Here is a 57,569-nt window from a genome sequence, read left to right as displayed (position 1 = left end):
CGATCGGGGGTTGCGTGGTGGGGAGGGGCAAAATTTGTACGGATTGATGCTGCGCATTGGAAAAGCTCCTTAATTTTAAGAGCCGCCACAATTCGTTACCAAGCGAATGGGTGGCAGCTGTGCGCAGGTTGGTAAACCGGGAAATCAAGGAAACCGGCACGTCCGAAGACGTCCCACGCACAGCCGCCATAACGCAGATCGCAGGCGAAAAAAAAGCGCCTGCGAACGCATGGCACTGTTGCGCAGTGATTTACCTCGGGTTACCAAGCCCGGTCGCTGAATTGGCAGCGACGGAGGGAGGGTATCGTGCAGACCCCTGTAGCTGCAACCTTTGCTTTCAGTGCAATTCATTGGAAATAGCTTTTTTGGTCCGGTGTCGTTTGTTGTTCGACTGATCTGGCGACAACGTGAGCTCATCAGTCCATGGGCCGAGGAGCCTAGTGAACTTGTTTGGTGCGCGGACTCATTCGCCAACGAAGTTGCTATTGAGACAGCCGTGCCGCGGCAGAGAGGAATCTTTCTCTAGGGTAATACTGGGCGCAAGATCGTCCTATGGATTGCTCTCAGCTCTTCTAGGAACTGTCATGAATTTACTGTCTTATATAGATTTTCAAGGCCCGGCAAACTCAAAAATATTGATGGATCTGCGTTTTTTACTACTCCTTGAGCATTGATTCTCTGAGTTGTATGAATCAATACGCACGCACGCCTAGCCCTAGTGATGCCCACGTAGTGTAAGTTTAAATCTTGCTCTAGTTCAGGATAAACGGCATCGTTGAAATTTTGGCCCGGTATGCGCTTCGGGAAGACCCAGTCGACTAAGTCGAGATGAATCACGATATCGAATTCTAAACCCTTCGATTTATGCAGTGTCATGCATTGCACTTGGTCATCGGTAGGCGGGAGATAGTGGTTTAGCGCCTCATGATCTTGGATTATTTGATGGAGAGCATGTATTTCAAAAGCTGTGGCTGCAGTGTCGAGTAATAATTTGGATGTGCCTATAAGGCAGTCTTCGAGATCTTCTAGCGAAACTGTTCTTGTTTTTTTGATTGCGTCTCGAAGTGATCTAAGCCGATTGCGGTTAGTGTCGGCTATTGAGCTGTATGTGTTGAGTATGTCTTCAGTAAGTATTGTTTTGTTGAGTCGGAATTCAAGGAGGGATGCCCAGAGTTGGGATGTTTTGGATTCGATTTTACCAAGCTCGTCTTCAGTGTAGATTTTACATGGGATGGTAAGTTTTTCTCTTATGCGTTGTAGGCCTTTGTTGTACCTGGTAAGAATTGCAATATCGGAATTTTTTTTGATTGGGAATTTCTTCAGGATGCTCGGTATGATTTTATTAAGTTTTGACGCGGTATCTAGTTCGTCTCCCTCCACTAAGCATTGATATACTCGAATTTCTTCACTGGGGGCAACGTCAGAATTTTCCGAAAATATTCGACTGGCATAATTTGAAATAGATGTATGACATCTGTAATTGATCGAAACTGTTACGTGATGGAAGTCGGGGCGGCCAATGAGTTGCTTCAGAAATTCTGGACTGCTTTTTCTCCAGCCATAAATAGACTGCTGAATATCGCCTACACAAATGCCTCGTATTCCAAGCGCAAGGAGCAAGAGGAAGAGATCGTGCTGTGATGATGAAGAGTCTTGATATTCGTCAATGTAAACAGCCGAATACCTTGCTTTTAAGTAGTTTCGACAAGCATTCGAGTTTTCTATTATATGGTTGGCGAGAAGTGGTATTGCGGGGAAGAATATACAGCCGCGTTGGTATAGTTTTTTCAGTGTTGGCAAGTAATCGTTGAGATTCTTTAATTCAATTTCCCCTAGTAGTTCTTCTGACTCCTTGATAATCAATTTTTCTTCATCGGTCAGTTCGTCGGAAAATTTTGGTTCTAGGTTTTTAGGGCCAGGACCAAGGATAAATTTTGAAAATGGAAGAACAATGTCTGTGATGCAAAAAGCATCAATTGTTCCAAAAAAACTGGATTTCGTTTCCTTTCCTCCGCGTTTACACCGCGTCGCTAGTTCCTTGCTGGCCTTTCTTGTGAAGGTTATAGCAATAACTCCCCTGTGGCGTTTTAAGGTATCAACCTCATTCCTGATTTTCTCCGAGATTACAGTGGTTTTGCCACTGCCTGGACACGCTGTGATGACGAGATTTCCAGGGTGTTCAATTGCTTCTCTCTGGCTCTTCGTGAAAGTGATCATCTTATACCTTCGCTTGTTGAACGCAATAAAGCAAAGCGCGTGCGATTTCGCCATGCGCAGTGTCAGCTAAGGTGTTTCCTTGTTCGCTGAGGAACTCGCGCATGCGAATGGCCTTTTTATCTTGGAGATATGCGATGGCGGAGGGTTGATCTAATTTTGAACTATATTCCAGCAACTCTTTTGGCATTTCTTCAGATAGGTCATGTTCCAAGTCGATTTTCGACAGGAATACACCTTTCTTATTAACTCTTCTAGAGCAATCGGCCCAGTCGCCATTGGCAAGCAGATCTGCATGGGTAGTTGTCGCAGGTGCGTGAACTTTTTTCTTTAATCCGGCTATGGTCAAGCAGCGGTTGATTCCAGCTAGGTTCTTATAAGCCTTTCGCTTACTTGTAATGTTGGATATGTCGTTATCGGTTCTGATCGTCCAGGAGATTTCCATGGCGTCTAGAATGCCGATATAGACTTTAAACTGGATGCCGTCCACACTCAAAATGGATATATTGTAATAGTCAAGATCTATTTCAAGGGCTTTCGCTAGTTCAGTATAGAAAAGTTGTTCGGATGGTCCTTCAACCAGTAACACACTTTTGGCAAAAAAAGCCTCCGCGGGAAGGATACTCATCCTGTATCCAAGATTATCCCAAGCCTTATCAATACATTTTGCGCATCCTTCACTGGCAGCGTAGCTTCTGCCACTTTTTGATTTGATATGAATGATTGACTCGGGAGAAAATCTTGCTGTGATTTGAGGAGAGTGAGTTGTAATGAATGTTTGTCCGGGCAGTTCGGAAATAAGATAGTCAGCCAGCTTTCTTTGCTGGTGTGGATGAAGATGCGCTTCTGGTTCTTCGATGCAGTAAAACACTACTTCGCTTTCTGGATCAAACTCCCTTTCGCTTTTCGCTTTCCAGAGAGAGATGAGGATCTGGTTGTTTCTCCCGTCCCCGCCAAGAGTTACCCGCGCACCTGAAGTGCTCGCCCCAAGTTTTAGGCTATCAATGAACTGTTGGGTTTGAATTGCTCCAGAGTCTAGGTGCACAGCGTACGAGGATAGATTGTGCGATAGCTTAGAAAGTTCTGTGTTTACCGCTTCGGTAGCTCCTTTGACATAGTGAAGCTCCCGAACATTTTTGTTAATAGTGGTTAGTCTTTTTTCGATTGTTTGCAGCTTTTCTTTGTCTTCTTCAATTTCTTGCTTGGAGCGATTTTCCTGAGAAATTTTCAGTAGTTGGCGTTTTTCAGTGTTTATGTATTTTTCCAAGTCTCGCTGGGACTTTACATATCTTAGATTTAAGTACTTTAGGTAAAAGCGTCCAGTAACCTCTTCCAGCTCGTCTACGTTAGGGCCGCAATGCAGTGAGTAGCTTAAATCTTCTTTTTTTGCGGAATACCGTAGGACGCATTTCTCGTCCTCTCCGACTTTTCCTTTTAGAGTTGAGAGGACGGCATCCTCCCGGACGTCTTTAAAGTACAAGTCTATTTGGATTGACTCGGACTGCTTGCCGTTGATTTCGAAATGAAAGTCGGCCTCAGAGGGCTCGAGATCGCTTTCTGGTAGGCTTTTATCAAGCAGTAAACGTATCGCGTAAATTAGATTTGTTTTGCCGCTATCATTTGCACCTATAACCAGTGTGCTCTTGTTAAAATTGATTGTGGCGTCGAGGTAGTTGCGAAATCCGGCTATTATAATTTTATCGATTTCCATCTCTTACCCTTAAATTTAAATTTCAATCCATTTAAGTGACAAAGCGGTTTCTGCGCTGGTGGCAAAATAATGTCATGAGAAATTGATAATGCCTAGATCTTTTACTGCGTTATATCAGAGGTCGACGCTGTTCACGCGATCAGTCAAGGATGGCGCAAATTCTGTGGGCAATGGCTATTCACCCGTAAAGGATGTGAGCGATCAGGGTCGACAGATATCGGCGTTCGCGCGTTTGTAGGTCGCCCTCTTTATTTACTGAATGTCTTTCAAATAATCCCTAAGCGCAATGACTGGCGCTTCAAGCTCCTCCATCGTCCGCGCATCACTGAAATCAGCAGCCAACCGATCCAGCTCCCGCCCCAGCGGCGTATCAACACCACCAATAACCCCCAACGCCAACCCAACGCAATACTCCACCCGACCCCGAATCCCCTCAATATCCCCCCGCCGCACCAGCAACCCAAAAACCTCGCGCTCGTAATCGCTCATGATCGGATCGTCCCGCAGTATCGGGCTCCCATCCTCGGTCTCATAAGCCAGCTTAAGTGCGAAAAGGGCGACGGTTTCCAGCAGCAGTTCCATTGAGTGAATCCTCGATTTATCAGCCGAGCGGTTCAGGGGCGGGGCGCGCGGGCGAGGCCTGAAAATCTCGCCGGCCAGCACCCTCAGGGAGCGAATCACCGCCAGCCCACTTTTCTACAGACGAAAAAAAAGGCCTTGCAAAGCAAGGCCTTTCTTAATTTTGGTGCCCCGAGGGAGACTCGAACTCCCACTTCTTGCGAAAACGGATTTTGAATCCGCCGCGTCTACCAATTCCGCCATCAGGGCTCAATGGCGGCGAAGTATAGAGATGAGATTACCGTTGGTCAATCACCTTTCATGGTCTATTTTCACTATTTCCGCTAGACTTCCGGCCCCTGCTAGACGAACTCCATCATGCGCGTTGCTGACTTTACTTTCGAACTCCCTGATTCGCTGATTGCTCGCCATCCTTTGGCCGAGCGACGCGGCAGTCGCCTGTTGACCCTTGATGGGGTCAGCGGCGCCCTGGCACACCGTCAATTCACTGATTTGCTCGAGCATTTGCGCCCGGGCGATTTGATGGTGTTCAACAATACCCGGGTGATTCCGGCGCGGCTGTTTGGCCAGAAAGCTTCCGGCGGCAAGCTGGAAATTCTGGTGGAGCGCGTGCTCGACAGTCACCGCGTACTGGCGCACGTGCGTTCCAGCAAGTCGCCCAAGCCCGGTTCGAAGATCTTGATCGACGGTGGCGGCGAGGCAGAAATGCTCGCGCGGCACGATGCGTTGTTCGAGTTGGCGTTCGCCGAAGAGGTGTTGCCGCTGCTCGACCGCGTTGGGCACATGCCGTTGCCTCCTTATATAGACCGCCCGGATGAAGGCTCGGACCGCGAGCGTTATCAGACTGTGTACGCCGAGCGTTTGGGCGCGGTGGCGGCGCCGACGGCGGGGCTGCATTTCGATCAGCCGCTGATGGAGGCAATTGCCGCCAAAGGCATCGAGACCACGTTTGTGACCTTGCACGTCGGCGCCGGCACGTTTCAGCCGGTGCGGGTCGAGAAGCTTGAAGACCACCACATGCACACGGAATGGCTGGAAGTCGGCCAGGACGTGGTCGACGCGGTTGCTGCGTGCCGCGCGCGCGGTGGTCGTGTGGTGGCGGTGGGGACCACCAGCGTGCGTTCGCTGGAAAGTGCCGCGCGCGATGGCGTGCTCAAGCCGTTCAGTGGCGACACCGACATCTTTATCTTCCCGGGCCGACCGTTTCATGTAGTCGATGCCTTGGTCACCAACTTCCATTTACCCGAATCCACATTGTTGATGCTGGTTTCGGCGTTCGCCGGTTATCCCGAAACCATGGCCGCCTACAAAGCGGCGGTGGAGCACGGTTACCGCTTTTTCAGCTACGGTGATGCGATGTTCATCACGCGTAATCCCGCGCCGACTGCCCCTAAAGAATCGGGCTCCGAGGAAACAGAATGAGTCGCCAAAGTCGTATGTCGTTTGAGTTACTTGCTACCGACGGCAAGGCTCGTCGCGGTCGTTTGACCTTCCCGCGCGGTACCGTCGAGACCCCGGCTTTCATGCCGGTGGGCACGTACGGCACGGTCAAGGGCATGTTGCCGCGGGATATCACCGCCACTGGCGCGGAAATCATTCTGGGCAACACCTTCCACTTGTGGCTGCGTCCTGGCACCGAAGTGATCAAGAAGCACGGCGACCTGCACGATTTCATGCAGTGGAAAGGCCCGATTCTGACCGACTCCGGCGGCTTCCAGGTGTTCAGCCTCGGCGCGATGCGCAAGATCAAGGAGGAGGGCGTGACCTTCGCCTCTCCGGTCGACGGCGCCAAAGTGTTCATGGGGCCGGAAGAATCGATGCAGGTTCAGCGCGATCTCGGCTCTGACATCGTGATGATTTTCGACGAATGCACGCCGTACCCGGCTGACGAAGACGTCGCGCGGATCTCCATGGAACTGTCGTTGCGCTGGGCCCAGCGTTCGAAAAACGCGCATGGCGACAACACGGCGGCGCTGTTCGGCATCGTTCAGGGCGGCATGCACCAGGATCTGCGCATGCGTTCGCTCGAAGGCCTCGACAAGATCGGCTTTGATGGCTTGGCCATTGGCGGTCTGTCGGTGGGCGAACCGAAGCACGAAATGATCAAGGTGCTGGATTACCTGCCGGGCCAGATGCCGGCTGACAAACCTCGTTACCTTATGGGCGTTGGCAAACCGGAAGATCTGGTTGAGGGTGTGCGCCGCGGTGTGGACATGTTCGATTGCGTGATGCCAACCCGTAATGCCCGCAATGGGCATCTGTTCATTGATACAGGCGTGCTGAAGATCCGTAACGCGTTCCATCGCCATGATGATTCGCCGCTGGATCCGACCTGCGATTGCTACACCTGCCAGAACTTCTCCCGTGCTTATCTGCACCATCTGGACAAGTGCGGCGAAATGCTGGGTAGCATGTTGAATACCATCCACAATTTGCGCCATTACCAGGTGCTTATGGCTGGTTTGCGCGAGGCTATTCAACAGGGTACATTGGCCGCCTTTGTCGATGCCTTCTACGCCAAACGCGGGCTACCTGTTCCGCCTTTGGACTGAGTTTTCTGACCCCAAGATTCAACATTTGCAACTGGAGTGCTAAATGAGCTTTTTTATCTCTAATGCCATGGCCGACGCTGCTGCACCGGCAGCTGCAGGCCCTATGGGCGGCGGCTTTGAGTGGATTTTCCTGGTTGGCTTTCTGGTCATCTTCTACCTGATGATCTGGCGTCCACAGGCCAAGCGCGCCAAAGAACAGAAAAACCTGCTCGGCAGCCTGCAAAAAGGCGACGAAGTTGTGACCACCGGTGGTATCGCCGGCAAGATCACTAAAGTGGCAGACGATTTCGTGGTTCTGGAAGTTTCCGACACTGTCGAAATGAAGTTCCAGAAAGGCGCCATCGCCGCCACGCTGCCAAAAGGCACGCTCAAAGCGATCTAAGTTTCAACTTCTACTCAATCGACGGGGCGCGCAAGGCGCCCCGCGTCATAAGCGGGCGGCGTGATGCTGAACAAATACCCTCTGTGGAAATACATTCTGATCCTGGCGGTGCTGGCGGTCGGTCTGATTTATTCCGCTCCCAATTTATACCCTGATGACCCGGCCATTCAGGTCAGCGGTGCAAGCACTGCGCTGCAAGTCAATCAGGCTGATCTGGACCGTGTGAGCGTTGCGCTCAAAGAGTCCGGGATCGACGTCAAGGCGACTTCGCTGACGGCGGGCGGCAAGGGCGGTCTGATTCGCCTGGTCAAGGCTGAAGATCAATTGCCGGCCAAAGACGTCGTGCGCAAGGCGTTGGGTGATGACTACGTCGTTGCACTGAACCTGGCACAAACCACCCCGCAATGGCTGCGCAGCCTTGGCGCGCACCCGATGAAGCTGGGTCTGGACTTGTCCGGTGGTGTGCACTTCCTGCTGGAAGTGGACATGGACAAAGCCCTCGACGCACGTCTGAAAGTGTACGAAGGCGATGTGAAAAGCCTGTTGCGTAAAGAGAAACTGCGCTATCGCAGCCTGCCGCAACTCAACGGTGCCATTCAGCTGGGCTTCACCGATGAAGCTGCCCGCGAACAGGCCCGTGCGCTGGTCCGCAAGAACTTCAACGATTTCGACATTGTTCCGGCCGACCTCAATGGCCAACCGGTACTGCGTCTGGCGATGACCCCGGCCAAGCTGGCGGAAATCCGTGAATACTCCATCAAGCAGAACTTGACCACGGTACGTAACCGCGTCAACGAGCTGGGTGTTGCCGAGCCGATCGTTCAGCGTCAGGGCGCCAACCGCATTGTGGTTGAGCTGCCGGGCGTGCAAGACACCGCAGAAGCCAAGCGTATTCTCGGCAAGACGGCCAACCTCGAATTCCGTCTGGCTGCAGAGCCGGGTGCTTCGAAAGCCACTTCCGAAAGCTTCGAATTCCGCGAGGGCAATCGTCCTCCAGCGCAGATCGAGCGTGGCTTGATCATCACTGGCGACCAGGTCACTGACGCCAAGGCTGGTTTCGGCGAACACGGTACGCCTGAAGTGAACATCCGTCTGGATGGCCACGGTGGCGAGCTGATGAGTCGTGCGACTCGCAGCAACGTCGGTCGCAGCATGGCGGTAATCTTCATCGAACAACGTCCGATCACCACCTACACCAAGCAAATGGTCAACGGTGTCGAGAAAGACGTACCGGTTCAGACGTTCAAGGAAGAGAAGCGCATCATCAGCCTCGCGACCATTCAGTCGCCGCTGGGTGCACAGTTCCGCATCACTGGCCTCAACGGTCAGGGCGAATCGTCCGAACTGGCGCTGTTGCTGCGTGCCGGTGGTCTGGCTGCGCCGATGTACTTCGCTGAAGAGCGCACCATTGGCCCGAGCCTGGGTGCTGACAACATCACCAAAGGTATCGATGCTTCGCTGTGGGGCATGCTGTTTGTCTCGCTGTTCATCATCGCCATCTACCGTTTCTTCGGCATCATCGCTACGGTCGCGCTGGGCGTGAACATGGTGCTGTTGCTGGCGCTGATGTCGCTGCTGGGTGCAACGCTGACCCTGCCGGGTATCGCCGGTATCGTCTTGACGATGGGCATGGCGGTCGACGCCAACGTTCTGATCTTCTCGCGGATTCGTGAAGAGATTGCGGCGGGCATGACCATCCAGCGTGCAATCAACGAAGGCTTCGGCCGGGCATTCACCGCGATTCTCGACGCCAACCTGACCACGTTGCTGGTCGGCGGGATTCTCTTTGCGATGGGCACCGGCCCGGTCAAAGGTTTCGCAGTGACCATGTCCCTCGGGATCTTTACCTCGATGTTCACGGCCATCATGGTGACCCGCGCGATGGTCAACCTGATCTTCGGCGGTCGTGACTTCAAGAAGTTGTGGATTTAAGGGGCTGCCATGTTACGTACAATCAACTTCATGGGCGTTCGCAACTTCGCGTTCGGCGTCACATTGTTTCTTACCGTACTGGCGTTGTTCAGTGTCGCCACCAAGGGCATGAACTGGGGCCTGGACTTCACCGGCGGTACGCTCATCGAGCTGACCTACGAGCGTCCGGCCGATGTGACCAAGGTGCGTACCCAGCTGACTGAGTCGGGTTACCACGAAGCCATCGTGCAGAGTTTCGGTGCAACTACCGACTTGCTGGTGCGTATGCCTGGCGAAGACCCGCAACTGGGTCACCAGGTCGCCGAAGCGCTGCTGAAGGTTGGCGGCGATAACCCGGCAACGGTCAAGCGCGTCGAGTTCGTTGGCCCGCAGGTCGGTGAAGAACTGCGCGACCAGGGCGGCCTCGGCATGCTGATGGCGCTCGGCGGGATCCTGATCTACCTGGCTTTCCGCTTTCAGTGGAAGTTCGCGGTCGGCGCGATTGTTTCGCTGATCCACGACGTGATCGTGACCATCGGTATCCTGTCGTTCTTCCAGATCACTTTCGATCTGACAGTGCTGGCAGCGGTATTGGCGATCATCGGTTACTCGCTGAACGACACTATTGTGGTATTCGACCGGGTTCGTGAGAACTTCCGTGTACTGCGCAAGGCCAGCCTGATCGACAACATCAACATTTCGACCACGCAAACCCTGCTGCGGACCATGGCCACTTCGATCTCCACCTTGCTGGCGATTGCGGCGCTGTTGTTCTTCGGTGGCGATAACTTGTTCGGCTTCTCCATCGCCCTGTTTATCGGTGTATTGGCGGGTACTTACTCGTCGATCTACATCGCCAACGTGGTGCTGATCTGGCTGAACCTGAGCAGCGAGGATCTGATTCCTCCTGCAGCGACCGATAAGGAAGTCGACGACCGCCCATAACGGCAATCGTCGCTCCAGCTGTCGGCCGAAAAGGCGCGAGTATTGAACTCGCGCCTTTTTTTATGCTCCAAGGCTGGGAGAAGCGCGGGCATTGACCCGCATGTGATGGTCAGGAGGTTCATGTGAACAAGTCGTTGCTGGTTGGTGCGGTATTGGGTGCTGTCGGTGTGACTGCCGGGGGCGCTGTTGCCACCTACAGCCTGGTTAAAAGCGGCCCTGAGTATGCGCAAGTATTGGCCGTTGAACCGGTTAAAACACAGATCAAGACTCCACGTGAAGTGTGCAAGGATGTTGCAGTGACGCGGCAAGCGCCGGTCAAGGATCAACACCAGATTCTCGGTACGGCCATTGGTGCCGTGGCGGGCGGCCTGCTCGGTAACCAGGTCGGCGGCGGCACGGGCAAGAAGATTGCGACCGTGGCCGGTGCAGTCGGCGGTGGTTACGCGGGCAACAAGGTTCAGGAAGGCATGCAGAATCGCGACACCTACACCACGACGCAGACCCGGTGTAACACCGTGAATGACATCAGCGACAAGGTAGTAGGTTACGACGTGCGTTATTCGCTGGATGGCAAGGAAGGCAAAGTGCGCATGGATCGCGACCCGGGTAACCAGATTCCGGTGGATAAGGAAGGCAAACTGGTCCTGTCGCAGAACGAGCCGGCAAACTGATCGGCTGATTGCGAGCGCTAACAAGAAGCACCCGAAAGGGTGCTTTTTTGTGCCCGCAATGCGGGTTCGAAGTCGACACAAAATCCTGTGGGAGCGAGCTTGCTCGCGATGACGGTTTGTCAGTCAACATCAACGGTGGATTTCAGGCCGCCATCGCGAGCAAGCTCGCTCCCACAAGGATCTTTGGTGCTGCCAAGAGCAAATCCCAGGCATAAAAAAAGCACCCCGAAAGGTGCTTTTTTTTGGGGCTGTTCGCTTAGCGTTTCAGCGAAGCCGGCAGGTGCGGCTGGATCGCCGTCAGCACTGCTTTGAAGCATTTGGTATTACCGGCAACAACGTGACCTTTTTCAAGGAAGTCGTGACCACCGGTGAAGTCGCTCACCAAGCCACCAGCTTCCTGGATCAGCAGGGCGCCTGCAGCCATGTCCCACTCGGACAGGCCCGACTCCCAGAACGCGTCGAAACGGCCGGCAGCCACGTAAGCCAAGTCCAGGCTAGCCGAGCCAGCACGGCGGATGCCGGCGGTCTGGCCAACCAGAGCGCGGAACATGCCCAGATAGTTGTCGAGGTTGTCCATCTGGTCGTCACGGAACGGGAAACCGGTGCCGAGCAGAGCGCCGTCGAGGCTGGTGCGACCGCTGACGCGCAGACGACGACCGTTCAGTTGAGCGCCGCGACCACGGCTGGCGGTGAATTCTTCCTGGCGAACCGGGTCCAGAACCACTGCGTGTTCCAGGCGACCGCGGTATTTGCAGGCGATGCTGACAGCAAAGTGTGGAATGCCGCGCAGGAAGTTGGTGGTGCCGTCCAGCGGATCGATGATCCACAGGTACTCTTCGCCTTCGATGCCGTTGCCGGCGTGCATGCCGGTTTCTTCACCGAGGATCGAGTGGTTCGGGTAAGCCTTGCGCAGCGCGTCGATGATTTTCTGTTCAGCGGCGCGGTCCACCTCGGATACGTAATCCTTGGCGTCTTTTTCGTCGACCTTGATGGTATCCAGGCGCTCGATGGAGCGGAAGATCAATTCACTGGCGCTGCGGGCGGCGCGCAGCGCGATATTCAGCATGGGCTGCATGGATGTGTCACCTAAGGTTGTTAAAGAAAGCCGGGCATTCTATCAGAAAGTTTGTTCAGGAGAAGGTCGGTGTTCGCTTTCATAGCTTAACGGTAGGTTGAGCTGTAAGATTCGGCTCCCCTTTATTGTGTTCGAGAGCGCTGCCCGTGCTGCATAACATTCGTGTCGTCCTGGTCAATACCAGCCATCCCGGCAACATCGGCGGGGCTGCGCGTGCCATGAAGAACATGGGCCTGTCGCGGCTGGTGCTGGTCGAGCCGCGGTTGTTCCCGCACCACGAGGCCGACGCCCGCGCCTCCGGTGCCGGCGACATCCTTGAAAACGCGCAAGTCGTCGCCACCCTCGAAGATGCCTTGGTCGGCTGCAATCTGGTGCTCGGCACCAGCGCCCGCGACCGGCGTATTCCGTGGCCGCTGCTCGATCCGCGCGAGTGCGGTACGAAAGTCGTCGAGGAGGCGGCGGGTGGCGCAGAGATCGCTCTGGTGTTCGGTCGTGAAGACTCCGGCCTGACCAATGAAGAGCTGCAGCGATGTCATTATCACGTGCACATCCCATCAGACCCTGAGTTCAGCTCGCTGAACCTTGGGGCGGCGGTGCAGGTGTTGAGTTATGAAGTGCGCATGTCCTGGCTCGCGGCCCAAGGTCAGCCGAGCAAGGTCGAGAAGGAAGAAGTGGCCTCCGTCAAAAGCGCTGAGCTGGCGACCATGGATGAGCTGGAGCGCTTCTATGAGCACCTGGAGCAAACACTGGTGGCCATCGAATTCCTCGACCCGGAAAAACCGCGACACTTGATGGCGCGCCTGCGTCGGTTGTACGGACGAAGCTCGGTCAGCCGGGCGGAAATGAATATATTGCGTGGCATTCTCACGGAAACCCAGAAAGCGGCCCGTGGTGAGCTTCTTAAGCGGAAGGATTAAAAATGTTCGAGCGTTTGCGTGAAGATATCCAAAGTGTTTTCCACCGTGATCCGGCAGCGCGTAACGCTTTTGAAGTCCTGACTTGCTACCCCGGCCTGCACGCCATCTGGATTCATCGCTTGTCGGCCGCCCTGTGGGGCTTCGGCTGGAAGTGGCTGGCGCGGCTGGTGTCGAACTTCGGTCGGTGGTTGACCGGGATCGAGATTCACCCCGGCGCCAAGGTTGGTCGGCGCTTCTTTATCGATCACGGCATGGGTATCGTCATCGGCGAAACTGCTGAAATCGGCAATGACGTCACTCTGTATCAAGGCGTGACGCTGGGCGGCACCAGTTGGAACAAAGGCAAGCGCCACCCGACGCTGGAAGACGGCGTTGTGGTGGGCGCGGGCGCTAAGGTGCTCGGCCCGTTCACTGTCGGCGCCGGGGCCAAGGTCGGCTCCAACGCGGTGGTGACCAAGGCTGTTCCGCCGGGCGCGACAGTCGTCGGGATTCCGGGGCGGATCATCGTCAAGTCCGATGATGAGCAGGACGCCAAGCGCAAAGCCATGGCCGAGAAGATCGGGTTTGATGCCTATGGCGTCGGCGAAGACATGCCCGACCCGGTGGCTCGCGCGATTGGCCAGTTGCTGGATCATTTGCAGGCGGTCGACGGGCGCCTGGAAGGGATGTGCGGGGCGTTGAAGGACCTGGGCAGCAATTACTGCGCGAAGGACCTGCCTGAATTGCGCGAAGAAGACTTCGACTGCGTCAAGGGCAAGGATCAGAGCCAGGCCAGCTGAGACCGAGTTGTTCCGTTCGCGGGCAAGCTCGCTCCTACGGGAATTTTCGGTGTTCACCCGATCGGTGTTTCAACCGAGACCCTGTGGGAGCGAGCTTGCTCGCGATGAACGATGACTCGGTTCTACTGGCTGTCCACAGCCAGCCTTTGCTATGATGCGCGCGCTCTTTTGCGGGTAAACCTGACTAAAGTACTAGGTCTTATAGTTGACTTAAATACTCGGGAATTGCATACTCGCCCCCATTCCGAACTCCGTGGTAATTGTCCATGAGACTGACTACAAAAGGCCGATACGCCGTGACCGCCATGCTTGATCTGGCGTTGCACGCGCAGCACGGGCCGGTGTCCCTGGCCGATATCTCCGAGCGCCAAGGCATCTCCCTGTCCTACCTCGAACAGCTTTTCGCCAAATTGCGCCGCAGCAATCTGGTTTCCAGCGTTCGTGGCCCCGGCGGCGGCTACCAGCTGTCCCGCGAGATGCAGGGCATCCAGGTCGCCCAGGTGATCGATGCAGTAAACGAATCGGTCGATGCGACCAAATGTCAGGGGCAGGGCGATTGCCATTCCGGCGACACCTGTCTGACCCACCACTTGTGGTGTGATCTGAGCCTGCAGATTCACGAATTTCTGAGTGGTATCAGCTTGGCTGACCTTGTGACTCGCCGTGAGGTGCAAGAAGTAGCCCAGCGTCAGGACCAGCGCCGTTGCAATGGCAAGGCGCCACGCCTGGACAAGATTGAAGCGTCCGCCGTCGAATGACAGCCAAAGAGCTAGCGGCACGCCAGCCAGCCTGATTTAGGAGATAGTCCATGAAATTGCCGATTTACCTTGATTACTCTGCGACAACACCGGTTGATCCGCGCGTCGCGCAAAAGATGAGTGAATGCCTGCTGGTCGACGGAAACTTCGGTAACCCGGCGTCCCGTTCCCACGTATTCGGCTGGAAAGCTGAAGAGTCGGTCGAAAACGCTCGTCGTCAGGTCGCCGACCTGGTCAACGCCGATCCGCGTGAAATCGTCTGGACCTCCGGTGCCACCGAGTCCGACAACCTGGCAATCAAGGGTGCGGCGCATTTCTATGCGACCAAGGGCAAACACCTGATCACCACCAAGATTGAGCATAAGGCTGTCCTCGACACCATGCGCCAACTGGAGCGTGAAGGTTTCGAAGTGACCTACCTCGAGCCTCAGACCGATGGCCTGGTCACTCCAGCCATGATCGAAGCCGCACTGCGTGAAGACACTATCCTGGTGTCGGTCATGCACGTGAACAACGAAATCGGCACCATCAACGACATCGAAGCGATCGGCGAACTGACCCGTTCCAAGGGCATTCTGTTTCACGTCGACGCTGCTCAGTCCACCGGCAAAGTCGAAATCGACCTGTCGAAGCTGAAAGTCGACCTGATGTCGTTCTCCGCACACAAAACCTACGGCCCTAAAGGCATCGGCGCGCTGTACGTCAGCCGCAAGCCGCGTGTTCGCATCGAAGCGGGCATGCACGGCGGCGGTCACGAACGTGGCATGCGTTCCGGTACTCTGGCAACTCACCAGATCGTCGGCATGGGTGAAGCCTTCCGTGTAGCCAAGGAAGACATGGCTGCCGAAAACGTGCGTATCAAAGCCTTGAGCGACCGCTTCTTCAAACAGGTCGAAGACCTCGAAGAGCTGTACATCAACGGCAGCATGACCGCCCGCGTACCGCACAACCTGAACCTGAGCTTCAACTACGTCGAAGGCGAGTCGCTGATCATGGCGCTCAAGGATCTGGCGGTTTCGTCCGGTTCGGCCTGCACCTCGGCGTCTCTTGAGCCTTCGTACGTACTGCGCGCCCTGGGCCGCAACGACGAACTGGCGCACAGCTCGATCCGCTTCACCTTCGGCCGTTTCACCACCGAAGAAGAAATCGATTACGCCGCGCAGAAAGTCTGCGAGGCCGTTACCAAGCTGCGCACCTTGTCGCCGCTGTGGGACATGTACAAAGACGGTGTCGACATTTCGAAAATCGAGTGGGCGGCACACTGATTTCAAGTCGCCGCAAACCGGCCTTGTGAACTCAGGTTTTCAAGGCTCAAGAGCGACTCTCTGATGAGTGAGGATTAAGAATCATGGCTTACAGCGAAAAGGTCATCGACCACTACGAGAACCCGCGCAACGTCGGCAAGATGAACGCGGAAGACCCGGATGTCGGCACTGGCATGGTCGGCGCTCCGGCGTGCGGCGACGTGATGCGTCTGCAGATCAAGGTCAACGAGCAAGGCATCATCGAAGACGCCAAGTTCAAGACCTACGGCTGCGGTTCGGCAATCGCCTCCAGCTCCCTGGCGACCGAGTGGATGAAAGGCAAGACTCTGGATGAAGCAGAGACCATCAAGAACACTCAGCTGGCCGAGGAACTGGCCTTGCCGCCAGTGAAAATTCACTGCTCCGTACTCGCTGAAGACGCTATCAAAGCGGCCGTTCGCGACTACAAGCAGAAGAAAGGCTTGATCTGACTTTCAAGATTTGGCGACGAGTAAGGAGTCACCGATGGCTATCAGCATGACAGAAGCGGCAGCTCAACACGTGCGACGCTCCCTCAACGGGCGCGGCAAAGGTGAAGGGATTCGCCTGGGTGTTCGCACCACAGGCTGTTCCGGCCTTGCCTACGTGCTGGAGTTTGTCGACGAGGTAGTGGCAGAGGATCAGGTGTTCGAAAGTCACGGCGAGAAAGTGATCATCGACCCGAAAAGCCTCGCTTACCTGGACGGCACCGAGCTCGATTTCGTCAAGGAAGGGTTGAACGAAGGCTTCAAGTTCAACAATCCCAACGTACGCGGTGAATGTGGCTGCGGCGAAAGCTTCAACATCTGAGGCTGCGCGTGGGTACTCCTTGTCATTTCGCCTTATTTGAACTGCAGCCGAGCTTCCGTCTGGATCTCGAGCAGTTGGCTACGCGCTATCGTGAGTTGGCGCGTGGTGTTCATCCGGACCGCTTTGCCGACGCTTCCGAGCGTGAGCAGCGGCTGGCGCTCGAGCAATCCGCGAACCTCAACGAGGCTTACCAGACGCTCAAAAACCCTCCGAAACGCGCGCGCTACTTGCTCGCCATGGGTGGTCGCGAGTTGCCGCTGGAAGTCACGGTGCATGATCCGGAGTTTCTTCTGCAGCAGATGCAATGGCGCGAAGAGCTCGAAGACCTGCAAGACAGCGCGGACATGGACGGCATTGTCGTTTTCAAGCGCCGCTTGAAGGTCGCGCAGGATGAACTGAACGAAAGCTTCGCAGCCTGTTGGGATGACGCAGCGCAACGTGAACAGGCCGAACGCCTGATGCGGCGCATGCAGTTCCTCGACAAGCTCACCTACGAAGTGCGCCAGTTAGAAGAGCGCCTCGACGATTAACCCAGTGCCGCTCCGGTCGCACGCCTGATATACAGATAAGTCCTGATCACGATGGCCCTACTGCAGATCGCCGAACCCGGCCAAAGTCCTCAACCGCACCAGCGTCGTCTGGCTGTGGGGATCGACTTGGGCACTACCAATTCGCTGGTCGCTGCATTGCGCAGTGGTCTTTCCGAACCTTTGGCCGACGCCGACGGGCAGGTCATCCTGCCGTCGGCGGTGCGCTATCACGCCGATCACGTCGAAGTTGGCGAATCCGCCAAACTGGCTGCCGCCGGCGATCCCCTGAATACCGTGCTGTCGGTCAAGCGCTTGATGGGTCGTGGTCTGTCCGACGTCAAGCAATTGGGCGATCAACTGCCGTACCGCTTTGTCGGCGGCGAATCGCACATGCCGTTCATCGACACCGTGCAGGGCCCGAAAAGCCCGGTCGAAGTCTCCGCCGAAATCCTCAAGGTGCTGCGTCAGCGCGCCGAGGCGACGTTGGGTGGTGAGCTGGTCGGCGCGGTAATTACCGTTCCGGCCTATTTCGACGACGCTCAGCGCCAAGCCACCAAGGATGCCGCCAAACTGGCCGGCCTCACCGTGCTGCGTCTGCTTAATGAGCCGACCGCTGCTGCCGTGGCTTACGGTCTGGATCAACACGCTGAAGGCCTGGTCGCGATTTACGACTTGGGCGGCGGCACCTTCGATATTTCGATTCTGCGCCTCACCGGCGGTGTCTTCGAAGTGCTGGCCACCGGTGGCGACAGCGCCCTGGGCGGCGATGACTTCGATCACGCCATCGCTGGCTGGATCATCGAGAGCGCCGGTTTGTCCGCTGATCTCGATCCCGGCGCGCAACGCCATTTGCTGCAAACCGCCTGCGCGGCCAAAGAAGCGCTGACCACGGTCGCCAGCGTTGAAGTCGCTTACGGTGACTGGAAAGCCCAACTGACTCGCGAAGCCTTTGATGCGCTGATCGAGCCAATGGTCGCCCGCAGCCTGAAAGCCTGCCGTCGCGCCGTGCGTGATTCCGGTATCGAACTGGATGAAGTGCACGCGGTGGTCATGGTTGGCGGTTCGACCCGTGTACCGCGCGTTCGCGATGCGGTGGCTGAAGCGTTTGGTCGCCAGCCGCTGACTGAAATCGATCCGGATCAAGTGGTGGCCATCGGTGCCGCGATCCAGGCCGATACGCTGGCGGGCAACAAGCGCGATGGCGGCGAATTGCTGCTGCTCGACGTGATTCCGTTGTCCCTCGGGTTGGAAACCATGGGCGGCCTGATGGAGAAGGTGATTCCGCGCAACACCACCATCCCCGTCGCTCGCGCCCAGGACTTCACCACTTATAAAGATGGCCAGTCGGCCATGGCGATTCACGTTCTGCAGGGTGAGCGCGAGCTGATCAGCGACTGCCGCTCCCTCGCACGCTTCGAATTGCGTGGCATTCCAGCAATGGTCGCCGGTGCAGCGAAGATTCGCGTGACCTTCCAGGTCGATGCCGACGGCCTGCTCAGTGTCGCGGCGCGTGAATTGGGCTCGGGTGTTGAAGCCAGCATTCAGGTCAAGCCGTCCTACGGCCTGACCGACGGCGAAATCACCAAGATGCTCAAGGATTCGTTCGAATACGCCAACGACGACAAAGTCGCCCGCGTATTGCGCGAGCAGCAAGTCGATGCCCAGCGTCTGCTCGAAGCCGTGCAGGGCGCCCTCGATGTCGATGGCGAAAGCCTGCTCGACGCCGAAGAGCGCATGGTCATCGAAATGCAGATGCAGGAACTGACCGAATTGATGAAAGGCACCGATGGTTTCGCCATCGAGCAGCAGACCAAGCGTCTGTCGCAAGTGACCGATGCCTTTGCTGCGCGCCGCCTGGACTCGACGGTGAAAGCCGCGCTGGCGGGGCGCAATCTGAATGAGATTGAGGAATAACGATGCCGCAGGTCATTTTTCTGCCACACGAGAAGTTTTGCCCGGACGGCATGGTTGTCGAAGCTGAGCCAGGAACGTCTATTCTTGATCTGGCGCACGAGCACCATATCGAAATGGAAAACGCCTGCGGCGGCGTCTGCGCGTGCACCACGTGCCATTGCCTGATTCGCGAGGGTTTCGACTCGCTGGAAGAGGCCGACGAGCTGGAAGAAGACTTCCTCGATCGTGCGTGGGGCCTGGAAGCGCAGTCGCGCCTGGCTTGTCAGGCGATTGTCGGGACCGAAGACCTGACCGTTGAAATTCCGAAATATTCGCTTAACCATGCGGCTGAAGCGCCGCACTGACTGGTAAGACTGTCATGAGCTACGGTTGGAATGATGTTCAACGTATTGCAGAGGAGTTGGCCGAGGCCCACTCCGATGTCGATCCGTATTCTGTAGGGTTCGTTCGTCTGCAGCAGATGATCCTGGAACTGCCTGACTTCGATGGCACCTCTGGCCGTGTCGGCGAGAAGGTGCTGGAAGCGGTTCAGGAGCTCTGGGCCAAAGAATTGGACTGATCGTCCCGCAGGTTAGGCAATACCCAAGAACCCGCGTATAATTCGCGGGTTTAATTTTTCGCAAATTACCGTTTCTGGAGTTACACCATGGCTGTTCAACGTACTTTCTCCATCATCAAGCCTGACGCTGTTGCAAAAAACGTCATCGGCGAGATCACCACTCGTTTCGAAAAAGCTGGCCTGCGCGTTGTAGCTTCGAAACTCAAGCAACTGTCCAAAGCTGAAGCTGAAGGCTTCTACGCTGAGCACAGCGCTCGTGGTTTCTTCGGCGACCTGGTTGCTTTCATGATCTCCGGCCCGGTTGTTGTTCAGGTTCTGGAAGGCGAAAACGCTATCGCTCTGAACCGTGAGCTGATGGGCGCTACCAACCCTAAAGAAGCTGCTGCCGGCACCATCCGCGCTGACTTCGCTGATTCCATCGACGCCAACGCTGTGCACGGTTCGGACTCCGAAGCCGCTGCTGCTCGCGAAATCTCGTACTTCTTCGCAGCTACTGAAGTAACCACTCGCTAAGCATTGGCTTATGAGTGAAGGTGAATCCATGACTACATCGACTGTAAAAACTAACCTGCTGGGTCTGACTCAGCTGGAAATGGAAAAATTCTTCGACTCAATCGGGGAGAAGCGTTTCCGTGCCGGTCAGGTAATGAAATGGATTCACCACCTTGGCGTCGATGATTTCGACGCCATGACGAACGTCAGCAAAGCCTTGCGCGACAAGCTCAAGGCGATTGCTGAAGTTCGCGGTCCTGAAGTCGTCAGCGAGGACATTTCCACCGACGGCACCCGTAAATGGGTGGTGCGCGTGGCGTCCGGCAGCTGCGTCGAGACCGTTTACATTCCCCAGGGCAAACGCGGCACATTGTGCGTTTCGTCCCAGGCAGGCTGCGCCCTGGATTGCAGTTTCTGCTCCACCGGCAAGCAAGGTTTCAACAGCAACCTCACCGCCGCCGAAGTCATCGGCCAGGTGTGGATTGCCAATAAATCGTTCGGCAGCATCCCGGCGACCGCCGACCGTGCCATCACCAACGTGGTGATGATGGGCATGGGTGAGCCGCTGCTGAACTTCGACAACGTCGTGGCCGCCATGCATCTGATGATGGATGACCTGGGCTACGGGATTTCCAAGCGCCGCGTGACCCTGTCCACTTCGGGCGTGGTGCCGATGATCGATGAGCTGGCCAAGCACATCGACGTCTCCCTGGCGTTGTCGCTGCACGCACCGAATGACGCATTGCGTAACCAATTGGTGCCGATCAACAAGAAGTATCCGCTTAAGATGCTGCTCGAATCTTGCCAGCGCTACATGGCGACCTTGGGCGAGAAGCGTGTGTTGACCATTGAGTACACCATGCTCAAGGACATCAACGACAAGGTTGAGCATGCGGTCGAGATGATCGAACTGCTGAAAAATGTTCCGTGCAAAATCAATTTGATTCCGTTCAACCCGTTCCCGCATTCCGGCTATGAGCGCCCAAGCAACAACGCCATTCGCCGTTTCCAGGATCAGCTTCACCATGCCGGCTTCAACGTCACCGTGCGCACCACGCGTGGTGAAGACATTGATGCCGCGTGTGGCCAATTGGTAGGACAGGTGCTGGATCGCACCCGTCGCAGCGAACGTTATATCGCGGTGCGTGAATTGAGCGCCGACAACGATATGGCGCAAAACGCAGCGAACAATAACTAAGAGAGGATCTCTATGTCCCTGCGCTTTGCGCTGCTTGTGCTGTTGGCCAGCCTGTGTGCTGGTTGTGTCCTGTCGGGCGATTTCAACCCGATGAAGACCAGCAAGGGCCGCGACGAAGCGCGTGCCGCCTACGTGCAGCTGGGGCTGGGATACTTGCAGCAAGGGATGACTGAACGGGCGAAAGTGCCATTGAAAAAGGCGCTGGAGCTGGATGATTCCGACCCGGACGCCAACGCGGCGCTGGGTCTGGTGTTTCAGGCCGAAATGGAACCGGAGCTGGCGGATCAGCATTTTCGCAAGGCGCTGTCCTCGCGCCCCAAAGACGCGCGCATCCTCAACAACTACGGCAGTTTTCTTTTCGAAGAGAAGCGTTACAAGGAAGCTTACGAGCGCTTTGAGCAAGCCGCCGCCGATACCCTGTATCCTGAGCGTTCGCGGGTTTTCGAAAACCTCGGCATGACCGCTTCCAGGCTTGGCCAGCGTGATCTGGCGCAGCAGCAACTGGAAAAAGCCCTGCGTTTGAACCGGCAACAACCACGCGCATTGCTGGAAATGGCTGAGTTGTCTTACGAAGACAGGCATTATGTGCCCGCGCGTGACTATTACGACCGTTTTAGCCTGCTCACCGAACAAAATGCACGTAGTCTATTGCTCGGCGTTCGGCTGGCAAAAGTGTTTGAAGATCGCGACAAGGCCGCCAGTTTTGGCCTGCAATTAAAACGACTCTATCCCGGTACGCCGGAATATCAGCAATACCTGTCGGAGCAATGATGAAAGCGGCGCATCCCGAAGTTGTAGCAGCGAATCGCGTTAATCCCGGTGAAACACTGCGCCAGGCCCGCGAAAGCAATGGCTGGTCGCTGGCCGAAGTGGCCCTCAAGCTCAACCTCACCGTCAATTCCCTGAGCAATCTGGAGGCCGGCGCTTTCGACAAGCTGCCGGGGCATACCTTCGCTCGCGGTTACATTCGCGCGTACGCCAAATTGCTCGGCATGGACCAGACCGTTCTGGTTCAGCAATTCGACCAGTCCACCGGCACCGACTCCCAAGGCAGCAACGTCCACAGCCTGGGCCGTATCGAAGAGCCGGTGCGGGTTTCCCACACTATTTTGCGCATTGTCAGCCTGCTGTTGCTGGTCGCCGTAGTCGTCGGCGGTTTTTTCTGGTGGCAGGATCAAACCTCCCAACGCAATCAGGACATCGCCAGCACCACCCCGGCGCATGTCGAAATCGAAGGCGCTGACGGCACCACGCAATCGCATCCGCTCGACGAGCCGGAAGATCAGGCCGTCGTCGAAGGTCAGACCGAGGCCGGTACCGCGCTGGCGCTGCCGCAATCCGAAGCATCAACCGAATCGTCGACCGAAGCTGAAGCGACCGCGCCAGCAGTTGCACCGACGGCGCCGGCCGCAGCACCGACTGCTCCGGTTGCTGCCGTTCCTGCGACACCGGCTCCGGCCGCGCCTGTTGCGCCGGCAGCGAGCGCTCCGGTCGCCGCTACGACACCTGCCGCACCCCCTGCGCCTGCCGCCGCGCCAGTGGCCGGCGAGGGTCAGGTTCAATTGCAATTCACTGCTGATTGCTGGACGCAAGTGACCGATGGCAACGGCAAAGTGCTGTTGAGCGGTCTCAAGCGCAAAGGCGAAAACGTTTCCGTCAGCGGCAAACCGCCGTTTGCTGTGCGACTGGGCTTCGCCCGTGGCGCGCAGGTCAGTTACAACGGCCAAGTGGTTGATGTCGCTCCGTTCACCAGTGGCGAGACTGCTCGCCTGAAGTTGGGTCAATAAGTCATGCACGGCGAATCTCCAATCAAACGTCGCGAATCCCGCAAGATTTGGGTCGGTAACGTGCCTGTTGGCGGCGATGCGCCCATCGCTGTGCAGAGCATGACCAACAGCGACACCAATGACGTGGCCGCCACCGTGGCCCAGATCAACCGCCTGGAAGCTGCCGGCGTCGATATCGTGCGCATTTCGGTGCCGGACATGGACGCTGCCGAGGCTTTCGGCAAGATCAAGCAACTGGTCAAAGTGCCCTTGGTGGCCGACATCCATTTCGACTACAAGATCGCTTTGCGCGTAGCCGAACTGGGCGTTGACTGCCTGCGCATCAACCCGGGCAATATCGGGCGTGAAGATCGCGTGCGTGCGGTGGTCGATGCCGCCCGTGACCGCGGGATTCCGATCCGCATCGGCGTCAACGCCGGTTCCCTGGAAAAAGACCTGCAAAAGAAATACGGCGAGCCAACGCCAGCCGCGCTGGTGGAATCGGCGCTGCGCCACGTCGAACACCTGGAACGCCTGAATTTCAAGGACTTCAAAGTCAGCGTGAAGGCTTCCGACGTGTTCATGGCCGTCGCCGCCTATCGTTTGCTGGCCAAGGAAATCGTCCAGCCGCTGCACTTGGGCATCACCGAAGCCGGTGGTTTGCGTTCAGGCACGGTGAAATCCGCCGTGGGCCTCGGTATGCTGCTCGCCGAAGGGATTGGCGATACTATTCGCATCTCGTTGGCGGCTGACCCGGTCGAGGAAGTGAAAGTCGGCTACGACATTCTCAAATCCCTGCACTTGCGTTCCCGTGGGATCAACTTCATCGCCTGCCCGAGCTGCTCGCGGCAGAACTTCGATGTAGTCAAAACCATGAACGAGCTGGAAGGGCGCCTCGAAGATCTGCTGGTGCCGCTGGATGTCGCGGTTATCGGTTGCGTGGTCAACGGGCCGGGTGAAGCCAAGGAAGCCCATATCGGCTTGACCGGCGGCACGCCCAACCTGATTTACATCGACGGCAAGCCGTCGCAGAAACTGACGAATGAAAATCTGGTGGATGAGCTTGAACGCTTGATCCGCCAGAAAGCGGCCGAGAAGGTCGAAGCTGACGCAGCGGTTATCGTGCGCGGCTGAGCCGACTGAAGAGCCGAACGAATTTAAGGATTTATAGTGAGCAAGTCTCTGCAAGCCATTCGTGGCATGAACGACATCCTGCCCGAGCAGACGCCCCTGTGGCGTCATTTCGAGGGCACAGTCTCGCGTCTGCTGGATAACTACGGTTACAAGCAGATCCGCATGCCGATCGTCGAGTTCACCGAGCTGTTCAAACGCTCCATCGGTGAAGTGACCGACATCGTCGAAAAAGAGATGTACACCTTCGACGACCGCAACGGCGATTCGCTGACCCTGCGCCCTGAAGGCACGGCGGCCTGTGTGCGTGCGGTGCTCGAACACGGCATCACCGGCGGCGGCCAAGTGCAGAAGCTTTGGTACATCGGCCCGATGTTCCGCCACGAACGTCCGCAGAAAGGCCGTTATCGCCAGTTTCACCAGATCGGCGTCGAAGTGTTCAACCTCGACGGTCCGGACATTGACGCCGAACTGATCATCCTGACCTGGCGCCTGTGGGGTGAGCTGGGTATCCGTGATGCGGTCAAGCTTGAACTCAACAGCCTGGGCACCAGCGAGTCGCGCGGCCGTTATCGCGAAGCGCTGGTCGAGTTCCTGTCCGCGCACCTGGACAAGCTCGACGAAGACAGCCAGCGTCGTCTGAAGACCAATCCTCTGCGCGTGCTCGACACCAAGAACGCTGATACTCAGGCGATTCTGGTCGATGCGCCGAAAATGGCCGACTACCTCGACGACGAATCGCGCGTGCATTTCGAGGGCCTCAAGGCACGCCTCGATGCGGCCGGCGTACCTTTCGTGATCAACCCGAAGCTGGTTCGCGGGCTCGATTACTACAGCAAGACCGTTTTCGAATGGGTGACCGACAAGTTGGGCGCTCAAGGCACCGTGTGTGCCGGTGGTCGTTACGACGGACTGGTCGAGCAGATGGGCGGCAAGCCGACCCCGGGCGTTGGTTTCGCCATGGGCATCGAGCGTCTGGTGCTGTTGCTGGAAACCCTGGAGCAGATCCCGCAAGAGATCTCCCGTCAGGTCGACGTCTACCTCTGCGCCTTCGGTGAAGCCGCCGAGCTGGCCGGATTGGCCCTGAGTGAACGCGTTCGTGACCAATTGCCCAACCTGCGCCTGCAAGTCAATGCCGGCGCCGGCAGTTTCAAAAGCCAGTTCAAGAAAGCCGACAAGAGCGGTGCGCTGTTTGCGCTGATCCTCGGTGACGACGAGATGGCCCAGCAAGTGGTAGGTTTCAAACCCTTGCGTGGCCAAGGCGAACAACAAAGCATTGCCTGGGATGCGCTCGCTGCACACCTGGCCACCTGCGTCGTGCAGGGTTGAAGCTGTCAAACAGCCGATTTAGCGATTAAGGAGTATTGGGGTGTCGAGTAACGAAGACGAACAACTGGCGGATTTGAAGGACTGGTGGACACGCAACGGCAAGCCCCTGGTCACTGGCGGCCTGTTGGCGCTGGTCATCGTGTTCGGCTGGCAGGCCTGGCACAAATATCAGGGCAACCAGTCGCAAGGCGCCTCGATTCTCTATCAGCAACTGCTGGAAACCACGCTGACGCCTGACGGCAAGCCTGATGCGGCGCGGGTTTCGGAACTGGCTGGCAAGCTCAACAGCGAGTACGGCGGTTCTGCCTACGCGCAATACGGCAGCCTGTTCGTGGCCAAAGTTGCGGTCGACAGCGGCAAGCTGGATGACGCCGCTACCGAGCTGAAAGCGGTCCACGACAAACCGGCCAACCCGGCGCTGGGCGAAATCGCCCGTCAGCGTCTGGCACAAGTGCTGGCTGCGCAGAACAAGGTCGAAGAGGCCCTGAAACTGCTTGAAGGCGATGCCGACAAGTCGTTCCTGGCCACTCGCGAAGAACTCAAGGGCGACCTGCTGGTGCAGTTGGGTCGTACTGATGAAGCCAACGCGGCGTATCAAAAAGCCAAGGCAGCACTGTCGGACGAAGCGGCAGTCGGCGGCCTCCAAATCAAGCTGGACGACCTGGCCAAAGGGGATGCGTGACGTGATCCGTTGGAAACATGCAGCATTGCTGGCTCTGGCCATTTTGGCCGCGGGTTGCAGCAGCAACAGCAAAAAAGAATTGCCGCCGGCTGAGCTGGTCGACTTCAAAGAAGAAGTGGTCCTGCAAAAGCAATGGAGTCGTTCGATCGGTGACGGTCAGGGCGAAACCTACAACATGCTGGTTCCGGCAATCGAAGGCGATTCCATCTACGCGGCCGACGTCACTGGCGTCGTCATGGCGATGGATCGCAGCACCGGCAACGTGAAGTGGGAACAGGATCTTGATCTGCCTGTTTCCGGCGCCGTGGGTGTGGGTTACGGTCTGGTCATGATCGGCACGCTCAAGGGCGAAATCGTCGCGCTGGATTCCAGCAGCGGTGAAGAGAAATGGCGCGCTCGCGTGTCCAGCGAAGTCCTCGCACCGCCGGCCAACAACGGCGACGTTGTGGTAATCCAGACTCAGGACGATCGCCTGATCGGCCTGGACGCGGCGACCGGTACGCAGCGCTGGTTGTATGACAGCACGCCAGCGGTCCTGACATTGCGCGGCACCAGTGCGCCAATCGTCACCAACCGCCTCGCGGTGGCTGGCCTGTCGACCGGTAAAGTGGTTGCTCTCGATATTTCCAACGGCGTGCCGGTGTGGGAACAACGAGTGGCGATCCCGCAAGGTCGCTCGGAACTGGAGCGCGTAGTCGATATCGACGGCGGTTTGCTGTTGTCCGGCGAAACGCTGTACGTCGCCAGCTATCAGGGTCGCGTTGCGGCACTGGACCTGCAAAGCGGTCGTCAGCTGTGGCAGCGTGATGCTTCCAGCTACGCCGGTGTCGCTCAGGGTTTTGGCAGCGTCTACGTAAGCCTGTCTTCGGGCACCGTTGAAGGCGTCGACGAACGTTCCACCACAGCCTTGTGGAGCAACGATTCGCTGGCCCGCCGTCAACTGTCGGCTCCGGAAGTGTTCTCCAGCTACGTTGCAGTCGGCGACATGGAAGGCTACCTGCACCTGCTGAGCCAGGTGGACGGTCGCTTCGTCGGCCGCGAACGCATCGACAGCGACGGCCTGCGCGCTCGTCCGCTGGTGGTGGGTGACACGATTTATGTGTATGGCAACAGTGGCAAACTGGAAGCCCTGACCATCAAGTAACAACTATGCTTGGGGTTTAACCCCCAAGCGGCCTTGCTCTGCAAGGCTCGCAACGCTTTCAAGCGTTGCCCCGAGCACCAGCCGCTGCCTCGCAGCGGCTTTTGTATTTTCTGAAATAACGAAGTGGAGAGCCGCATGGTTCCCGTAATCGCCCTGGTGGGCCGACCGAACGTCGGCAAGTCCACCTTGTTCAACCGCCTGACCAGGACTCGCGACGCCATCGTCGGCGACTTGTCCGGTCTGACCCGTGATCGCCAATACGGTGAGGCCAAGTGGCAAGGGCGTTCCTACATTCTGGTCGACACCGGCGGTATCTCCGGTGACGAGCACGGTATGGACGAAAAAATGGCCGAGCAGTCGCTGCTGGCCATTGAAGAAGCCGATGTCGTTCTGTTCCTGGTAGATGCCAAGGCCGGTTTTACCGCCGCCGACCAGATGATCGCCGAGCATTTGCGCAAACGTAACAAGCGTTCCTACGTGGTTGCCAACAAGGTCGACAACATCGACCCGGAAATGGCCCGCGCCGAGTTCGCCCCGTTGGGCATGGGCCACGCGATCCCGATCGCCGGTGCACATGGTCGTGGCATCACGCAGATGCTGGAAATCGCCCTGAGCGACTTCCCGAAAGACGCTGACGAGCTGGAAGAAGGCGAGGAAGAGATCGTTGCCGAAGGCGAGGAAGCCAAGCGCATTCCTGGCCCTAGCGAAAAAGACGGGATCAAGATCGCCATCATCGGCCGGCCGAACGTCGGCAAGTCGACCCTGGTCAACCGCATGCTCGGTGAAGACCGGGTTATCGTCTATGACGAGCCCGGCACTACCCGCGACAGTATCTACATCCCGTTCGAGCGTAACGACGAGAAGTACACACTGATCGACACCGCTGGTGTGCGCAAGCGCGGCAAGATCCACGAAGAAGTTGAAAAGTTCTCCGTGGTCAAAACCCTGCAGGCGATCAAAGACGCCAACGTGGTGATCTTCGTGATGGACGCCCGCGAAGGCGTGGTCGACCACGACCTCAACCTGCTGGGCTTCGCCATTGAGTCGGGTCGTGCGCTGGTGATCGCGATCAACAAGTGGGACGGCATGACCCCGAGCGAGCGCGAGTTCGTCAAGGTTGAACTGCAACGTCGGCTGTTCTTCGTCGACTACGCCGACATCCACTTCATCTCGGCGCTGCACGGCACGGGCGTGGGCAACCTCTACGCCTCCGTACAGAACTCGTTCAAGTCCGCGGTTACCCGCTGGCCAACCAACCGCCTGACCACGATCCTCGAAGATGCGGTCAGCGAGCACGCGCCGCCGATGGTCAACAACCGCCGGATCAAGCTGCGTTATGCCCACTTGGGTGGTGCCAACCCGCCGATCATCGTGATCCACGGTAACCAGATCGAGAAGGTGCCGAAGTCTTACGTGCGTTATCTGGAAAACACTTACCGTCGTGTCTTGAAGCTGGTCGGTACGCCGATCCGCATCGAGTTCAAGGGCGGCGAGAACCCGTACGAAGGTAACAAGACCTCGCTCACCGACCGTCAGGTCAACAAGAAGCGCCGCATGATGTCGCACCACAAGAAAGCCGACAAAAAGCGCCGCGACAAGCGATAAAAGCAGTTGCAAGCGGCAAGCAACAAGCTGCGAGTAACAGCGGAAAGGGCCCTGATCAGGGCCCTTTTTTGCGTCTGAGGGTTTGCTGCTTGAGGTCTTGCTGCTTGACCTCTTGCCGCTTGCGGCTTGAAACTTGCGGCTCACCTGCAAGGGGCTACCGATGATCACCAGTAAGCTGCCGAATGTCGGCATCACTATCTTCACGCAGATGTCTCAGCTCGCGGCGCAGACTGGGGCGATCAACCTGTCCCAGGGCTTTCCCGATTTCGATGCCCCGCAAGCCTTGTGCGATGCGGTCGGCCAGCACATCGCCAAGGGCCACAACCAATATTCGCCGATGACCGGCCTGCCGGTGCTGCGCCAGCAAGTGGCGGCGAAAATCGCTCGCAGCTATGGCGTCAATGTCGATGCCGATCACGAAGTAACAATCACCCCCGGCGCCACCCAGGCGATCTTCTGCGCGATTCAGGCGGTTATCCAGCCCGGCGACGAAGTCATCGTTTTTGATCCGTGCTACGACAGCTACGAACCCTCGGTGGAACTGGCCGGCGGTCGATGCGTGCATGTGCAACTGGGGCTGAACGATTTCTCCATCGATTTCCAGAAGCTCACCGACGCGATCACCCCGCGCACGCGAATGATCGTGCTGAACACCCCGCACAACCCGAGCGGCGCGCTGATCAGCCGCACCGAGCTGGATCAACTGGCGGCACTGATCCGTGATCGCGACATTTACCTGATCAGCGACGAAGTCTACGAACACCTGGTGTTCGACGGCGTGGCGCATGTCAGCGTGCTCAATCACCCAGAGCTGTATCAGCGGGCTTTCGTGATCAGTTCGTTCGGCAAGACCTACCACGTCACTGGCTGGAAAACCGGTTACGTGGTCGCGCCGCCGGCCCTTACCGGCGAGCTGCGCAAGGTTCACCAATACGTGAGTTTTTGCTGCGTGACGCCGCTGCAGTTTGCGTTGGCCGACTTTATGGCCGACCACCCGGAGCACGTCGAAGAGCTGCCGGGTTTCTATCAGGCCAAGCGCGATTTGTTCTGTGATCTGCTGGCGCCGTCGCGTTTCAGTTTCAATCGCGTGGCCGGCACCTACTTCCAGCTGGTCGATTATTCGCAGATTCGCCCGGACCTCAACGACGTCGATATGGCGTTGTGGATGACCCGCGAACACGGCGTGGCCAGCATTCCCATCTCGGTGTTCTACCAGACGCCGCCCGAAGGCCAGCGCCTGGTGCGCCTGTGCTTCGCCAAACGCGAGGAGACCCTGCGTGAAGCAGCGGAAAAACTATGCGTGATTTGACTGCGCTGCCCAACCTGAACATCGCGCTGATCCAGACCACTCTGGCCTGGCACGACCGCCTGGCTAATCTGGAGCATTTCGACCAGTTGCTGGAACAGGCTCGCGGCGCTGACCTGATCATCCTTCCGGAGATGTTCACCACCGGGTTCTCGATGGAATCGGAGACGCTGGCCGAGGCCGAACACGGCCCGACCAGCAAATGGCTGCGGGCTCAAGCGGCGCAGTATGACGCGGTGATCACCGGCAGCATCATCGTCCAAGCGGCCGATGGCAGTCACCGCAACCGCCTGTTGTGGGCGCGGCCGGACGGCGAAGTGCTGCATTACGACAAACGTCATCTGTTTCGCATGGCTGGCGAGCACAACCACTACACCCCCGGCGAGCGCCAGGTGCAGTTCGAGCTCAAGGGCTGGCGCGTTCGGCCGCTGATTTGTTACGACCTGCGCTTCCCGGTGTGGAGCCGTGATGCGCAGGACACTGACCTGCTGCTGTACACGGCGAACTGGCCGGGTGCGCGACGCTTGCACTGGAACCGTTTGTTGCCGGCGCGGGCAATCGAGAACTTGTGTTATGTGGCGGCGGTGAACCGGATCGGCACGGACGGCAAGGGCTTTGCCTACACCGGCGACAGTCAGGTGCTGGATTTCCAGGGCGAGACCTTGCTCAGCGCGGGGGAGGCGGATGGAGTGTTTCACGCCGTTCTGAATGCTGCCGACCTGCAAGCGTACCGGACCCGATTCCCGGCGAATCTTGATGCCGACACGTTCGAGTTCACCTGAGATCTTCGCTGGCTGACCTGCCGCTATCGCGAGCAAGCTCGCTCCCACAGTGAATCTGGGTGTACATGCAACTTGTGTTCACATTGATCAAATGTGCGAGCGAGCTTGCTCGCGATAGCGGACTTGCGGTCTACGCATAAACATCAGGCAAACAAAAAAGGCCCCAGGATTCGCACCTTGGGGCCTTTTGCATTGCCGCGAAGACTTACGCCGCTTTCGCTTCCGGTTGGCTCAGCGAGCGGTTAAGCGCGCTGAACAGGGCCTTGAAGCTCGCCGTGGTGATGTTTTCATCGATGCCGACGCCGTGCACCGCACGCTGACCATCAACCCGCAGTTCGATGTAGGCCGCAGCCTTGGCGTTGGTGCCGGCACCGATTGCGTGTTCGTTGTAGTCCATGATTTCCACCGGAATCGGCAGGCCGGCCACCAGCGCTTCGAGTGCGCCGTTGCCCTTGCCGCGCCAGTGCAGGTTGGTTTCGCCCTGGCCCTTGCCCGAGACTTCGACTTCCACCGCGCTGTTGCCGTTCTCTTCCTGCAAGCGATGGCTGACCAGCGCGTAAGGCGTATTCGCCTGCAAGTACTCGCTGTGCAGCAACGCGTGGATCTGCTGCGCCGTCATCTCCAGGCCGAGGCGATCGGTCTCACGCTGCACCACTTGGCTGAATTCGATCTGCATGCGGCGCGGCAAGCTGATGCCGTATTCCTGTTCCAGCAGATAGGCGATCCCGCCCTTGCCCGACTGGCTGTTGACGCGGATCACCGCCTCGTAGCTGCGGCCAATGTCGGCCGGGTCGATCGGCAAGTACGGCACTTCCCACAAGGTGTCCGGTTTCTGCTGCGAGAAGCCTTTGCGGATAGCGTCCTGGTGCGAGCCGGAGAACGCGGTGTGAACCAGGTCGCCGACGTAAGGGTGACGCGGGTGCACCTGAATCTGGTTGCACTCTTCGACGACTTTGCGCACGCCGTCGATGTCGGAGAAATCCAGCTCCGGGTGGATGCCCTGGGTGTAGAGGTTCAGTGCCACGGTGACCAGATCGACGTTACCGGTGCGCTCGCCGTTGCCGAACAGGCAACCTTCGACACGGTCGGCGCCGGCCATCAGGCCCAGCTCGGTGGCGGCCACGCCAGTACCACGGTCGTTGTGGGTGTGCAGGCTGATGATCACGCTGTCGCGACGGTTGATGTGACGGCCGAACCATTCAATCTGGTCAGCGTAAATGTTCGGGGTGGCGCATTCGACGGTGGCCGGCAGGTTGAGAATCACCTTGTGCTCAGGTGTCGGGTTCCAGACTTCAATCACCGCGTCGCACACTTCCTTGGCGAACTCGAGTTCGGTGGCGCTGAAGGTTTCTGGCGAGTATTCGAACGTCCACTCGGTGTCCGGTTGCTGCGCGGCGTATTTGACGAACAGCTTGGCCGCGTTGACCGCGATGGCCTTGATCCCGTCCTTGTCCTGATTGAAGACAATGCGGCGGAAGGACGGGGAGGTCGCGTTGTACAAGTGCACGATGGCTTTCTTGGCGCCGCGCAACGATTCGAAAGTGCGTTCGATCAAATCTTCACGACCCTGGGTCAGCACCTGAATGGTGGTGTCGTCCGGGATGTGGCCGTCTTCGATCAGGGTACGCACGAAGTCGAAGTCGGTTTGCGAAGCCGCCGGGAACGACGCTTCGATTTCTTTCACGCCGACCTGCACCAGGGTTTTCCAGAAGCGCAGCTTTTTCACCGCGTCCATCGGCTCGATCAGCGACTGGTTGCCGTCACGCAGGTCCGAGCTGCACCAGATCGGCGCGGCGGTGATGGTCTTCGACGGCCAAGTACGATCCGGGATATCGATGGTCGGGAACGCGCGGTACTTCGAAGACGGGTCTTTGAGCATGCTCATCGGGAAATCCTTATTTTTGGTGTGGGCCGAAAAGAGGCGGCCTGCCGGTGGATCAAAAGTGTTTGGGAAAACGTGTAAGGCGAGGCACCGCAATTCAGCCCGATAGTCGTGCACTGACAAGGCACAGACTACGGTGCTGGCGAAGCTGAATAAGGGTGTGAGAGATTTTCATGCCCTCAACCCTAACCGCCGGGATTGAGGTTGGCAAGCAGTCGAAAAAAATTGAGAGGAATAGTCGAAAAGGTTGGTTTTGCGAGATTGTGTGCTGGTTACGGTCGCTATTTATCAATCAGATTGCGCGGTCTATTCCTGGTGCGCAATTCCTGTGGGAGCATGGCTTGCCCGCGATGAACGATGACGCGACGCGGCATTCAGACCGCGTAACGGCCATCGCGAGCAAGCTTTGCTCCTACGGGTCGGTTCAGGGCTGAAACGCGCCGATAAATATCGCCGGATCCACCCGTGCATCATTCAAGCTGATATTCCAGTGCATATGCGGCCCGGTCGCGCGGCCCGTCGAGCCAACCTTGCCAACCACGCCGCCACGCGCCATCTGCTGGCCAACCTTCACGTCAATTTTCGACATGTGGCAAAACATGCTGATAAAACCTTGCCCATGGTCGACAAACACCGTGTTGCCATTAAAGAAGTAGTTACCAATCAAAATCACCTTGCCCGCCGCCGGGGTCTTGATCGGCGTTCCGGCCGGCACCGCGAAGTCGAGGCCCGCGTGCGGATTGCGCTCCTCGCCATTGAAGAAGCGGCGTACGCCGAACTTGCTCGACAGCGGTCCGTTGACCGGTTTGTCCAACAGCAGATTGCTTGGGGTATTCGGGCTGAAACTGCGATACGCCTGAACCTGCTCGGCCAGTTCGCCCTCGATGCGCTTGAGGTTCGCCGGGTTCGGATTGACCTGCTGGGTGTTCTTCAACGTGATGCGTTGTTCCGGGTATTTCTTGTTGCCGACGATAAAACTCAACTCGCGGCCAGCGCTGCTGATTTGCTGAGTGCCCGGTTTAACCGTCAGCGGCACGCCGACAATCGCCAGCCAATTGTTCTGTTCCTTGACCACCAGCACCGGTTTGCCCTGATACGTGGCTTTCGGCGCCTGGGCGGCCGCGCCCAGATCCACCACGGCAACGCCGCCCGGCACCGGTTTGTTCAGCAGCCGAGTGATGTAACTGTCGGCGTGCGCGTTGACGGTCAGGCATAGCAGCGGGCCCAGCAATAACAGTGAAGCGAGAAAACGCGGCATGGGTCAATCCAGTAGAGAAAGGGTGACAGGCGTCAGGTGATTGTCTTCGACGCGCACTTGCAGTTCGCCCTCGCCGAGCCGTGCGTTGAGGCGCTGGCCGGGATGAGTCTGGGCGGCGTTGCGAATCGCGTGGCCGCGCTCGTCGAGCAAAATGCTGTAGCCACGGCCGAGGGTCGCCAACGGGCTGACCACGTGCAGCGTTTGCATCTGACTGTGCAGTTGCAGACGGCGGCCCTTGAGCCCGTCGCGCATGGCCCGTGGCAAACGTTCGGCGAGGCTGTCGAGGCGCTGGCGGAGCATCGCCAGTTGCCGTCCGGGATGTTGCCCGGCGAGACGGGTTTCGAGACGAATCAAACGTTCGCGCCGAGTATTGAGGCTGCGCTCGAAAGCGCGGCGCATGCGCATGTCCAGGTCGTCCAGGCGTTGCGCTTGCTGACGCAGGCGTTCGCCGGGATGCCGCAAACGGCGCGCCATGCCTTCGAGGCGCAGGCGATCACGCATCAATCGGTCGCGGATGCGCATGACCAAACGCCGATGCAGGCTTTCGACGCGGCGCACCAGATCGTTGGAATCCGGGGCCAGCAGTTCGGCGGCGGCAGAAGGCGTTGGCGCGCGCACGTCAGCCACGAAGTCGCTGATCGACACATCGGTTTCATGCCCGACCGCGCTGACAATTGGCGTCACACACGCATCCACGGCGCGGGCCACGGCTTCTTCGTTGAAGCACCAGAGGTCTTCCAGCGAGCCGCCACCGCGCGCCAGAATCAGCGCGTCGAAACCTCGCGCATCGGCCAGTTTCAGCGCGCGGACAATTTGCGCGGTGGCTTCGCGACCTTGCACGGCAGTCGGGATCAGCGTCAATTGCACCTGCGGCGCGCGGCGGCGGAACACGCTGATGATGTCGCGAATCACCGCTCCGGTCGGCGAACTGATAATGCCGATGCGTTGCGGATGCGCCGGCAGCGGTACTTTGCGCTCGGCGCTGAACAGGCCTTCGGCGCTGAGTTTTTCTTTCAGCGCATCGAAGGCCAGGCGCAAGGCGCCATCACCGGCCGGTTCGACGGTATCGAGGATCAACTGATAGTCGCCACGGCCTTCGAACAACGAGACCTTGCCGCGCACTTTGACCGCCAAACCGTCCTTCAGCGCCTGGCGAACCCGCGCGGCGTTCTGCCGAAACAGCGCGCAACGCACTTGGGCGCCGCTGTCCTTGAGGGTGAAATACACGTGGCCCGACGCCGGGCGGGCGAGGTTGGAAATTTCGCCTTCGACCCAGATGTTGCTGAACACGTCTTCCAGCAACACCCGCGCGCGGCCGTTGAGCTGGCTGACAGTCAGGACTTCACGGTCCAGGCCGAGTCTTGCAAAGGGATCTTTAATCATGGGGCGCAGTTTAAAGGCATTCTCCAACCGAATGCACGATCCCCTGTGGGAGTGAGCCTGCTCGCGATGGTGTATCAGCTACATTGTGGTCGACTGACACACCATCGCGAGCAGGCTCACTCCTACAGAGGTAGAGTTCGCTCCGGGAATCATGGATGAGGGGGGTGAATGTGTTTGAACTGATGAATCAATGGCCATTCGGCGTGGTGGACTGGGTTGTGATCGGGATGGCCATCGTCCTGGCCTACGTCGTCTTCGGTGTCGCCGGATTTGGTACGGCGCTGGTGGCGGGGCCGATTCTGATTCTGTTCATGCCGCTGTCGAAGATCGTGCCGTTGCTGGTGTTGCTGGATTTCGTCGCGGCATTCGGCAATTTGTTGCCGTCGCGGCGCGATGTGTCGAAGCCCGAACTGCTGCGGCTGCTGCCCTGCATGGCGGTGGGTTGCACGCTGGGGGTGATCTTTCTGCTGAACCTGCATTCCGAGGTGTTGCTGCTGTTGATGGGCCTGTTCATCAGCGCTTATGCGATTTACAGCCTGTGGGTAAAAGCCCGGCCAGCACAATTGTCCGCGGCGTGGGCGCTGCCGATGGGCACGGTTGGCGGGATGTTCGGCGCGTTGTTCGGCAGTGGCGGCTTTTTATATGCGATCTATCTGAACAGCCGGTTGCCCAAAGACGCGGCGCGGGCGACGCAAAGTGCGCTGATCAGTTGCAGCACGGTGGTGCGTTTGAGCCTGTTCGTCGTCGCCGGGGTGTATGCCGAGCTACCCTTATTGATGCTGGCCGCGTGTTTGTTGCCGGCGATGGCGCTGGGTTTGTGGCTGGGTCGGCGACTGGTGATGAAGTTGTCCCGCGAAGCGTTTGTGCGGCTGGTGACCTGGCTGGTGCTGGCCAGCGGGATTGCCTTGATCGTGCGGTATTTGAGTACTTGACCTCAGTGTGTCAGGGATTAAGCTGCCGACCGTTCTGACGTCTTCGCGGGCAAGCCTCGCTCCTACAAGGATCTGCGCGAAACCTGTAGGAGCGAGGCTTGCCCGCGAAAGCGCCACCCGCCACGCCGCAAAACTCCCCATTTGACGCAGTAGGCTTGCAGCATGAATTCCCAAAGCATCATCGTCCCGAAAATCTCCACTTTGCCGGTGCACGAACCCCGCGCCCGGGCGATCGTGCGGTGGCTGGTGCGCAAGAACATCGTCAAGGAAGAATTGAGCACCTGCGGGCGCACTGGCAATCGCATGGGTTACGCCCTCGCGGACGGCGCGCGGGCGGTGGTCCTGCACCCGGAAGCGTTGCCGTTCGGTGAGGCGATCAATGGCTTGGAAATCATCACCAAGCGCTGCATCTATACCCCGGCCAAGGGTTTTCTCGGCGAAGCGGGCTGCGCCGAGTGCCGCAAGGAAGTCGGCGAAGCGCTGTTCGAGAGCCTGGAAGAGTGGATGCCCGGCCGCACCGACAACTTCACCTGTCCGGAATGCGGGCACGAAGACGACATCAACGGATTTCTGTTCCTGCAGGAGTGCGGTTTCTCCAACCTCGGTTTCATCTTCAACAACTGGGCGGAGGCGGGGTTCAAGCAGAGCTTCATCGACGAATTCGCCGATTGGCTGGATCAGCCCGTGAGCCTGGTCAAAGTCGAGTTGTAATCGAACCCAAACCCGTAGGAGCGAGGCTTGCCCGCGAAGCTTTGGCGCCAGCGAGAACGCCTTCGCGGGCAAGCCTCGCTCCTACGAGGATTTTCGTCGCAAATACCCCGTCGATCACTGCTTCGATAATAGGCAGAGTTTTACATTGAACCCGAGGGGGTGTCTGACTATAATGGCGCGCTTCCATTTTCCCGCTCGGGAGCCCCCGCGATGCTGCGTATCAGCCAAGAAGCTCTGACATTCGACGACATTCTCCTAGTGCCCGGTTATTCCGAGGTGCTTCCTAACGAAGTCAGTCTCAAGACCCGCCTAACCCGTGGCATCGAGCTGAATATTCCTCTGGTTTCTGCCGCAATGGACACCGTTACTGAAGCCCGACTGGCAATCGCCATGGCTCAGGAAGGTGGCATCGGCATCATCCACAAGAACATGACCATCGAGCAGCAAGCTGCCGAAGTGCGCAAGGTCAAGCGTTACGAAGCCGGCGTGGTCAAGGACCCGATCACCATCGAGGCTGACGCTTCGGTGCGTGAACTGTTCGAACTGACCCGCATGCACAACATCTCCGGCGTTCCGGTACTGCACGATGGCGACCTGGTCGGCATCGTCACTTCCCGTGACGTGCGTTTCGAAAACCGCATGGACGTCAGCGTCCGTGAAGTGATGACGCCTAAAGAGCGTCTGGTCACGGTCAAGGAAGGCGCCGACAAAAACGACGTCCGCGAGTTGCTGCACAAACACCGCATCGAACGCGTGCTGATCGTCGACGAGAAATTCGCCCTCAAAGGCATGATGACCGTCAACGACATCGAAAAAGCCAAGGCTTATCCGCTGGCCAGCAAGGACGATCAAGGTCGTCTGCGCGTAGGCGCTGCAGTCGGCACCGGTAAAGACACCGGTGATCGTGTTGCCGCCCTGGTCCATGCCGGCGTCGACGTGGTGGTGGTCGACACCGCACACGGTCACTCCAAAGGCGTGATCGACCGCGTTCGCTGGGTCAAACAGAATTTCCCTGACGTGCAGGTTATCGGCGGCAACATTGCCACCGGCGCTGCCGCCAAGGCACTGGCCGAAGCTGGCGCCGACGCGGTCAAAGTCGGTATCGGCCCAGGCTCGATCTGCACCACGCGCATCGTCGCTGGTGTCGGCGTGCCGCAAATCAGCGCCATCGCCAACGTCGCCGCGGCCCTTGAAGGCACCGGCGTGCCGTTGATCGCCGACGGCGGCATCCGTTTCTCCGGTGACCTGTCCAAGGCCATCGTGGCCGGTGCTTCCTGCGTGATGATGGGCTCGATGTTCGCCGGTACTGAAGAAGCGCCGGGCGAGATCGAACTGTTCCAGGGTCGTTCGTACAAGGCTTATCGTGGCATGGGTTCGCTGGGCGCCATGTCCCAGGCTCAAGGCTCCTCCGACCGTTACTTCCAGGATTCCTCGGCAGGCGCCGAGAAGCTCGTCCCGGAAGGCATCGAAGGCCGCGTGCCTTACAAAGGCACCCTGAGCGCGATCATCCATCAACTGATGGGCGGCCTGCGTTCCTCGATGGGCTACACCGGCAGTGCCGACATCGAAGAAATGCGCACCAAGCCTGAATTCGTGCGGATCACCGGCGCTGGCATGGCCGAGTCCCACGTGCACGACGTACAAATCACCAAAGAAGCGCCAAACTACCGCGTAGGTTGAGGCTTCAAGCAAACGTTACATAACCGGGGCTGTTTTATTCAGCCCCGAGTTGTTTCTGAATCACGACTGTTTCTGAATTACTTAGACGAGACTGAATCATGGCCCTCGACATTCACGCTCACCGCATCCTGATCCTCGATTTCGGTTCCCAGTACACCCAGCTGATTGCCCGCCGCGTGCGCGAAATCGGCGTGTACTGCGAACTGCATCCGTTCGACATGGACGACGAAGCGATTCGCGAATTCGCACCGAAGGGGATCATCCTCGCCGGCGGCCCCGAGTCGGTACACGTTGCTGACAGCCCACGCGCGCCGCAAGCGGTGTTCGACTTGGGCGTACCGGTTTTCGGTATCTGCTACGGCATGCAAACCATGGCTGAACAGCTGGGTGGCAAGGTCGAAGGCTCCGAGCTGCGTGAGTTCGGTTATGCCCGCGTTGACGTAGTCGGCAAGAGCCGCCTGCTCGACGGCATCGAAGACCACATCGACGCCGACGGCCTGTTCGGCCTCGACGTGTGGATGAGCCACGGTGACAAAGTCACCAAGATGCCGCAGGAATTCCACATCCTCGCCAGCACCCCTAGCTGCCCGATTGCCGGCATGTTCGACGACGCTCGCGGCTACTACGGCGTGCAGTTCCACCCGGAAGTGACCCACACCAAGCAGGGCGGCCGCATCCTGTCGCGCTTCATCCTCGACATCTGCGAGTGCGAAGCCCTGTGGACGCCGTCGAAGATCGCCGAAGATGCGATCGCCAACGTTCGCGCCCAGGTCGGCACCGACAACGTTTTGCTCGGCCTGTCCGGCGGCGTCGATTCGTCGGTAGTTGCCGCGCTGCTGCACAAAGCCATCGGCGACCAACTGACTTGCGTCTTCGTCGACAACGGCCTGCTGCGTCTGCACGAAGGCGAGCAAGTGATGGCCATGTTCGCCGAGAACATGGGCGTCAAAGTGATCCGCGCCAATGCCGAAGATCAGTTCCTGAACAATCTGGCTGGCGAAAGCGACCCGGAGAAGAAGCGCAAGATCATCGGCCGTACCTTCATCGACGTGTTTGATGCCCAGTCCAACAAACTGGACAACATCAAGTACCTCGCCCAAGGCACCATCTACCCGGACGTGATCGAGTCGGCTGGCGCCAAGAGCGGCAAGGCTCACGTGATCAAGTCGCACCACAACGTGGGCGGCCTGCCGGAAGAGATGAACCTGAAACTGGTCGAGCCACTGCGCGAACTGTTCAAGGACGAAGTCCGTCGTCTGGGCCTGGAACTCGGCCTGCCGTACGACATGGTCTACCGTCACCCGTTCCCGGGCCCAGGCCTGGGCGTGCGGATCCTCGGTGAAGTGAAGAAGGAATACGCCGACCTGCTGCGTCGCGCTGACCACATCTTCATCGAAGAACTGCGCAAAGCCGACTGGTACCACAAAGTCAGCCAGGCCTTCGTAGTGTTCCAACCGGTGAAATCGGTTGGCGTGGTCGGCGATGGCCGTCGTTACGCCTGGGTCGTGGCCCTGCGTGCGGTAGAAACCATCGACTTCATGACCGCGCGTTGGGCACACCTGCCTTACGAACTGCTGGAAACTGTCAGCGGTCGCATCATCAATGAAATCGAAGGCATCTCCCGCGTGACTTATGACGTGTCGAGCAAGCCGCCGGCGACGATTGAGTGGGAGTGATTGGCGGCGCGTGTATCAATTCTGATAAAAGACACCCGTTCTGAAGCCCGCTAAATGCGGGCTTTTTACTTTGTTTTTATCCTTATGATGCTGTTGGACGCTCGCATTCAAAAGGGTAGACTGCTGAAGCCTTCGCTATTATTCAAATGTTATGAAAGACATCGATTGGGTAGGAACGTAGCGTTGATTTAAATCCGTGGGGTGGTTTGACCGCGGTCGCGCGTTTGAAATGAGACTGCTATGCAATCCCACCATTCGGGTTATCTCGCATTGGAGTCAAGCGATAGACTCCAAACGAGCCACCAAATCTCATGGCACGGCGTGGCTCTTGGACGGAATGGATGAAGGTCCGAATTTATGTGCAGTGTTTCTGGATTATTAAAAAAAAGTTTACCAAGCTGATTTATTGACAGGGTAGCCTCAATTGAGCACTCAGAATTCGAATGAATAAAATTTATAGTGAGCCGAAGCCCATTGTTGTCGATTTATTTTCGGGAGCCGGTGGTTTTTCGCTAGCAGCTGTACAAGCCGGTTGTTCAATCGCTATTGCTATTGAAAATGACCCTTATGCAGTAAAAACTTACAAAGCGAATCTGCTTCAATATGATGCTGCAAAAAATGCAACTGTGTTAGATGAAAGTATCTTGGATTATATACCTGAGGACGTTCGCTCAAAATATCTTGGTGATGTTGAGTGCGATCTCCTTTTAGGAGGGCCTCCTTGTCAAGGATTTTCGACACATCGTATACTTGATGCAGGTGTCAATGATCCACGGAATCAGTTGGTTCTTGCTTATTTTCGATTTGTGAAAGCGTTTCGTCCGCGCGTTTTTCTTATGGAAAATGTCCCGGGCATACTTTGGGATCGACACAAGGATTATCTAGAAAAATTCTATAAAGAAGGCGTCAAAGCGGGTTATATAGTCTTCAAACCAGTTGTTTTAGACGCTAGAGATTTTGGTGTGCCGCAGAGAAGGAAGCGAGTGTTCATTTTAGGGATTAGAGACTCAGTAGATGCCGAAGATTTTAAATGGCCTCCAACACCTACGCATGCAGCGCCAGGAAAGGACGTAGGAGATCAGAAAGTCTGGCTAGGTTGCAAGGATGTATTCAGACCAGCATTGAAAACTGATGAAAATGACATTCATATGAATCATGGGCCAGATCTCTTAGAAACGTTTCGCAAAACGCCGCTCAATGGTGGAAGTCGTCGAGACTCTGGACGTATTTTGCCATGTCACGAAAAACACAACGGGCATCAAGATGTGTATGGGCGAATCAATCCCGCTGACCCCGCCCCAACTATGACAACTGCATGTATTAATCCCTCTAAAGGTAGATTTGTTCATCCGACAAAACACCATGGGATCACTTTGCGTGAAGCAGCTAGAATACAGACATTTCCTGATAGTTTTACCTTTGCAGGGGGAATAACTGCAGCCAGCCGGCAAATTGGTAATGCTGTTCCAGTTGAGCTTGGAAAGTATCTGATTCAATATCTCAAGAATAACTTGATGGATAATGATGTCGGACCAGAGCAATTGTACGACCATCCGCGATTTCAAAAAGAAGAAGTTGAGATCTTATGATTGAGACACTTGCCTTTCGGACTCATGCTAGAACAGTTGATCATTTGGGGCGTGAGCAAATAGCTGACTGCCCAACTGCTATTTCAGAGTTGTGGAAAAACGCTTATGATGCTTACGCCCGAAACGTAGCGCTTCACATTTTCGATGATCCAGAGCCAGTAGCTGCCATTTTCGATGACGGGCACGGGATGAATTATGAGGACTTCATAAATCGTTGGCTTGTGGTGGGTACAGACTCAAAATATAATAAAAATACTTCAGATGAAGATGATCGCGACGGGTTAGCAAGGAGAACGAAACAGGGGCAAAAAGGTATTGGCCGCTTATCATCAGCAAATATCGGTCCTCTACTTCTAATAGTTAGTAAAAGAAAAAATAGCGGCTTTGTCGCGGCGCTTATCGACTGGCGGATATTCGAGAATCCGTATCTGGTTTTGTCAGATATAGAAATTCCAGTTACTCAGTTTTCTGATAGATCAGAGCTTTTCAAGTTGCTTCCGCAGTTGTTTGATCGTCTAACCGATAATGTGTGGGGTAGTACTGCTGACGCAAAGCGCGCCGACCGGTTGAAATTGGCTTGGGAAACTTATGATAAGGTCATAATTGAGTCCGACATAACTGCAGAGAAACCATCTGAGCTTATCGCAAGAACTATAATAAATGCGCGCTTCGAAGAACGACATTTTCACCCGTGGTCTGTTTGGAGTGGGGAGAAAGAGCACGGAACCGCCTTGGTTGTATCTGACATAAATTATGACCTCAGGGCGCAGTTACCCTCAATTCAGCTAGATGCCAATGTTAAGATTATTCGGCAAGGATTTTTCGCGACTCTTTCTGCATTTACTGACCCTTATGTCGAAGTGGGAACTAGTGAGTTTAATGCATTTGATCCTGATTTCGCTTACGAAGTTAAAACTTGGGTGAATGATATTTCTCTGCCTATCGTCGAGGACGAGCGAGAGTCGTTAAATCGCGGCGTTACAGACGAAATGGAACACGTTCTATCAGGGAACATCGATGAGGAAGGAGTTTTTCGAGGGCAAGTGAAGGCATTTGGCGAATGGAGAAAACTTGGATCGGATTACGAAATATATCCGCCAAAAGATCTTGCCATACCCAAGGGACCAACTACATTCATTGGCCCCTTCAGTCTGCATATTGCGACCTTTGAACAAATGCGTGTTAATTCCACTCTGTCAGATGCAGATTTCACTCGTTTCGACGGACTTGCTAAGCAACATAGTGGTTTTTTAATTTTCCGCAACGGATTGCGAGTTTTACCGTACGGGCGTGAGGTAAACGATTTTTTTGAAATTGAGAAGCAAAGAAGTATCAACGCAGGTCGCGAATATTGGAATGCAAGGCGTATGTTTGGTCGGATTGCGATTTCAAGGGAATTAAATCCTAACCTGCGTGATAAAGCCGGGCGTGAAGGTTTTATCGATAATCGTGCAACAAAGGTGTTACGGGAAGTCGTGAAAAATATTCTTAAACGCGCCGCCTACGAGTATTTCGGAAGCAGTTCTCACTTGAGGAAAGTATTGCTTCCTGATATTCAAGCACAAAATGAAAGGGAAAAAGCTGAAGAGCAGCGTAAAGAGCTTGCGAAAAACAATGCTAAAAAATTTCGCGCGAGATTGAAGAAGAACTATCCGTTGATGGATCTATTTTTCAATGAAACAAAGAATGTTGTTGACGAGACGCTAATCAGCGATGAGCGAGGACTTGAAGATGCGCAAGCGTTAATTAGTGATCTTAGCAATCGTTTATTAGATTTACGGATTTCTGGTGCGCCGGCGAAACTTGGGGCCGCGGAGGACGATTACCGCGCTTTCAGATCTATGTATGCTGAGGTACAGGATCGTATTCGAACCTTAGAGCAAAATCGAGCTACCGCGATTGAAGAGGTTAAGCCCGCTAGACCTGAAGAAATTGCACAGAAACAACTAAACAGCCATGCGAGTCGTTTACAGGCTAGATTGCGCTTTTGGCGAAAGTCTATAGATGATATGCAGAACGCTGAAAGAGGTCGTGTTTCGAAACTTTTTGAAGAGCGGAATAAAATTTTTCACCATGAGACCATGCCTCTAGTCACTCAGGTTCGTGAGGGTCGATTAGGGCTTGATGATGCGTTGGAGCAAATGAAGTCCCTGTATGCGAGGTTAGATTCGGAAAACGCAGGGACCTTTGAATCTTACTTAGATGCTCTGGAGTTAATGAGTGAGAATATCAATATAGAACTGATTGCTCGACAAGGCACTGCCGATAATATTGCATTGCGTGATGATCTAAATCGCTTAAACCAAGTTGCTCAACTTGGTGTGACTGTGGAAATTTTGGGGCACGAGTTAAGTGCTAATGAGCGAATGATAAGAGAGGGGATTCGACAAATACGGCAATCCGGAGAACCACCAGGCACAAGCCTAGTCATTGAAGGGTTTGATGCTCTGAGTCAGCAGCTCGAGTTTCTTTCTCCTTTGAAAGTCTCAGGCAATCGTGTGCGTAGGCAAATTTCAGGCAAGGAAATTGAGGAATATCTTGTCGGTTTTTTTAGATCTGTGATGAGAAATCGAGAAGTAAAAATACACGCGTCAAAAGCTTTTCGCGATTTTTTTATTTATGAACAGCCTTCCCGTTTGTATCCGGTTTTTGTAAATCTGGTAAATAATAGTGTTTACTGGTTGGTTAGTTCGCAAACGTGTGAGTCAGAAGTTTATCTTTCGGTTGAAGATAAAAGAATTATTGTTTCTGATAATGGTCCCGGTATTAATCCGGTAGATCAAGAAAGTCTATTTAAGATGTTTTTTACACGTAAAACTAGCGGTGGTAGGGGTATTGGTCTTTATCTCTGTAGAGTTAATCTCCTTGCAGGTGGCCATTCGATCGAGTACGCGGTGGATAAAAAATTTCAACCGTTGAGCGGTGCAAATTTCGTAATCAACTTGAGAGGGGCTGACTTTGGCTGAAGTAATGACTTTTAACGATTTGGTTCGTGAAGCGTTTATTAAACCTCTTCGCTCCGTTCTTATTGTTGATGATCAGTATCCTACATGGGAAGAGATTTTTAACTCCAGAGTTACCGGTGACCAACACTCCGTCGGCATTGAGGTTAAGTCATCTAAGAAGACATGGGTCAATTCAGCTGTTGCCGGTGAAGTTTATGGGTTGATAAATGAGTTTCGAACTCAAAAGCCCGGGTTCATCATCGATATTCATGATGGTGTTTCGGAACACCCAACAAGCGAGTCTGCTGGCAATGAAACTCCTCGTGAGTTAGCCAGTCATCTGCATCAGTCAGATTTGCTCATATTGGACTATAATTTAGAAGGTGCGGAGGCTGGGCTTGGTGGAGATATGGCTCGTAAGATACTCGCATCAGTTTTAGATAATCGTCATTTTAATTTAGTTGTTATTCATACAAGTGAAGATCTCGAAGCGACTATGCATCAGTGCCTGATTTCACTGATGAATAGTGCGTCGTCAAGTTTTTCAGAAGAGTGCATGGTACAACTTGATAAGTTGGAAGATTTAATTTCTGAGAAAGAAGATTCTGGAGATTTTGATCGAGGGGCGGTATTGGACAAAGTCGACATGGCCTCGTATCTAGAATTAAGAAAGTCGGAGAAGGCCTTTAACTTAGCTCTCGGAAAATATATGAAGTCTTCCCCGCCTTTTATTGAGCTTAGTGAATGGGGTAGCGGGCTAGAGTTGTCTTTGAAAGACAAGAGGTGCTTTTTTTATTGGGCAATACGGGCTTTCGAAAAGCGTTATCAGAATGATTTTACAAATAAACCACCTCTCGGATTGGTTTGGAAAATTTCTGATGATTCCAAGTGGTTGCGGGCTGCTAGAGGTTTCGTTTGTTTTGTTAAAAAGGGTCCGGAAAACTTATTGGCGATGCTTGAGAGTGCGATTGTCGACTGGAAACCTACACCATCGCGGTTGCTTTCAGCTAAGTACCGAGATGAAGTGAGCCAAATGGGAGTGGAAATTGAAGATCAATCCTTAAAGCAGACGCATGCCTTTGCTAAGTTTTATGACTTGATACTTAATTCCGGAGCTTCCGATCTTCCAGTTGAGCAAGTCAATATTATACGGCGTCATAAGCTAAAAAATCACGTTTCACGTCAGTCCGAAATGCTTTCTTTTTTGGTAGAAGATAGCGTTGCTAATTTCGGTCAGAGGATTTATGACGTTGATGAGTCCGCTGGGTTTGTTTTTAAGACTCATTATGGGGTGGATCTTAATAATGAAAGTGATAAGAGAGCTGCAATAAGTCAATATAATCGTTATATATGTTGTCTTCCATCGAGAACTGAAACTTCTGATTCCATCAGTTTCGATCAGCTGGATAGTGGACACGTTTTTAAGCTCGACGAGACTTGGTGGGTTTGTGCCACACCTGCGTGCGACCTACAACCTGGTCAAAGTACTATAGCTTTCAAAAGTGGTGCTGATGTGAGCTTAAGACCCTTCACTGCGATAAGGCTTCATGCGGTGACCAATTTGGCCGAATTAACGGATCGACACATTAATAGTGGCTCTTATTGTTATGTGGAGTTTGAAGGGAAAATACTAGGTTTGGGTTTGAAGTCTCCAAAAGAAGATTCAAACAATCCTGCAATTCAAAAAGTAGAGTGGCGTGCATTTATTGCTCAGCGTGGCGGTGTGATAGAAAGCGGTAAGCTGAATTTATTAGAGCTTCAATTAGAGCTTGACGATTTAAAGATAAAAAGTGATACGAGAGAAGTCCAGGTTGTTGCCAAATTACGATACGAATATGCTTTAAATTATATCCAGCGAATTGGTACAAGTGTGAGTCGAATTGGGCTCGGGTATGTGGCTTCGTAACATGGTTTCTGCTTCTTGAATGTGGTTTTGGAAGAATGGACTTGCCTTCCACTGTAGGTGAGGCGAAATGATTTAAATTTTACTGTTTCTCAACCGCAGGTGTATCGTATTCGCCTTTTGCAGGCCCCAGGTCTGTCGCTGATACGTGAGGTAGTTGAGTTCATGTCCTTTACCCGTCGACAAATACTCGGTGGTCTGGCCGGTCTTGTGGTGGTTGGCGTGGGGGCCGGTGGTGCGTCGCGTTATTGGCTGGGCAAGATGGCCGACGCAGAGGCCGGCCACGACTATGAACTGATCGCCGCGCCGCTCGACGTCGAACTGGTCGCCGGGCACACAACCCAAGCCTGGGCGTTCGGCCCGTCGGCGCCGGGCACCGAGTTGCGTGTGCGTCAGGGTGAATGGCTGCGGGTGCGTTTCATCAATCACCTGCCGGTCGCGACCACCATCCACTGGCACGGCATTCGCCTGCCGCTGGAAATGGACGGCGTGCCCTACGTCTCGCAGCTCCCAGTGCTGCCGGGCGAATACTTCGACTACCAATTCCGCGTGCCCGACGCCGGCAGCTATTGGTATCACCCGCACGTCAACAGCAGCGAAGAACTCGGGCGCGGCCTCGTCGGTCCGTTGATCGTCGAGGAGCGCGAGCCCACCGGTTTCCAGTACGAAAAAACCCTGAGCCTGAAGAGCTGGCACGTCGATGAAGAGGGCGCGTTCGTCGCGTTCAGCATCCCCCGTGAAGCGGCGCGCGGCGGCACCGCCGGGCGGCTGTCGACCATCAACGGTGTGCCGGTGCCGGTGATCGATTTGCCCGCCGGGCAGATCACTCGCGTGCGCGTGCTCAACCTCGACAACACCCTGACCTATCGTCTGAACATTCCCGGCGTCGAAGCGCAGATCTACGCGCTGGACGGCAACCCGATCACACCGCGCCCGCTGGGCAAGGAATACTGGCTCGGCCCGGGCATGCGCATTTGTCTGGCGATCAGGGCCCCGGCGGCCGGTGAAGAATTGTCGTTGCGCAACGGCCCGGTGCGACTGGGCACCCTGCGTTCGGTGGCCAACAATGACGCGCCGACCCAGTGGCCACCGGCGCTGCCGGCCAATCCGGTGTCCGAGCCGGACCTGGCGAATGCCGAGAAACTCAACTTCAATTTCGAATGGGTCGGCTCGGTCTCGGTCAACGTTGACAACGGCAAGCCGCCGAGCCTGTGGCAGATCAACGGCAAGGCTTGGGACATCACTGACAAGACCTGCGCCGACCGCCCGATTGCCAAGCTCGAAAAGGGCAAAAGCTACATTTTCGAATTGAAAAACATGACGCAATACCAGCACCCGATTCACCTGCACGGCATGAGTTTCAAAGTCATCGCGTCGAATCGGCACAAGGTCATTCCGTACTTCACCGACACCTATCTGTTGGGCAAAAACGAGCGCGCGCAAGTGGCGTTGGTGGCGGATAACCCCGGCGTCTGGATGTTCCACTGCCATGTGATCGACCACATGGAAACCGGCCTGATGGCCGCCATCGAGGTGGCGTGATGCGGCAGATTCGTCCCGCGGCGATTATCGACCGCAGCCGTGACCGCGATTTCATGCGCGAAGCCCTGGCGCTCGCCGCTCAAGGAGCGGCCCTCGGCGAAGTGCCGGTCGGCGCGGTGTTGGTGCAAAACGGCGAGATCATCGGGCGCGGCTTCAATTGCCCGATCAGCGGCAGCGACCCCAGCGCCCACGCCGAAATGGTCGCGATCCGCGCCGCCGCCACCGCTGCCAGCAACTATCGCCTGCCGGGCAGCACGCTCTACGTGACACTCGAACCGTGCAGCATGTGCGCCGGGCTGATCGTGCACTCGCGGATTGCGCGGGTGGTGTACGGCGCGCTGGAGCCAAAAGCCGGGATCGTGCAGAGCCAGGGGCAGTTCTTTACCCAAAGCTTTTTGAATCATCGGGTGGTGTTCGAAGGCGGGGTATTGGCAGAAGAGTGTGGGGCGGTGCTGAGCGAATTCTTCAAGGCCCGAAGGGCTAAACCCGCAGAGTAAACACCGAATTACTGTGGGAGTGAGCCTGCTCGCGATAGCGGACCAACCTTCAACATCTTTGTTGGCTGAAAGGTCCCTATCGCGAGCAGGCTCACTCCCACAGGTTTTTTGGTGACTGGGAGATCGGGGTTTATTTGCGGGCAACGATGACGGCACGCATCGGCGCCGGCAGTCCTTCGACGGTTTTGCTGTGATCGTCCGGATCAAGAAAATCGCTCAGCGACTGATACTTCATCCATTCCGTCCCGCGCTGTTCCTCGACCGTCGTCGTGCTCACATCCACGCAGCGCACGTCACTGAATCCGGCGCGGCGCAGCCACAATTCCAGCGCCGGCACCGACGGCAGGAACCACACGTTGCGCATCTGCGCATAACGGTCTTCCGGCACCAGCACTTGCTGCTGATCGCCGGCAATCACCAATGTCTCCAGCACCAGTTCGCCGCCCTTGACCAGGCAATCCTTGAGCGCCAGCAAATGCTCGATCGGTGAGCGACGGTGATAGAACACGCCCATCGAAAACACCGTATCGAAGCCTTCCATATTCGGTGGCAGATCTTCGAACGGGAACGGCAGATGCCAGGCATTCGGTTCTGACAGGTAACGCTGAACCGCCTGAAACTGGCAGAAGAACAACCAGTTCGGATCGACGCCGATCACGCTGTCAGCGCCGGCGCCGAGCATGCGCCACATGTAATAGCCATTGCCGCAGCCGACATCGAGGATGCGTTTGCCCTGCAAGTCCAGATGCGGCGCGACCCGCGACCACTTCCAGTCCGAGCGCCATTCGGTGTCGACGTGCACGCCGAACAGGTCGAACGGCCCCTTGCGCCACGGCGACAGCCCCATCAGCGCCGTGCGCATTTGCGCGCGGGTGGCATCGTCGCAATCGGTATCGAGCGTCAGACCGTTGAGCAGATCGACTTCGCTCGGCTGAATCTTCGGCAACGCGTCCAGCGCGCTTTGCCAGCGCTCCAGATCGCCGTGACCCTTTTCCATTTTCTTGTCGAGTTGCGCCTGCAACGTGTTGGCCCAATCGGCCAGCGGCGTGCCGGCCAGACGGCGGGCGAGGGGGGACAGATCAATCATGGCAAGGCAATCAACGAGGCAAAGTTAAGACACTGGAACCACGGCACGACTTTCGAGAACCCGGCGGCCAACAGGCGTTCGCGGTGTTCTTCGAGGCTGTCGGGCTTCATGACGTTTTCGATGGCGCTGCGTTTCTGGGCGATTTCCAGCTCGCTGTAGCCGTTGGCGCGTTTGAACGCGACGTGCAAATCGGTGAGCAGCGCATGCTCTTCCAGATCATTGAAACGCAGCTTCTCCGACAGAATCAGCGCGCCGCCCGGCAACAGCGATTGGCGGATGCGGCTGAGCAACGCGGTGCGCTGCTCCGGGGCGATGAATTGCAAAGTAAAGTTCAGCGCCACTACCGAGGCCGGCTGAAAGTCGAGGGCCAGAATGTCACCTTCGATTACCTCGACCGGCAGCAACTCCTGGAACATCGAGTCCTGACCATTAAGGTATTCGCGGCAGCGCTCGACCATCGCCGCCGAGTTATCCACAGCGATCACCCGGCAACCGTCGGTGCGCACATGCCGGCGCAACGCCTGAGTCACCGCCCCCAGCGACGAGCCGAGGTCGTAGAGCACGCTGTTCGGCTGGGCGAATTGCGCGGCGAGCACGCCGAGGTTTTCAACGATGGTCGGGTAACCCGGCACCGAGCGCTTGATCATGTCCGGGAACACCCGCACCACGTCCTCGTTGAAGGCGAAGTCAGGCACCTGGGCCAAAGGCTGGGCGAATAGGCGATCGGGTTCTTTGCTCACGGCAGTTCCAGCGGCATAGGTGGAAAAGGCCGGCATTTTAGCCAAATTGCCCGGGGGATGCGCGGGTTGTCTGATAAACCGTGGGGAAAGTCGATTGGGGGTACTCGTGGCGCGAGAGCGGCGGACAGCGTATTGCAAGGGTCAAAATGGCGGAATGGCTAAACCCGAAACCAGATCTGGCCATTCACAGCTGATTTTTACAGTGGGCGCAGCAATACGATCAGGGTCGCTTTGCCGACGATTTTTAATTCTTCGTTTCTCGCGTTAACGCCTTTGAAGTCGTAACTCAGTGTGTAATGCAGTTTGCTCTCGCTGCTCTCGATCGACTTGACCGAGAACGAGCCGCTCTTCGGTTTGTACTGCAACGAGGTGATCAGGCCCGGGAGCGCGGCGGTCTCGAAGTAGTCGACGGTATTAAACGGAAAGTTGGCATCGCCGACCTGGTAGGTATCGGATTTGATGTTTTTGTCGAAGACCAGGCTGAAGCCTTTTTTCGATGCCCCGGAGATTTCTTCGGCGTTGGCGCAGGCGATAAAAGAAATCAGTGAACTGTTGGGGTCGGCGTCGAATTGGACAGCTTGGCTGAAAAAGGGCACACGGTCGGAAACGACGGCAGTAAATTCGGCGCTGACGGAGACACTGCGTGTGACTGGCGCTTCGTTAAAGATATTCATGAGTACCTTCCCTGTAGAAATCAGTGTGGCTTGAGTGCCACGCCGGATACTAGGCTGCGTGAAGGTTCATGGGTACTGTCAGATCTGACAGGCTCGCAGGGTAAACGCACACTCAACCTTGAAGACTTCGGGAGCCGCATCCTCGACATCGTCCAATTCGAAATCGACATCGAACGTGGCGGAATACACGTTGCTGTGCGGATCCAGGTTGAGATAAACCGAGCCCGTCAGTGGTCGGGTCCGAAAGAATGTGTAGTTTCTGAGTCCTGCGTATCCCAGCAACAGATAGTCATTGGGATAAGGGTGAAAGCCGTTTGCCGGCAACTGCGCGCCGTCCTTCTTCAGCAGGACACTGCACACGGTGGTGTCGCCGGGAAGGCGTTCTTCCCAGGCGCGGCACTCGAGTTTCAGCCAGTTGGTTTCACTGATGATCAATCTGGACGTCGAAAAGCTTTCGCCGGTGCTGGTCGTCATCAGCCAGCGGCCCGCCGCTTCCCTTTCCTGGTCTTCTGAAGCGATTTGCACAGAACATCTCCCTGATAACGGTATTCGCCATTACCGGGAGGATAGGGTGGTGGCTTCAAGGCCGCTACTGTCAGAAATACCAGTTGCAAATGTCGTCAGGAGGGTTGCTGTTTCAGCCAATGTCGCCGGTATCGCGTGGCAGTCTTTTCGAGAATGCCGAGGCGGCGATGCCCCACTGGCCCAACCAGTAACTGAGGATGATGACGTACGGCGCGGCTTGGAACGGCGTGACGAAGCGGTTGATGCCGATCACGCTGTCGGAGAAGACGAACGCCAGCGCGCCCGCCGCCGCCAGCAGCGCAGAGCGTTTCGGCACGTCGGTGCCGAGCCGGGCGAGGGCGCGCCAGAGCATCGCGCTGATCGCCATGGCGTAGACAATCACTGGCACCAGCAAGGGGCCGAGGCCGTTCGATATGAGAATGCCGAGCAGCAGCGCACCGACGCCGAGGGCGATGATCAGCGGCAGGAGTGCCAGGCGCCGGCAATCGCTCAAGTAGGCTTTGAGGTACGCCAGATGCGCGACCAGAAACGCCCCGAGCCCAAACACAAACAGATCCCCCGGCCATGCCAGCAGCACGTCGCCGAGCAGCGAGAAAATCAACCCGAGGCTGATCCAGCGCCGATATTCGGTGGGCGGCGCGTCGTGCAGCCAACCGAGCAGGGCCAGCACCGGCAATGGCTTGACCAGCAGGCAAAGCAGCGCGGCGTGCACGCTCAAACCGTAGAGAAAAGTCACCGCGCCCATCAGCGCGAGGATCAGCCAACCCACGATCAGTTAACCGAAATGGCGCAGTCGAAGGTTTGCACCGCTGGCACTTCGGGAGCCCACGGTTGTGAGTACGTCAGGCGCAAACGGCCGGTGCCGCTGGCGAACGACTGGAAACGCCAGGTCGAAACCCCGGCGCTGCCGACGATGCCGGCGTCTTCCGGATTGCTGTAGACCTCGGGGCTCAATGCGCGCAACACGCCACCGGCGGAATCCTGGATCGACCAGCGATAACCCGTGGTCGGGTTGCTCGGCAGCATCACGATCAGGTTTTGCCCGTTGTGCAGTTTCGCCGGGCATTCGCTTTGTTTTTCCACGGTCACGTTCTGGCTGGTCTGCGAGGCGCAACCGGCCAGCAAAGCGACTGCCATCAGCGCGGCAGCGAGGGGAACAAACAGGCGGGTGGGGGACATAAGGTCAGAGGCTCCGGCATTCACGACGAACGGCGAGCATAACTGAAGATGAGACAAAGTGTGACAGTCAGTCAGGGATGGGCGGCGAGCCGGATTGCCGCATCGCCGCGTTTGGTTTTCTGCCACAGCGGTGATGCAGGTATGCCATAACTCTCCGGGCGGCTTAATTCATCCCTTCAATATAAAACGTGAAGTTACCCTTCAACTCCCGAGTGGCGGTGCCGAGCCCGGACTTCGCCACAATGGTGAACTCTTCAACTTCATAAGTGCGCTTTGGTGTTCCCGCGCCTGTCACCTTGATCCTCAAGGCACCTGATGTGATGGTGTATTGATTAGGCCGTCGCTTTGTCCCGTCATAAGTATGCTCCGTGTAACCGGCGGAGGAGAATGCCGAACCCTGTTGGAGCGGGTATGTTCCGCTGGCAATGTTGCCAAGAAGAGAAAATGAAACATGCCTCTCGCTGTAGGGTTGTCCTTGGTTGACATAAAACGTCAGCGAGTAGTCTTGCGGGTCAAACAGCGTATGAATGAATAAGTCCGTTGATTCGAACGGGACTCGATGGTTCGTGTTGAAGCTTATTTTGCCGTTGATATTCGTGTCCATGAACAATCAATCTCATAGGTGGTTAAGGGGGAGCGAGCTGGCGCCCGCAGGTGAGAAATTCAGGTATTCACGACGAGCGTCGAGCAAAGCTGAAGTTGAGACAAAGAGCGAGGATGACTCAACCAATGAGAATGACTGCCAGCCAAACTTCAAAATCGGCTTCAACCTCCAGCTTGAGTCCTGTTCTAGAGGCAGCGGTAAAGTTCAGGCGTCTGGCGGTGTAGTATTCGAAATTCTCCGATACTTCCAGCTCAAGCGTTCCCTCTGTTGTTTCGAATGGCACGAGAAAATGCTGGTTTCCGATATTTTGCATTTCAGAGTAAGCCAACTGAATGATCGGCCCGCTCGTATCGTCTTTGTTGAAGGAATAGGTGCCGGAAGTGATGTCGCCGCTAAGATGCAAGGAAATTCGCCGCTCGCTGTGGCGGCCTCCGCGCTCCGCAATAGCCGTTACCATGAACTCCTTGCCGTCCGACACGTACTCTACTTGTTGAGTATGAAAATTCGCCCGGCGTTTTGTTACTCCGGAGTCGTCCTTGCGAGGAAAACTGGCGTTGAATTCACCTGTAATGTTGGCGAACTGAGTGGCGCGATAGGTAGAAACAGCGAAGTTGCTCATTTTTTTTCTGCCTGGCACTGATAAGAAGAGTCGATGCTTATTGGAAGGCTTGGTGGGGTGAGCGTCTACTGTCAGAACTAACAGTTGAATAGGCCGTTTTGCTATAGGTTCAACCAAATGTGCCTATATTTCGTCACTGAAATAAAAAATGGCCAAGTTTTAATTTGGCCATTTCTTGTGGGGCGTATCAGGATCAGAACAAGATCTTCGCCACGTCCGCAAAGCGCTTGGCGAAGTGCACGGTGATGCCTTCTTTCAGGTAGTCCGGCAATTCTTCGAAACTGCCACGGTTCGGCTCCGGCAGGATCAATTCGAAAATCTTCTGCCGCCGCGCCGCGATGACTTTTTCGCGCACCCCGCCAATCGGCAGCACATGCCCGGTCAGCGTCAGCTCGCCGGTCATGGCGATGCCTTTTTTCGGCGCCTGATTACGTGCGAGCGAGAGCAGGGCGCTGGCCATGGTCACGCCGGCGCTCGGGCCGTCTTTCGGGGTCGCGCCTTCCGGAACGTGCAAGTGGACGAAGGCTTCGTCGAAGAATTTCGGGTCACCGCCAAACGACTTCAGGTTCGAACTGACGTAGCTGTAGGCGATTTCCGCCGACTCTTTCATCACGTCGCCCAGTTGCCCGGTGAGTTTGAAGCCACGGTTGAGCGTGTGAATCCGCGTCGCTTCAATCGGCAACGTCGCGCCGCCCATGCTGGTCCACGCCAGCCCGGTGATGACGCCGGTGCCGGACAGCACTTGTTCGTTGCGAAACACCGGATGGCCGAGTGACGCTTCGAGGTCTTTCGGGCCGATCTTGATCACCGCTTTTGGCTCGTCGATCAACTTGACCACGGCTTTGCGCACCAGTTTGCCCAGCTCTTTTTCCAGGTGGCGCACCCCGGCTTCGCGGGCATAACCGTCGATCAAGGCTTTCAACGCGCTGTCGCTGATGCTTAGGCTGCCTTTCGACACGCCGGCCTTCTCAAGCTGTTTCGGCCACAGGTGACGCTTGGCGATGGCGATTTTTTCTTCGGTGATGTAACCCGACAGACGAATCACTTCCATGCGGTCGAGCAACGGGCCGGGAATCGAATCGAGGGTGTTGGCGGTGCAGATGAACAGGACTTTCGACAGGTCCATGCGCAGGTCGAGGTAGTGGTCGAGGAATTCGACGTTCTGCTCAGGGTCGAGGGTTTCCAGCAGCGCAGAGGCCGGGTCGCCCTGGTAGCTTTGGCCCATCTTGTCGATTTCGTCGAGCATGATCACCGGGTTCATCACTTCGACGTCTTTCAACGCCTGCACCAGTTTGCCCGGCTGCGCGCCGATGTAGGTGCGGCGATGGCCCTTGATCTCGGCTTCGTCGCGCATACCGCCGAGGCTGAAGCGGTAGAACGGCCGGCCCAGCGATTCGGCGATGGATTTGCCGACGCTGGTCTTGCCCACGCCTGGCGGGCCGACCAGCAGCACGATGGAACCGCTGATCTCACCTTTATAAGCACCGACCGCGAGGAATTCGAGGATCCGGTCCTTGATGTCGTCGAGGCCGGCGTGGTGTTTGTCGAGCACTTTGCGCGCGTGCTTGAGGTCGAGTTTGTCGTCGCCGTAAACGCCCCACGGCACCGAGGTCGCCCAGTCGAGGTAGTTGCGCGTGACCGCATACTCCGGCGATCCGGTCTCGAGGATCGACAGCTTGTTCATTTCCTCTTCGATGCGTTTCTGCGCCTGCGCGGGCAGTTTCTTGCTTTCTAGGCGTTGCTGGAACTGTTCGATGTCGGCGCTGCGATCATCCTTGGTCAAGCCGAGTTCTTGCTGGATGACTTTGAGTTGTTCCTTGAGGAAGAACTCGCGCTGGTGCTCGCCGATCTTGCGGTTCACTTCGGCGGAGATTTCTTTCTGCAGGCGCGCGACTTCGACTTCCTTGCGCAGCATCGGCAGGACTTTTTCCATGCGCTTGAGCATCGGCACGCAGTCGAGCACTTCTTGCAGTTCGCTGCCGGTGGCGGAGGTCAGCGCGGCGGCGAAGTCGGTCAGCGGCGACGGATCGTTGGGGCTGAAGCGGTTGAGGTAGTTTTTCAGCTCTTCGCTGTACAGCGGGTTGAGCGGCAGCAGTTCCTTGATCGCGTTGATCAGCGCCATGCCGTAGGCCTTGACCTCGTCGGTCGGCTCGGTCGGCTGGTGCGGGTATTCGACTTCGACGAGGTACGGCGGGCGATGGTGTTTGAGCCAGGTTTTGATGCGGACGCGGGTCAGGCCTTGGGCGACGAATTGCAGTTTGCCGTTTTCGCGACTGGCGTGGTGCACTTTGACCAGGGTGCCGTATTCCGGCAACGCGCCCGTATCGAAATGGCGCGGATCTTCCTGGGGCGTGTCCATGTAGAACAGGGCCAGGGAGTGGTGATCGGATTTGCTGACGAGGTCGAGGGTTTCCGCCCACGGTTCTTCATTAACGATCACCGGCAGCACTTGGGCCGGGAAGAACGGGCGATTGTGGATCGGGATGATGTAAACCTTGTCCGGCAGGTTCTGGCCAGGCAGGGCGAGGCCTTTGCCGGTGGAGTGGTGTTCGATGTGGTCTGTTTCGCTGAATTCGGTGGGGTCTTCGGGGAATTCTTGCTGGTCGCTCATGGGGCACCTGCGCAATGGAGTATGGGTCTTAGATGGGGCAGGTGGGGGGTGGTTTCAATGGCTGTGGATATTTCAGGGGGTGTGTTCAGGGTTTTGACAGATTTATGCGCGAATCGCACCCGCCTCGATTTACGCGATCCGTCCTGTAGGAGCTGCCGAAGGCTGCGATCTTTTGACTTTGATTTTCAAGATCAAAAGCGAAAGCGGTAATTCAGTCGACATCCACTCCGAATGTAAGCCGCCTCCATCACGGGAGCAGGCGCTGCAACTCACGCTGAGCTTCAATAATCTGCTCAGACAGTTCTGCCAAGGTATGCGCCGGTTTAATCCATAACGGAGTTTCCCAATCCCGATCCTCGATCACCACCACCTGAAAGGCTCCCTCTTCATCGAACTCGGGATACCAGCCGACATCCAGCAGCAAATGCTCGCCGTATTCGACTTGCAGCAGGTCTTCCTTGAGCGAGTCGATCTGACTGGGCAGGGGCTGGTCGGTCAGGCGCGACA

General features: G+C 56.4%; 53 protein-coding genes and 1 tRNA gene (1 of these 54 only partly in view). 36 read left to right on the top strand and 18 right to left on the bottom strand.

Annotated features, from left to right (window positions below; all coding sequences use genetic code 11):
* Positions 1-582: 582 nt before the first annotated feature.
* The 4 genes from BI292_RS10895 to BI292_RS10880 form a co-directional block, all read right to left on the bottom strand.
* Complete coding sequence (locus BI292_RS10895; protein WP_178076566.1) at positions 583-2,217, bottom strand: UvrD-helicase domain-containing protein; 1,635 nt, start codon at positions 2,215-2,217, stop codon at positions 583-585.
* Between the two features lies 1 nt (position 2,218).
* The gene (locus tag BI292_RS10890; RefSeq protein WP_101207880.1) at positions 2,219-3,925 is read right to left on the bottom strand and encodes an ATP-dependent endonuclease; all 1,707 of its coding nucleotides are present in this window, start codon (positions 3,923-3,925) and stop codon (positions 2,219-2,221) included.
* Positions 3,926-4,177: 252 nt separating this feature from the next.
* A complete protein-coding gene (locus BI292_RS10885) occupies positions 4,178-4,507 on the bottom strand; it encodes a hypothetical protein (RefSeq protein WP_101207879.1) in 330 nt (109 codons plus the stop codon).
* 161 nt (positions 4,508-4,668) lie between these two features.
* Positions 4,669-4,753, bottom strand: a tRNA-Leu gene (locus BI292_RS10880).
* A 108-nt stretch (positions 4,754-4,861) separates the two neighbouring features.
* Here BI292_RS10880 and queA point away from each other — a divergent pair.
* From queA to BI292_RS10850, 6 genes are all read left to right on the top strand, one after another.
* Positions 4,862-5,926, top strand: a complete 1,065-nt coding sequence (gene queA, locus BI292_RS10875) for a tRNA preQ1(34) S-adenosylmethionine ribosyltransferase-isomerase QueA (RefSeq protein WP_101207878.1) — start codon at positions 4,862-4,864, stop codon at positions 5,924-5,926.
* 14 nt (positions 5,927-5,940) lie between these two features.
* Positions 5,941-7,056, top strand: coding sequence for a tRNA guanosine(34) transglycosylase Tgt (gene tgt, locus BI292_RS10870; protein ID WP_163019375.1), 1,116 nt, complete (start codon positions 5,941-5,943; stop codon positions 7,054-7,056).
* A 43-nt stretch (positions 7,057-7,099) separates the two neighbouring features.
* Positions 7,100-7,438, top strand: a complete 339-nt coding sequence (gene yajC, locus BI292_RS10865) for a preprotein translocase subunit YajC (protein WP_003185175.1) — start codon at positions 7,100-7,102, stop codon at positions 7,436-7,438.
* 63 nt (positions 7,439-7,501) lie between these two features.
* The gene (gene secD / locus BI292_RS10860) at positions 7,502-9,370 is read left to right on the top strand and encodes a protein translocase subunit SecD (RefSeq protein WP_101207877.1); all 1,869 of its coding nucleotides are present in this window, start codon (positions 7,502-7,504) and stop codon (positions 9,368-9,370) included.
* Positions 9,371-9,379: 9 nt separating this feature from the next.
* Positions 9,380-10,294, top strand: a complete 915-nt coding sequence (gene secF / locus BI292_RS10855; protein WP_092278430.1) for a protein translocase subunit SecF — start codon at positions 9,380-9,382, stop codon at positions 10,292-10,294.
* Positions 10,295-10,416: 122 nt separating this feature from the next.
* Entirely contained in the window at positions 10,417-10,965 is a 549-nt protein-coding gene (locus BI292_RS10850; protein WP_092278432.1) for a glycine zipper 2TM domain-containing protein, read from the top strand.
* A 256-nt stretch (positions 10,966-11,221) separates the two neighbouring features.
* Here the strand turns inward: BI292_RS10850 and suhB are convergent, their stop codons facing one another.
* Positions 11,222-12,040 (bottom strand): inositol-phosphate phosphatase, encoded by an 819-nt coding sequence (suhB, locus tag BI292_RS10840; protein WP_092278434.1) that lies wholly within the window; start codon positions 12,038-12,040, stop codon positions 11,222-11,224.
* A 146-nt stretch (positions 12,041-12,186) separates the two neighbouring features.
* On the opposite strand from suhB, the gene trmJ reads away from it, so the two are divergent.
* The 21 genes from trmJ (at position 12,187) to BI292_RS10735 (ending at position 31,025) form a co-directional block, all read left to right on the top strand.
* A complete protein-coding gene (gene trmJ / locus BI292_RS10835; protein WP_101207875.1) occupies positions 12,187-12,957 on the top strand; it encodes a tRNA (cytosine(32)/uridine(32)-2'-O)-methyltransferase TrmJ in 771 nt (256 codons plus the stop codon).
* A gap of 2 nt (positions 12,958-12,959) precedes the next feature.
* Positions 12,960-13,736 (top strand): serine O-acetyltransferase, encoded by a 777-nt coding sequence (gene cysE, locus BI292_RS10830; RefSeq protein WP_092278439.1) that lies wholly within the window; start codon positions 12,960-12,962, stop codon positions 13,734-13,736.
* Positions 13,737-14,002: 266 nt separating this feature from the next.
* On the top strand, positions 14,003-14,494 hold the full coding sequence (gene iscR, locus BI292_RS10825) for a Fe-S cluster assembly transcriptional regulator IscR (RefSeq protein ID WP_092278442.1): 492 nt from the start codon (positions 14,003-14,005) through the stop codon (positions 14,492-14,494).
* A gap of 50 nt (positions 14,495-14,544) precedes the next feature.
* Positions 14,545-15,759, top strand: coding sequence for an IscS subfamily cysteine desulfurase (locus tag BI292_RS10820; protein ID WP_092278444.1), 1,215 nt, complete (start codon positions 14,545-14,547; stop codon positions 15,757-15,759).
* An 83-nt stretch (positions 15,760-15,842) separates the two neighbouring features.
* Positions 15,843-16,229, top strand: coding sequence for a Fe-S cluster assembly scaffold IscU (gene iscU, locus BI292_RS10815; RefSeq protein WP_007929523.1), 387 nt, complete (start codon positions 15,843-15,845; stop codon positions 16,227-16,229).
* 34 nt (positions 16,230-16,263) lie between these two features.
* Complete coding sequence (gene iscA / locus BI292_RS10810; RefSeq protein WP_007903589.1) at positions 16,264-16,587, top strand: iron-sulfur cluster assembly protein IscA; 324 nt, start codon at positions 16,264-16,266, stop codon at positions 16,585-16,587.
* An 8-nt stretch (positions 16,588-16,595) separates the two neighbouring features.
* Entirely contained in the window at positions 16,596-17,117 is a 522-nt protein-coding gene (hscB, locus tag BI292_RS10805) for a co-chaperone HscB (RefSeq protein WP_092278446.1), read from the top strand.
* Between the two features lie 51 nt (positions 17,118-17,168).
* Positions 17,169-19,031 (top strand): Fe-S protein assembly chaperone HscA, encoded by a 1,863-nt coding sequence (hscA, locus tag BI292_RS10800; RefSeq protein WP_101207874.1) that lies wholly within the window; start codon positions 17,169-17,171, stop codon positions 19,029-19,031.
* A 2-nt stretch (positions 19,032-19,033) separates the two neighbouring features.
* On the top strand, positions 19,034-19,375 hold the full coding sequence (gene fdx / locus BI292_RS10795; RefSeq protein ID WP_092278450.1) for an ISC system 2Fe-2S type ferredoxin: 342 nt from the start codon (positions 19,034-19,036) through the stop codon (positions 19,373-19,375).
* 14 nt (positions 19,376-19,389) lie between these two features.
* Positions 19,390-19,590 (top strand): Fe-S cluster assembly protein IscX, encoded by a 201-nt coding sequence (iscX, locus tag BI292_RS10790; RefSeq protein WP_092278453.1) that lies wholly within the window; start codon positions 19,390-19,392, stop codon positions 19,588-19,590.
* A gap of 87 nt (positions 19,591-19,677) precedes the next feature.
* A complete protein-coding gene (ndk, locus tag BI292_RS10785) occupies positions 19,678-20,103 on the top strand; it encodes a nucleoside-diphosphate kinase (RefSeq protein ID WP_007916882.1) in 426 nt (141 codons plus the stop codon).
* Between the two features lie 28 nt (positions 20,104-20,131).
* On the top strand, positions 20,132-21,280 hold the full coding sequence (rlmN, locus tag BI292_RS10780; protein WP_092278455.1) for a 23S rRNA (adenine(2503)-C(2))-methyltransferase RlmN: 1,149 nt from the start codon (positions 20,132-20,134) through the stop codon (positions 21,278-21,280).
* A 12-nt stretch (positions 21,281-21,292) separates the two neighbouring features.
* Positions 21,293-22,051, top strand: coding sequence for a type IV pilus biogenesis/stability protein PilW (pilW, locus tag BI292_RS10775; RefSeq protein ID WP_092278457.1), 759 nt, complete (start codon positions 21,293-21,295; stop codon positions 22,049-22,051).
* On the top strand, positions 22,051-23,067 hold the full coding sequence (locus tag BI292_RS10770) for a RodZ family helix-turn-helix domain-containing protein (protein ID WP_101207873.1): 1,017 nt from the start codon (positions 22,051-22,053) through the stop codon (positions 23,065-23,067). The genes pilW and BI292_RS10770 overlap by 1 nt, the downstream gene beginning before the upstream one ends.
* Positions 23,068-23,070: 3 nt before the next feature.
* Positions 23,071-24,180 carry a flavodoxin-dependent (E)-4-hydroxy-3-methylbut-2-enyl-diphosphate synthase gene (gene ispG, locus BI292_RS10765; protein ID WP_092278461.1) on the top strand — a complete coding sequence of 370 codons (1,110 nt, stop codon included), beginning with the start codon at positions 23,071-23,073 and terminating at the stop codon, positions 24,178-24,180.
* A gap of 36 nt (positions 24,181-24,216) precedes the next feature.
* Complete coding sequence (gene hisS, locus BI292_RS10760) at positions 24,217-25,506, top strand: histidine--tRNA ligase (RefSeq protein ID WP_092278463.1); 1,290 nt, start codon at positions 24,217-24,219, stop codon at positions 25,504-25,506.
* A 40-nt stretch (positions 25,507-25,546) separates the two neighbouring features.
* Positions 25,547-26,188 carry a tetratricopeptide repeat protein gene (locus BI292_RS10755; RefSeq protein WP_092278465.1) on the top strand — a complete coding sequence of 214 codons (642 nt, stop codon included), beginning with the start codon at positions 25,547-25,549 and terminating at the stop codon, positions 26,186-26,188.
* Positions 26,181-27,332 (top strand): outer membrane protein assembly factor BamB, encoded by a 1,152-nt coding sequence (gene bamB / locus BI292_RS10750; protein ID WP_092278467.1) that lies wholly within the window; start codon positions 26,181-26,183, stop codon positions 27,330-27,332. Before BI292_RS10755 ends, bamB begins: the two co-directional genes overlap by 8 nt.
* Positions 27,333-27,467: 135 nt before the next feature.
* Positions 27,468-28,937, top strand: a complete 1,470-nt coding sequence (gene der / locus BI292_RS10745) for a ribosome biogenesis GTPase Der (protein WP_101207872.1) — start codon at positions 27,468-27,470, stop codon at positions 28,935-28,937.
* Positions 28,938-29,097: 160 nt separating this feature from the next.
* On the top strand, positions 29,098-30,246 hold the full coding sequence (locus BI292_RS10740; RefSeq protein WP_101207871.1) for a pyridoxal phosphate-dependent aminotransferase: 1,149 nt from the start codon (positions 29,098-29,100) through the stop codon (positions 30,244-30,246).
* The gene (locus tag BI292_RS10735) at positions 30,234-31,025 is read left to right on the top strand and encodes an amidohydrolase (protein WP_101207870.1); all 792 of its coding nucleotides are present in this window, start codon (positions 30,234-30,236) and stop codon (positions 31,023-31,025) included. The genes BI292_RS10740 and BI292_RS10735 overlap by 13 nt, the downstream gene beginning before the upstream one ends.
* Positions 31,026-31,230: 205 nt before the next feature.
* On the opposite strand, the gene leuA is transcribed toward BI292_RS10735, so the two are convergent.
* The 3 genes from leuA to xseA all read right to left on the bottom strand — a co-directional run bounded on the left by leuA (position 31,231) and on the right by xseA (position 35,548).
* Positions 31,231-32,910, bottom strand: a complete 1,680-nt coding sequence (leuA, locus tag BI292_RS10730) for a 2-isopropylmalate synthase (protein WP_092278475.1) — start codon at positions 32,908-32,910, stop codon at positions 31,231-31,233.
* Positions 32,911-33,331: 421 nt separating this feature from the next.
* Positions 33,332-34,165, bottom strand: coding sequence for a M23 family metallopeptidase (locus BI292_RS10715; RefSeq protein ID WP_101207868.1), 834 nt, complete (start codon positions 34,163-34,165; stop codon positions 33,332-33,334).
* A 3-nt stretch (positions 34,166-34,168) separates the two neighbouring features.
* Positions 34,169-35,548, bottom strand: a complete 1,380-nt coding sequence (gene xseA / locus BI292_RS10710; protein WP_101207867.1) for an exodeoxyribonuclease VII large subunit — start codon at positions 35,546-35,548, stop codon at positions 34,169-34,171.
* 164 nt (positions 35,549-35,712) lie between these two features.
* Between xseA and BI292_RS10705 the strand changes: the two genes are divergently transcribed.
* From BI292_RS10705 to tadA, 9 genes are all read left to right on the top strand, one after another.
* Positions 35,713-36,480 carry a sulfite exporter TauE/SafE family protein gene (locus BI292_RS10705; RefSeq protein ID WP_101207866.1) on the top strand — a complete coding sequence of 256 codons (768 nt, stop codon included), beginning with the start codon at positions 35,713-35,715 and terminating at the stop codon, positions 36,478-36,480.
* Between the two features lie 162 nt (positions 36,481-36,642).
* The gene (locus BI292_RS10700; RefSeq protein WP_101207865.1) at positions 36,643-37,191 is read left to right on the top strand and encodes a sugar ABC transporter ATPase; all 549 of its coding nucleotides are present in this window, start codon (positions 36,643-36,645) and stop codon (positions 37,189-37,191) included.
* 210 nt (positions 37,192-37,401) lie between these two features.
* Positions 37,402-38,871 (top strand): IMP dehydrogenase, encoded by a 1,470-nt coding sequence (gene guaB / locus BI292_RS10695; protein ID WP_092278486.1) that lies wholly within the window; start codon positions 37,402-37,404, stop codon positions 38,869-38,871.
* A 98-nt stretch (positions 38,872-38,969) separates the two neighbouring features.
* On the top strand, positions 38,970-40,547 hold the full coding sequence (gene guaA, locus BI292_RS10690; protein WP_092278488.1) for a glutamine-hydrolyzing GMP synthase: 1,578 nt from the start codon (positions 38,970-38,972) through the stop codon (positions 40,545-40,547).
* Between the two features lie 443 nt (positions 40,548-40,990).
* Positions 40,991-42,136 (top strand): DNA cytosine methyltransferase, encoded by a 1,146-nt coding sequence (locus BI292_RS10685; RefSeq protein ID WP_101207864.1) that lies wholly within the window; start codon positions 40,991-40,993, stop codon positions 42,134-42,136.
* On the top strand, positions 42,133-45,102 hold the full coding sequence (locus BI292_RS10680) for an ATP-binding protein (RefSeq protein ID WP_101207863.1): 2,970 nt from the start codon (positions 42,133-42,135) through the stop codon (positions 45,100-45,102). The genes BI292_RS10685 and BI292_RS10680 overlap by 4 nt, the downstream gene beginning before the upstream one ends.
* On the top strand, positions 45,095-46,987 hold the full coding sequence (locus tag BI292_RS10675; protein WP_157831248.1) for a response regulator receiver domain: 1,893 nt from the start codon (positions 45,095-45,097) through the stop codon (positions 46,985-46,987). Before BI292_RS10680 ends, BI292_RS10675 begins: the two co-directional genes overlap by 8 nt.
* A gap of 162 nt (positions 46,988-47,149) precedes the next feature.
* Positions 47,150-48,526 carry a multicopper oxidase family protein gene (locus BI292_RS10670; RefSeq protein WP_101207861.1) on the top strand — a complete coding sequence of 459 codons (1,377 nt, stop codon included), beginning with the start codon at positions 47,150-47,152 and terminating at the stop codon, positions 48,524-48,526.
* Positions 48,526-49,023: a tRNA adenosine(34) deaminase TadA gene (gene tadA / locus BI292_RS10665; protein ID WP_101207860.1), complete on the top strand. Its 498-nt coding sequence runs from the start codon at positions 48,526-48,528 to the stop codon at positions 49,021-49,023. Before BI292_RS10670 ends, tadA begins: the two co-directional genes overlap by 1 nt.
* Positions 49,024-49,153: 130 nt before the next feature.
* On the opposite strand, the gene cmoB is transcribed toward tadA, so the two are convergent.
* The 10 genes from cmoB to BI292_RS10615 all read right to left on the bottom strand — a co-directional run.
* Complete coding sequence (gene cmoB / locus BI292_RS10660; RefSeq protein WP_092278507.1) at positions 49,154-50,110, bottom strand: tRNA 5-methoxyuridine(34)/uridine 5-oxyacetic acid(34) synthase CmoB; 957 nt, start codon at positions 50,108-50,110, stop codon at positions 49,154-49,156.
* Positions 50,107-50,886, bottom strand: a complete 780-nt coding sequence (gene cmoA, locus BI292_RS10655; protein WP_178076565.1) for a carboxy-S-adenosyl-L-methionine synthase CmoA — start codon at positions 50,884-50,886, stop codon at positions 50,107-50,109. Before cmoA ends, cmoB begins: the two co-directional genes overlap by 4 nt.
* A gap of 161 nt (positions 50,887-51,047) precedes the next feature.
* Complete coding sequence (locus BI292_RS10650; RefSeq protein WP_101207859.1) at positions 51,048-51,524, bottom strand: hypothetical protein; 477 nt, start codon at positions 51,522-51,524, stop codon at positions 51,048-51,050.
* 78 nt (positions 51,525-51,602) lie between these two features.
* Positions 51,603-52,049: a hypothetical protein gene (locus tag BI292_RS10645; protein WP_101207858.1), complete on the bottom strand. Its 447-nt coding sequence runs from the start codon at positions 52,047-52,049 to the stop codon at positions 51,603-51,605.
* 112 nt (positions 52,050-52,161) lie between these two features.
* On the bottom strand, positions 52,162-52,818 hold the full coding sequence (locus tag BI292_RS10640) for a lysoplasmalogenase (protein WP_178076564.1): 657 nt from the start codon (positions 52,816-52,818) through the stop codon (positions 52,162-52,164).
* 2 nt (positions 52,819-52,820) lie between these two features.
* On the bottom strand, positions 52,821-53,228 hold the full coding sequence (locus BI292_RS10635) for a protease inhibitor I42 family protein (RefSeq protein WP_092278515.1): 408 nt from the start codon (positions 53,226-53,228) through the stop codon (positions 52,821-52,823).
* A 163-nt stretch (positions 53,229-53,391) separates the two neighbouring features.
* The gene (locus BI292_RS10630; protein WP_101207856.1) at positions 53,392-53,832 is read right to left on the bottom strand and encodes a hypothetical protein; all 441 of its coding nucleotides are present in this window, start codon (positions 53,830-53,832) and stop codon (positions 53,392-53,394) included.
* 118 nt (positions 53,833-53,950) lie between these two features.
* The gene (locus BI292_RS10625; RefSeq protein ID WP_101207855.1) at positions 53,951-54,451 is read right to left on the bottom strand and encodes a hypothetical protein; all 501 of its coding nucleotides are present in this window, start codon (positions 54,449-54,451) and stop codon (positions 53,951-53,953) included.
* A 193-nt stretch (positions 54,452-54,644) separates the two neighbouring features.
* Positions 54,645-57,062, bottom strand: a complete 2,418-nt coding sequence (gene lon, locus BI292_RS10620; RefSeq protein ID WP_092278521.1) for an endopeptidase La — start codon at positions 57,060-57,062, stop codon at positions 54,645-54,647.
* Between the two features lie 247 nt (positions 57,063-57,309).
* Positions 57,310-57,569 carry the 3' portion of a hypothetical protein gene (locus BI292_RS10615; RefSeq protein ID WP_157831247.1) on the bottom strand. The gene runs 85 nt beyond the window's last position, so 260 of the gene's 345 nt are visible here — the last part of the coding sequence; its start codon lies off the right edge, out of view; its stop codon occupies positions 57,310-57,312.

This window comes from Pseudomonas sp. 43NM1 (genome assembly GCF_002836905.1).
Taxonomy (GTDB): Bacteria; Pseudomonadota; Gammaproteobacteria; order Pseudomonadales; family Pseudomonadaceae; genus Aquipseudomonas; species Aquipseudomonas prosekii.
This window is presented reverse-complemented; position numbering and strand designations above follow the sequence as displayed.

Excerpts from the sequence above, each read along its gene's own strand:
- BI292_RS10895 (WP_178076566.1), bottom strand. The coding sequence starts at position 2,217 with ATGATCACTTTCACGAAGAGCCAGAGAGAAGCAATTGAACACCCTGGA.
- BI292_RS10890 (WP_101207880.1), bottom strand. The coding sequence starts at position 3,925 with ATGGAAATCGATAAAATTATAATAGCCGGATTTCGCAACTACCTCGAC.
- BI292_RS10885 (WP_101207879.1), bottom strand. The coding sequence starts at position 4,507 with ATGGAACTGCTGCTGGAAACCGTCGCCCTTTTCGCACTTAAGCTGGCT.
- queA (WP_101207878.1), top strand. The coding sequence starts at position 4,862 with ATGCGCGTTGCTGACTTTACTTTCGAACTCCCTGATTCGCTGATTGCT.
- tgt (WP_163019375.1), top strand. The coding sequence starts at position 5,941 with ATGTCGTTTGAGTTACTTGCTACCGACGGCAAGGCTCGTCGCGGTCGT.
- yajC (WP_003185175.1), top strand. The coding sequence starts at position 7,100 with ATGAGCTTTTTTATCTCTAATGCCATGGCCGACGCTGCTGCACCGGCA.
- secD (WP_101207877.1), top strand. The coding sequence starts at position 7,502 with ATGCTGAACAAATACCCTCTGTGGAAATACATTCTGATCCTGGCGGTG.
- secF (WP_092278430.1), top strand. The coding sequence starts at position 9,380 with ATGTTACGTACAATCAACTTCATGGGCGTTCGCAACTTCGCGTTCGGC.
- suhB (WP_092278434.1), bottom strand. The coding sequence starts at position 12,040 with ATGCAGCCCATGCTGAATATCGCGCTGCGCGCCGCCCGCAGCGCCAGT.
- cysE (WP_092278439.1), top strand. The coding sequence starts at position 12,960 with ATGTTCGAGCGTTTGCGTGAAGATATCCAAAGTGTTTTCCACCGTGAT.
- iscR (WP_092278442.1), top strand. The coding sequence starts at position 14,003 with ATGAGACTGACTACAAAAGGCCGATACGCCGTGACCGCCATGCTTGAT.
- BI292_RS10820 (WP_092278444.1), top strand. The coding sequence starts at position 14,545 with ATGAAATTGCCGATTTACCTTGATTACTCTGCGACAACACCGGTTGAT.
- iscU (WP_007929523.1), top strand. The coding sequence starts at position 15,843 with ATGGCTTACAGCGAAAAGGTCATCGACCACTACGAGAACCCGCGCAAC.
- iscA (WP_007903589.1), top strand. The coding sequence starts at position 16,264 with ATGGCTATCAGCATGACAGAAGCGGCAGCTCAACACGTGCGACGCTCC.
- hscA (WP_101207874.1), top strand. The coding sequence starts at position 17,169 with ATGGCCCTACTGCAGATCGCCGAACCCGGCCAAAGTCCTCAACCGCAC.
- fdx (WP_092278450.1), top strand. The coding sequence starts at position 19,034 with ATGCCGCAGGTCATTTTTCTGCCACACGAGAAGTTTTGCCCGGACGGC.
- iscX (WP_092278453.1), top strand. The coding sequence starts at position 19,390 with ATGAGCTACGGTTGGAATGATGTTCAACGTATTGCAGAGGAGTTGGCC.
- ndk (WP_007916882.1), top strand. The coding sequence starts at position 19,678 with ATGGCTGTTCAACGTACTTTCTCCATCATCAAGCCTGACGCTGTTGCA.
- rlmN (WP_092278455.1), top strand. The coding sequence starts at position 20,132 with ATGACTACATCGACTGTAAAAACTAACCTGCTGGGTCTGACTCAGCTG.
- pilW (WP_092278457.1), top strand. The coding sequence starts at position 21,293 with ATGTCCCTGCGCTTTGCGCTGCTTGTGCTGTTGGCCAGCCTGTGTGCT.
- BI292_RS10770 (WP_101207873.1), top strand. The coding sequence starts at position 22,051 with ATGAAAGCGGCGCATCCCGAAGTTGTAGCAGCGAATCGCGTTAATCCC.
- ispG (WP_092278461.1), top strand. The coding sequence starts at position 23,071 with ATGCACGGCGAATCTCCAATCAAACGTCGCGAATCCCGCAAGATTTGG.
- bamB (WP_092278467.1), top strand. The coding sequence starts at position 26,181 with ATGCGTGACGTGATCCGTTGGAAACATGCAGCATTGCTGGCTCTGGCC.
- der (WP_101207872.1), top strand. The coding sequence starts at position 27,468 with ATGGTTCCCGTAATCGCCCTGGTGGGCCGACCGAACGTCGGCAAGTCC.
- BI292_RS10740 (WP_101207871.1), top strand. The coding sequence starts at position 29,098 with ATGATCACCAGTAAGCTGCCGAATGTCGGCATCACTATCTTCACGCAG.
- BI292_RS10735 (WP_101207870.1), top strand. The coding sequence starts at position 30,234 with ATGCGTGATTTGACTGCGCTGCCCAACCTGAACATCGCGCTGATCCAG.
- leuA (WP_092278475.1), bottom strand. The coding sequence starts at position 32,910 with ATGAGCATGCTCAAAGACCCGTCTTCGAAGTACCGCGCGTTCCCGACC.
- BI292_RS10715 (WP_101207868.1), bottom strand. The coding sequence starts at position 34,165 with ATGCCGCGTTTTCTCGCTTCACTGTTATTGCTGGGCCCGCTGCTATGC.
- xseA (WP_101207867.1), bottom strand. The coding sequence starts at position 35,548 with ATGATTAAAGATCCCTTTGCAAGACTCGGCCTGGACCGTGAAGTCCTG.
- BI292_RS10700 (WP_101207865.1), top strand. The coding sequence starts at position 36,643 with ATGAATTCCCAAAGCATCATCGTCCCGAAAATCTCCACTTTGCCGGTG.
- guaB (WP_092278486.1), top strand. The coding sequence starts at position 37,402 with ATGCTGCGTATCAGCCAAGAAGCTCTGACATTCGACGACATTCTCCTA.
- guaA (WP_092278488.1), top strand. The coding sequence starts at position 38,970 with ATGGCCCTCGACATTCACGCTCACCGCATCCTGATCCTCGATTTCGGT.
- BI292_RS10685 (WP_101207864.1), top strand. The coding sequence starts at position 40,991 with ATGAATAAAATTTATAGTGAGCCGAAGCCCATTGTTGTCGATTTATTT.
- BI292_RS10680 (WP_101207863.1), top strand. The coding sequence starts at position 42,133 with ATGATTGAGACACTTGCCTTTCGGACTCATGCTAGAACAGTTGATCAT.
- BI292_RS10670 (WP_101207861.1), top strand. The coding sequence starts at position 47,150 with ATGTCCTTTACCCGTCGACAAATACTCGGTGGTCTGGCCGGTCTTGTG.
- tadA (WP_101207860.1), top strand. The coding sequence starts at position 48,526 with ATGCGGCAGATTCGTCCCGCGGCGATTATCGACCGCAGCCGTGACCGC.
- cmoB (WP_092278507.1), bottom strand. The coding sequence starts at position 50,110 with ATGATTGATCTGTCCCCCCTCGCCCGCCGTCTGGCCGGCACGCCGCTG.
- cmoA (WP_178076565.1), bottom strand. The coding sequence starts at position 50,886 with ATGCCGGCCTTTTCCACCTATGCCGCTGGAACTGCCGTGAGCAAAGAA.
- BI292_RS10650 (WP_101207859.1), bottom strand. The coding sequence starts at position 51,524 with ATGAATATCTTTAACGAAGCGCCAGTCACACGCAGTGTCTCCGTCAGC.
- BI292_RS10635 (WP_092278515.1), bottom strand. The coding sequence starts at position 53,228 with ATGTCCCCCACCCGCCTGTTTGTTCCCCTCGCTGCCGCGCTGATGGCA.
- BI292_RS10630 (WP_101207856.1), bottom strand. The coding sequence starts at position 53,832 with ATGGACACGAATATCAACGGCAAAATAAGCTTCAACACGAACCATCGA.
- BI292_RS10625 (WP_101207855.1), bottom strand. The coding sequence starts at position 54,451 with ATGAGCAACTTCGCTGTTTCTACCTATCGCGCCACTCAGTTCGCCAAC.
- lon (WP_092278521.1), bottom strand. The coding sequence starts at position 57,062 with ATGAGCGACCAGCAAGAATTCCCCGAAGACCCCACCGAATTCAGCGAA.